The 57,671-nt window shown below is 73.2% G+C and carries 46 protein-coding genes and 1 tRNA gene (1 of these 47 running past the window's edge); 25 read left to right on the forward strand and 22 right to left on the reverse strand.

All coding sequences use genetic code 11. The annotated features are described in order from the left end of the window. Nucleotides 1-86 precede the first annotated feature (86 nt). Nucleotides 87-3,098 carry an excinuclease ABC subunit UvrA gene (uvrA, locus tag ABZY31_RS22500; RefSeq protein ID WP_356413011.1) on the reverse strand — a complete coding sequence of 1,004 codons (3,012 nt, stop codon included), beginning with the start codon at nucleotides 3,096-3,098 and terminating at the stop codon, nucleotides 87-89. A 178-nt stretch (nucleotides 3,099-3,276) separates the two neighbouring features. On the opposite strand from uvrA, the gene ABZY31_RS22505 reads away from it, so the two are divergent. From ABZY31_RS22505 to ABZY31_RS22515, 3 genes are all read left to right on the forward strand, one after another. Beyond that, nucleotides 3,277-3,966, forward strand: a complete 690-nt coding sequence (locus tag ABZY31_RS22505; RefSeq protein ID WP_356413013.1) for a maleylpyruvate isomerase family mycothiol-dependent enzyme — start codon at nucleotides 3,277-3,279, stop codon at nucleotides 3,964-3,966. 9 nt (nucleotides 3,967-3,975) lie between these two features. Then, a complete protein-coding gene (locus ABZY31_RS22510; protein ID WP_356413015.1) occupies nucleotides 3,976-4,632 on the forward strand; it encodes an MBL fold metallo-hydrolase in 657 nt (218 codons plus the stop codon). A 226-nt stretch (nucleotides 4,633-4,858) separates the two neighbouring features. Next, on the forward strand, nucleotides 4,859-6,148 hold the full coding sequence (locus ABZY31_RS22515; protein ID WP_356413099.1) for an MFS transporter: 1,290 nt from the start codon (nucleotides 4,859-4,861) through the stop codon (nucleotides 6,146-6,148). Between the two features lie 17 nt (nucleotides 6,149-6,165). Here the strand turns inward: ABZY31_RS22515 and ABZY31_RS22520 are convergent, their stop codons facing one another. The 4 genes from ABZY31_RS22520 to uvrB all read right to left on the reverse strand — a co-directional run bounded on the left by ABZY31_RS22520 (nucleotide 6,166) and on the right by uvrB (nucleotide 12,319). After that, nucleotides 6,166-7,155 carry a TerC family protein gene (locus tag ABZY31_RS22520; RefSeq protein WP_356413017.1) on the reverse strand — a complete coding sequence of 330 codons (990 nt, stop codon included), beginning with the start codon at nucleotides 7,153-7,155 and terminating at the stop codon, nucleotides 6,166-6,168. Between the two features lie 274 nt (nucleotides 7,156-7,429). After that, nucleotides 7,430-9,427, reverse strand: a complete 1,998-nt coding sequence (locus tag ABZY31_RS22525) for a TerD family protein (RefSeq protein WP_356413019.1) — start codon at nucleotides 9,425-9,427, stop codon at nucleotides 7,430-7,432. Nucleotides 9,428-9,512: 85 nt separating this feature from the next. Then, on the reverse strand, nucleotides 9,513-10,091 hold the full coding sequence (locus ABZY31_RS22530) for a TerD family protein (protein ID WP_356413021.1): 579 nt from the start codon (nucleotides 10,089-10,091) through the stop codon (nucleotides 9,513-9,515). 83 nt (nucleotides 10,092-10,174) lie between these two features. Continuing rightward, nucleotides 10,175-12,319, reverse strand: a complete 2,145-nt coding sequence (gene uvrB / locus ABZY31_RS22535; protein ID WP_356413023.1) for an excinuclease ABC subunit UvrB — start codon at nucleotides 12,317-12,319, stop codon at nucleotides 10,175-10,177. A gap of 444 nt (nucleotides 12,320-12,763) precedes the next feature. On the opposite strand from uvrB, the gene ABZY31_RS22540 reads away from it, so the two are divergent. From ABZY31_RS22540 to ABZY31_RS22550, 3 genes are all read left to right on the forward strand, one after another. Further along, nucleotides 12,764-13,801 (forward strand): glycerophosphodiester phosphodiesterase family protein, encoded by a 1,038-nt coding sequence (locus tag ABZY31_RS22540; RefSeq protein ID WP_356413025.1) that lies wholly within the window; start codon nucleotides 12,764-12,766, stop codon nucleotides 13,799-13,801. A 67-nt stretch (nucleotides 13,802-13,868) separates the two neighbouring features. Continuing rightward, entirely contained in the window at nucleotides 13,869-14,420 is a 552-nt protein-coding gene (locus tag ABZY31_RS22545) for a methylated-DNA--[protein]-cysteine S-methyltransferase (protein ID WP_356413027.1), read from the forward strand. A 373-nt stretch (nucleotides 14,421-14,793) separates the two neighbouring features. Further along, a complete protein-coding gene (locus ABZY31_RS22550; protein ID WP_356413101.1) occupies nucleotides 14,794-16,071 on the forward strand; it encodes an MFS transporter in 1,278 nt (425 codons plus the stop codon). On the opposite strand, the gene ABZY31_RS22555 is transcribed toward ABZY31_RS22550, so the two are convergent. Then, nucleotides 16,061-16,459: a cupin domain-containing protein gene (locus tag ABZY31_RS22555; RefSeq protein ID WP_356413029.1), complete on the reverse strand. Its 399-nt coding sequence runs from the start codon at nucleotides 16,457-16,459 to the stop codon at nucleotides 16,061-16,063. The two genes, ABZY31_RS22550 and ABZY31_RS22555, sit on opposite strands and share 11 nt — an antisense overlap. A gap of 185 nt (nucleotides 16,460-16,644) precedes the next feature. Here ABZY31_RS22555 and ABZY31_RS22560 point away from each other — a divergent pair, with 185 nt between their 5' ends. Together ABZY31_RS22560 and ABZY31_RS22565 are read left to right on the forward strand one after the other, a co-directional pair. Then, entirely contained in the window at nucleotides 16,645-17,568 is a 924-nt protein-coding gene (locus tag ABZY31_RS22560; protein ID WP_356413031.1) for a pseudouridine-5'-phosphate glycosidase, read from the forward strand. 74 nt (nucleotides 17,569-17,642) lie between these two features. After that, nucleotides 17,643-18,524, forward strand: a complete 882-nt coding sequence (locus ABZY31_RS22565) for a PfkB family carbohydrate kinase (protein ID WP_356413103.1) — start codon at nucleotides 17,643-17,645, stop codon at nucleotides 18,522-18,524. Nucleotides 18,525-18,572: 48 nt separating this feature from the next. Here ABZY31_RS22565 and ABZY31_RS22570 read toward each other — a convergent pair whose 3' ends face one another. After that, a complete protein-coding gene (locus ABZY31_RS22570) occupies nucleotides 18,573-19,250 on the reverse strand; it encodes a uridine kinase (protein WP_356413032.1) in 678 nt (225 codons plus the stop codon). Nucleotides 19,251-19,342: 92 nt separating this feature from the next. Between ABZY31_RS22570 and ABZY31_RS22575 the strand changes: the two genes are divergently transcribed. Beyond that, a complete protein-coding gene (locus ABZY31_RS22575) occupies nucleotides 19,343-20,782 on the forward strand; it encodes a WGR domain-containing protein (protein WP_356413034.1) in 1,440 nt (479 codons plus the stop codon). On the opposite strand, the gene ABZY31_RS22580 is transcribed toward ABZY31_RS22575, so the two are convergent. After that, nucleotides 20,746-21,246 carry a cupin domain-containing protein gene (locus ABZY31_RS22580; protein ID WP_356413036.1) on the reverse strand — a complete coding sequence of 167 codons (501 nt, stop codon included), beginning with the start codon at nucleotides 21,244-21,246 and terminating at the stop codon, nucleotides 20,746-20,748. The genes ABZY31_RS22575 and ABZY31_RS22580 overlap by 37 nt on opposite strands. A 153-nt stretch (nucleotides 21,247-21,399) precedes the next feature. Between ABZY31_RS22580 and ABZY31_RS22585 the strand changes: the two genes are divergently transcribed. Beyond that, entirely contained in the window at nucleotides 21,400-22,092 is a 693-nt protein-coding gene (locus ABZY31_RS22585) for a DUF2293 domain-containing protein (RefSeq protein WP_356413038.1), read from the forward strand. On the opposite strand, the gene ABZY31_RS22590 is transcribed toward ABZY31_RS22585, so the two are convergent. Further along, the gene (locus ABZY31_RS22590; RefSeq protein WP_356413040.1) at nucleotides 22,068-22,709 is read right to left on the reverse strand and encodes a chaplin; all 642 of its coding nucleotides are present in this window, start codon (nucleotides 22,707-22,709) and stop codon (nucleotides 22,068-22,070) included. The two genes, ABZY31_RS22585 and ABZY31_RS22590, sit on opposite strands and share 25 nt — an antisense overlap. A gap of 189 nt (nucleotides 22,710-22,898) precedes the next feature. Between ABZY31_RS22590 and ABZY31_RS22595 the strand changes: the two genes are divergently transcribed. Continuing rightward, nucleotides 22,899-23,441: a hypothetical protein gene (locus ABZY31_RS22595; RefSeq protein WP_356413042.1), complete on the forward strand. Its 543-nt coding sequence runs from the start codon at nucleotides 22,899-22,901 to the stop codon at nucleotides 23,439-23,441. A gap of 39 nt (nucleotides 23,442-23,480) precedes the next feature. Here the strand turns inward: ABZY31_RS22595 and ABZY31_RS22600 are convergent, their stop codons facing one another. Both ABZY31_RS22600 and ABZY31_RS22605 read right to left on the reverse strand, forming a co-directional pair. Then, a complete protein-coding gene (locus tag ABZY31_RS22600; RefSeq protein ID WP_356413044.1) occupies nucleotides 23,481-24,692 on the reverse strand; it encodes an SWIM zinc finger family protein in 1,212 nt (403 codons plus the stop codon). Next, nucleotides 24,689-27,556, reverse strand: coding sequence for a DEAD/DEAH box helicase (locus tag ABZY31_RS22605; RefSeq protein ID WP_356413046.1), 2,868 nt, complete (start codon nucleotides 27,554-27,556; stop codon nucleotides 24,689-24,691). Before ABZY31_RS22605 ends, ABZY31_RS22600 begins: the two co-directional genes overlap by 4 nt. Before the next feature lie 646 nt (nucleotides 27,557-28,202). Here ABZY31_RS22605 and ABZY31_RS22610 point away from each other — a divergent pair. After that, on the forward strand, nucleotides 28,203-28,373 hold the full coding sequence (locus tag ABZY31_RS22610) for a hypothetical protein (RefSeq protein WP_356413048.1): 171 nt from the start codon (nucleotides 28,203-28,205) through the stop codon (nucleotides 28,371-28,373). A gap of 51 nt (nucleotides 28,374-28,424) precedes the next feature. Here the strand turns inward: ABZY31_RS22610 and ABZY31_RS22615 are convergent, their stop codons facing one another. The 4 genes from ABZY31_RS22615 to rpsA all read right to left on the reverse strand — a co-directional run bounded on the left by ABZY31_RS22615 (nucleotide 28,425) and on the right by rpsA (nucleotide 32,262). Next, nucleotides 28,425-28,760, reverse strand: a complete 336-nt coding sequence (locus tag ABZY31_RS22615; protein WP_356413104.1) for a tetratricopeptide repeat protein — start codon at nucleotides 28,758-28,760, stop codon at nucleotides 28,425-28,427. 178 nt (nucleotides 28,761-28,938) lie between these two features. Continuing rightward, complete coding sequence (coaE, locus tag ABZY31_RS22620) at nucleotides 28,939-29,547, reverse strand: dephospho-CoA kinase (RefSeq protein WP_356413049.1); 609 nt, start codon at nucleotides 29,545-29,547, stop codon at nucleotides 28,939-28,941. 44 nt (nucleotides 29,548-29,591) lie between these two features. Then, nucleotides 29,592-30,530: a PAC2 family protein gene (locus ABZY31_RS22625; RefSeq protein WP_356413051.1), complete on the reverse strand. Its 939-nt coding sequence runs from the start codon at nucleotides 30,528-30,530 to the stop codon at nucleotides 29,592-29,594. A 208-nt stretch (nucleotides 30,531-30,738) separates the two neighbouring features. After that, nucleotides 30,739-32,262, reverse strand: a complete 1,524-nt coding sequence (gene rpsA, locus ABZY31_RS22630; RefSeq protein ID WP_283452132.1) for a 30S ribosomal protein S1 — start codon at nucleotides 32,260-32,262, stop codon at nucleotides 30,739-30,741. A 352-nt stretch (nucleotides 32,263-32,614) separates the two neighbouring features. Between rpsA and ABZY31_RS22635 the strand changes: the two genes are divergently transcribed. Next, complete coding sequence (locus ABZY31_RS22635) at nucleotides 32,615-33,466, forward strand: class I SAM-dependent methyltransferase (protein ID WP_356413053.1); 852 nt, start codon at nucleotides 32,615-32,617, stop codon at nucleotides 33,464-33,466. A gap of 3 nt (nucleotides 33,467-33,469) precedes the next feature. Beyond that, nucleotides 33,470-36,265 (forward strand): ATP-dependent helicase C-terminal domain-containing protein, encoded by a 2,796-nt coding sequence (locus ABZY31_RS22640; protein ID WP_356413054.1) that lies wholly within the window; start codon nucleotides 33,470-33,472, stop codon nucleotides 36,263-36,265. 5 nt (nucleotides 36,266-36,270) lie between these two features. Here the strand turns inward: ABZY31_RS22640 and ABZY31_RS22645 are convergent, their stop codons facing one another. The 3 genes from ABZY31_RS22645 to ABZY31_RS22655 form a co-directional block, all read right to left on the reverse strand. Beyond that, nucleotides 36,271-37,296 (reverse strand): DUF3068 domain-containing protein, encoded by a 1,026-nt coding sequence (locus tag ABZY31_RS22645; RefSeq protein WP_356413056.1) that lies wholly within the window; start codon nucleotides 37,294-37,296, stop codon nucleotides 36,271-36,273. Between the two features lie 14 nt (nucleotides 37,297-37,310). Further along, nucleotides 37,311-37,451, reverse strand: coding sequence for an SPW_0924 family protein (locus tag ABZY31_RS22650; RefSeq protein WP_356413058.1), 141 nt, complete (start codon nucleotides 37,449-37,451; stop codon nucleotides 37,311-37,313). An 87-nt stretch (nucleotides 37,452-37,538) separates the two neighbouring features. Then, complete coding sequence (locus ABZY31_RS22655; protein WP_356413060.1) at nucleotides 37,539-38,702, reverse strand: lytic transglycosylase domain-containing protein; 1,164 nt, start codon at nucleotides 38,700-38,702, stop codon at nucleotides 37,539-37,541. Between the two features lie 327 nt (nucleotides 38,703-39,029). Here ABZY31_RS22655 and ABZY31_RS22660 point away from each other — a divergent pair, with 327 nt between their 5' ends. Beyond that, entirely contained in the window at nucleotides 39,030-39,944 is a 915-nt protein-coding gene (locus tag ABZY31_RS22660) for a DUF4184 family protein (protein WP_356413062.1), read from the forward strand. Between the two features lie 63 nt (nucleotides 39,945-40,007). On the opposite strand, the gene polA is transcribed toward ABZY31_RS22660, so the two are convergent. Then, entirely contained in the window at nucleotides 40,008-42,728 is a 2,721-nt protein-coding gene (gene polA, locus ABZY31_RS22665) for a DNA polymerase I (RefSeq protein WP_356413063.1), read from the reverse strand. A gap of 232 nt (nucleotides 42,729-42,960) precedes the next feature. Here polA and ABZY31_RS22670 point away from each other — a divergent pair, with 232 nt between their 5' ends. The 8 genes from ABZY31_RS22670 (at nucleotide 42,961) to ABZY31_RS22705 (ending at nucleotide 53,036) form a co-directional block, all read left to right on the forward strand. Then, nucleotides 42,961-45,255: an FdhF/YdeP family oxidoreductase gene (locus tag ABZY31_RS22670; RefSeq protein WP_356413065.1), complete on the forward strand. Its 2,295-nt coding sequence runs from the start codon at nucleotides 42,961-42,963 to the stop codon at nucleotides 45,253-45,255. A gap of 129 nt (nucleotides 45,256-45,384) precedes the next feature. After that, on the forward strand, nucleotides 45,385-45,861 hold the full coding sequence (locus ABZY31_RS22675; RefSeq protein ID WP_356413067.1) for a hotdog fold thioesterase: 477 nt from the start codon (nucleotides 45,385-45,387) through the stop codon (nucleotides 45,859-45,861). 39 nt (nucleotides 45,862-45,900) lie between these two features. Continuing rightward, entirely contained in the window at nucleotides 45,901-46,380 is a 480-nt protein-coding gene (locus ABZY31_RS22680; protein ID WP_356413069.1) for a hypothetical protein, read from the forward strand. 980 nt (nucleotides 46,381-47,360) lie between these two features. Then, nucleotides 47,361-48,593 (forward strand): branched-chain amino acid ABC transporter substrate-binding protein, encoded by a 1,233-nt coding sequence (locus ABZY31_RS22685; protein ID WP_356413071.1) that lies wholly within the window; start codon nucleotides 47,361-47,363, stop codon nucleotides 48,591-48,593. 91 nt (nucleotides 48,594-48,684) lie between these two features. Next, a complete protein-coding gene (locus ABZY31_RS22690; protein WP_356413073.1) occupies nucleotides 48,685-49,614 on the forward strand; it encodes a branched-chain amino acid ABC transporter permease in 930 nt (309 codons plus the stop codon). After that, nucleotides 49,611-51,434, forward strand: coding sequence for a branched-chain amino acid ABC transporter permease (locus tag ABZY31_RS22695; protein WP_356413074.1), 1,824 nt, complete (start codon nucleotides 49,611-49,613; stop codon nucleotides 51,432-51,434). Before ABZY31_RS22690 ends, ABZY31_RS22695 begins: the two co-directional genes overlap by 4 nt. Before the next feature lie 4 nt (nucleotides 51,435-51,438). Then, on the forward strand, nucleotides 51,439-52,323 hold the full coding sequence (locus ABZY31_RS22700) for an ABC transporter ATP-binding protein (RefSeq protein ID WP_356413076.1): 885 nt from the start codon (nucleotides 51,439-51,441) through the stop codon (nucleotides 52,321-52,323). After that, complete coding sequence (locus ABZY31_RS22705) at nucleotides 52,320-53,036, forward strand: ABC transporter ATP-binding protein (RefSeq protein ID WP_356413077.1); 717 nt, start codon at nucleotides 52,320-52,322, stop codon at nucleotides 53,034-53,036. The genes ABZY31_RS22700 and ABZY31_RS22705 overlap by 4 nt, the downstream gene beginning before the upstream one ends. A 116-nt stretch (nucleotides 53,037-53,152) precedes the next feature. Here ABZY31_RS22705 and ABZY31_RS22710 read toward each other — a convergent pair whose 3' ends face one another. After that, nucleotides 53,153-53,842 (reverse strand): response regulator, encoded by a 690-nt coding sequence (locus ABZY31_RS22710; protein WP_356413079.1) that lies wholly within the window; start codon nucleotides 53,840-53,842, stop codon nucleotides 53,153-53,155. Between the two features lie 74 nt (nucleotides 53,843-53,916). On the opposite strand from ABZY31_RS22710, the gene ABZY31_RS22715 reads away from it, so the two are divergent. Then, nucleotides 53,917-53,991, forward strand: a tRNA-Leu gene (locus tag ABZY31_RS22715). Between the two features lie 115 nt (nucleotides 53,992-54,106). On the opposite strand, the gene ABZY31_RS22720 is transcribed toward ABZY31_RS22715, so the two are convergent. Further along, a complete protein-coding gene (locus tag ABZY31_RS22720; RefSeq protein ID WP_356413081.1) occupies nucleotides 54,107-54,748 on the reverse strand; it encodes a TetR/AcrR family transcriptional regulator in 642 nt (213 codons plus the stop codon). Between the two features lie 94 nt (nucleotides 54,749-54,842). Between ABZY31_RS22720 and ABZY31_RS22725 the strand changes: the two genes are divergently transcribed. Then, a complete protein-coding gene (locus ABZY31_RS22725; RefSeq protein WP_356413083.1) occupies nucleotides 54,843-55,247 on the forward strand; it encodes a hypothetical protein in 405 nt (134 codons plus the stop codon). Nucleotides 55,248-55,322: 75 nt separating this feature from the next. Here the strand turns inward: ABZY31_RS22725 and ABZY31_RS22730 are convergent, their stop codons facing one another. Continuing rightward, a protein-coding gene (locus tag ABZY31_RS22730) for an MDR family MFS transporter (protein ID WP_356413084.1) crosses the window boundary here: on the reverse strand, nucleotides 55,323-57,671 show its 3' portion. It continues 255 nt past the right edge of the window; the window shows 2,349 of its 2,604 coding nt (coding positions 256-2,604); its start codon lies beyond the right edge, outside the window; it ends in the stop codon at nucleotides 55,323-55,325.

Below are 57,671 nucleotides of genomic sequence, written 5' to 3' on the forward strand. Positions count from 1 at the left end.
TCTTCTGGCATGAGCGTTTCCTCAGTGCGGGCTTGAGGTGAGCTGGCGGCCGTCGTGGCTGCGTGGGGTGATGCCCCGGACCCCGCTCAGGCCTTGCGGGCCCGGGCCGCCTTCTTGGCCGGGGCGGCGGCCGAGGCGGTCTTCTTCGCCGCCGCCTTCTTCGCGGTGGCGGCGCCCGCCGCGGCCACGGCCTTCTTCGCCGGGGCCCGCTTCTTCGACGCGGCCCGCGCCGCGGGCACACCGGCGTCCGAGACCCGCTCCGCGCCCAGGATGTCCCGCAGGAACTTGCCGGTGTGGCTGGCCCCCACGGAGGCCACCTGCTCCGGCGTGCCCTCCGCGACCACCAGACCGCCGCCGTAACCGCCCTCGGGGCCCATGTCGATGACCCAGTCGGCGGTCTTGACGACATCGAGGTTGTGCTCGATGACGATCACCGAGTTGCCCTTGTCGACCAGCCCCGACAGCACCTTGATCAGCTTCGAGATGTCCTCGAAGTGCAGACCCGTCGTCGGCTCGTCCAGCACGTAGACCGTCCGGCCCGTCGACCGCTTCTGCAGCTCCGACGCCAGCTTCACCCGCTGCGCCTCACCGCCCGACAGCGTCGGCGCGGACTGCCCGAGCCGCACGTAGCCGAGCCCGACCTCGTTGAGCGTGCGCAGGTGCCGGCTGATCGTCGGAACGGCCTCGAAGAAGCCGAGGGCCTCCTCGATCGGCATGTTCAGCACCTCGGCGATGGACTTGCCCTTGTAGTGCACCTCCAGCGTCTCCCGGTTGTACCGGTCCCCGTGGCAGACCTCGCACGGGACGTAGACGTCGGGCAGGAAGTTCATCTCGATCTTGATCGTGCCGTCGCCGGAGCAGTTCTCGCACCGGCCGCCCTTGACGTTGAAGGAGAAGCGGCCCGGCAGGTAGCCGCGCACCTTCGCCTCCATCGTCTCCGCGAAGAGCTTGCGCACGTGGTCGAAGACGCCGGTGTACGTCGCCGGGTTGGACCGCGGGGTGCGGCCGATCGGCGACTGGTCGACATGGACGACCTTGTCGACGAGGTCGTCGCCCTCCACCCGGGTGTGCCGCCCGGGTACCGTCCGGGCGCCGTTCAGCTCGCGCGCCAGGTGCGTGTAGAGGATGTCGTTGACCAGCGTGGACTTTCCGGAGCCGGACACGCCGGTGACGGCGGTCAGCACCCCCAGCGGGAAGGACACGTCGATGTCGCGCAGGTTGTTCTCCCGCGCGCCGTGGACGGTGAGCATGCGGCTCTCGTCCACCGGCCGCCGCACCTCGGGCAGCTCGATGGACTTCTTCCCGGACAGGTACTGCCCGGTCATCGACTCGGTGTTCTTCAGCAGGTCCTTCAGCGAGCCGCTGTGCACGACCTTGCCGCCGTGCTCACCGGCGCCCGGGCCGATGTCCACGACCCAGTCCGCCACCTTGATGGTGTCCTCGTCGTGCTCGACGACGATCAGCGTGTTGCCCATGTCGCGCAGCCGCACCAGCGTTTCGATCAGCCGGTGGTTGTCGCGCTGGTGCAGGCCGATGGACGGCTCGTCCAGTACGTAGAGCACGCCGACCAGGCCGGAGCCGATCTGCGTGGCCAGCCGGATGCGCTGGGCCTCGCCGCCGGACAGGGTGCCCGCGGCGCGGTTGAGCGAGAGGTAGTCCAGGCCGACGTCCACGAGGAAGCGCAGCCGCTCGTTGACCTCCTTCAGCACCCGCTCGGCGATCTTCTTGTCGCGGGCGTCCAGGCGCAGTTCGCCCAGGAACTCGGCGCACTCGCTGATCGACATCGCGGACACCGCGGCGATGGACTTGCCCATCACGGTCACCGCGAGCACGATCGGCTTGAGCCGGGTGCCCTCGCAGGTCGGGCAGGGCACCTCGCGCATGTAGCCCTCGAAGCGCTCGCGGCTGGTGTCGCTCTCCGCCTCCGAGTGCCGCCGCTTGACGAAGGGCACGGCGCCTTCGAAGGCGGTCGTGTAGGCCCGCTCGCGCCCGTACCGGTTGCGGTAGCGGACCTCGATCTGCGTCTTGTGGCCGTACAGCAGGGCCTTCTTGGCCCGCTGCGGCAGTCCGGCCCAGGGGATGTCCGTCCGGAATCCCAGCTCGCCCGCGAGAGCGCCGATCAGCCGCTGGAAGTAGTCCTTGGTGTGGCCGAGCGACCACGGCGAGATCGCGCCCTCTTCGAGGGACTTGTCCTCGTCGGGGATGATCAGCTCGGGGTCCACCTCCATGCGCGTACCGATACCGGTGCACTCGGGGCAGGCGCCGAAGGGCGAGTTGAAGGAGAAGGAGCGCGGCTCCAGCTCCTCGAAGGACAGGTCGTCGTACGGGCAGTAGAGGTGCTCGGAGAACATCCGCTCACGCTCGGGGTCGTCCTCGGCGAGGTCGACGAAGTCCAGGATGACCATGCCGCCGGAGAGGCCGAGCGCGGTCTCCACCGAGTCGGTGAGCCGCCGCTTGGCGCCGTCCTTGACGGTGAGGCGGTCGACGACCACCTCGATCGTGTGCTTCTCCTGCTTCTTCAGCGTGGGCGGCTCGGAGAGCTGGATCGTCGTTCCGTCCACCCGGGCCCGGCTGTAGCCCTTGGTCTGGAGGTCGGCGAAGAGGTCGACGAACTCGCCCTTGCGCTCGCGCACGAGCGGCGAGAGCACCTGGAAGCGGCTGCCCTCGGGCAGCGCGAGCACCCGGTCGACGATCGCCTGCGGCGACTGCCGCGCGATCGGACGGCTGCACTCGGGGCAGTGCGGCTTGCCGATGCGGGCGAAGAGCAGGCGGAGGTAGTCGTAGACCTCGGTGATGGTGCCGACGGTGGAGCGCGGGTTGCGCGAGGTCGACTTCTGGTCGATCGAGACGGCCGGGGAGAGGCCCTCGATGAAGTCGACGTCGGGCTTGTCCATCTGCCCCAGGAACTGACGGGCGTAGGACGACAGCGACTCGACGTAGCGGCGCTGGCCCTCGGCGAAGATCGTGTCGAAGGCCAGGGAGGACTTGCCCGAACCGGAGAGTCCGGTGAAGACGATGAGTGAGTCGCGGGGCAGGTCGAGCGAAACGTTCTTGAGGTTGTGCTCGCGAGCGCCACGAACGATGAGACGGTCGGTCACGCCGGTCCGCACCTTTCTTGAGAGAGCGGGGGACGGGCCCCGGCCATCCAGAGTATGGGAGGGGGGAGGCGCCGCTGGGGTGTGTGTCTTGTTCTCCGAGCGTATAGCACGTGCATTCGATTTACGGCACTCCGCAGAGTGCTTCACCCGATCGTGTGGCAGCGCTAGGGTCGGCCCCATGATTGATCATGTGCACGACCTGCGATCCCTACGCGATGCCACGGACCGACTGCTGACCGCGGCCGCGAAACTGGACAACGCCGCCGTGGCCGAGGCGTCACGCCTGCCGGGCTGGTCCCGGGGTCACGTCCTCGCCCACCTCTCCCGCAACGCCGACGCCCTCGTGAACGTGTTCGAGGGGCGTCCGATGTACGAGAGCGCCGCCGCCCGCGACGCCGACATCGCGCGCGACGCAGGGCGGCCTCTGGTGGAACAGCTGGAGGACGTGCGGAATTCCGCCGCCTCCTTCGAGACCGTGGCCGGAGCCCCCCAGGACTGGTCCCGCACGGTCGAGCTGCGCAACGGGGTCACCGACAGCGCCTCCCGGATCCCCTTCCGCCGCCTCGTCGAGGTCGAGCTGCACCACGTGGACCTCGGGATCGGCTACGAGCTGGCGGACCTCCCGGACGAGTTCACCGAGCGCGAGATCGTCTTCCTGGCCGACCGCTGGTCCGGGCACCCCGAGGTGCCGCCGGTGACGCTGTCCGCGGGGGACGGCCGCACCTGGCGCACCGGCTCCGCCGACGGCTCCCCGGTCACCCTGACCGGTACCCCGGCGCAGCTCCTGGCCTGGCTGGCCGGGCGCGGCGACAAGGGCGACGCCCTGACCACCGCGGGCGGTCCCCTCCCTCTGCTGCCTCCGCTCTAGGATCAGGTCATGACGTACAGCGGAGCGGTGAAGGTCGGCGGTCCGGCCGACGTGCACGAACTCGCGGACCTGATGATTTCCAAGGTCGCCGTGGGCGACATGAACAACAACGCCTACCTGCTGCGCTGCCGGGCGACCGGCGAGCAGCTGCTGATCGACGCGGCCGCCGAGGCCGCCACCCTGCTCGGCCTGATCGGTGACGACGGCATCACGGCGGTCGTCACCACCCACCGGCACGGCGACCACTGGGGCGCCCTGCGCGAGGTGGTCGACGCGACCGGAGCCCGGACCTACGCCGGGCGCCACGACACCGAGGGCATCCCGGTGCCGACGGACGTCCCGGTCGAGGACGGCGACACCCTGACCTTCGGGCGGGTCACCCTGACCGCCCGCCACCTGGTCGGCCACACCCCAGGCTCGATCGCCCTGGTCTACGACGACCCGCACGGGCACCCGCACGTCTTCACCGGGGACTGCCTCTTCCCGGGCGGCGTCGGCAACACCGGCGGCGACCCGGAGGCGTTCGCCCGGCTCCTCGGCGACGTCGAGGAGAAGCTCTTCGGGCAGCTCCCGGACGAGGCCTGGGTCTACCCCGGCCACGGCAACGACACCACGATCGGCGCCGAGCGCCCGCAGCTCGCGCAGTGGCGCGAGCGCGGCTGGTAACCCCTCCTCCCTCCCGGCTCCGGGCCGCCCCTCCCCAGCGGAAGGGCGGCCCGCGTCAACACCGCGGCGGCGCTCCACCCGTTCCGGCGAAGGAGGCGCGAAGGCGCCCCCCGGCCCCGCGCGGCGGGGTACTTGCTGCACCATGCACCAAGATCGCTCCACCCGCCCGGACCCGTCCGTTCCGGGTCCCCGTGACCACGCCCCGCACCGGGACCGCTCCCCCTCGATGCTCCGCCTCGCCTCGGCCTCGCTCGTCGGCACGGCCATCGAGTTCTACGACTTCTTCGTCTACGGGACCGCCGCCGCCCTGGTCCTCGGCCCCCTGTTCTTCCCCACCTTCTCGCCGCTGGCCGGGACCCTCGCGGCCTTCGGCACCTTCGGCGTGGGCTTCCTCGCCCGCCCGCTGGGCTCGGTGCTCTTCGGCCACGTCGGCGACCGGTACGGCCGGCGGCCGGTGCTGCTCGCGTCCCTGCTGTTGACCGGGCTCGCCACGGTCGCGGTGGGCTGCGTACCGGCGTACTCCTCGATCGGGGCCGGCGCTCCGGTGCTCCTGCTCCTGCTGCGCTTCCTCCAGGGCCTCGGGCTCGGCGGGGAGTGGGGCGGGGCGGTGCTGCTGACCGCGGAGCACGCCCCCGAGAACCGGCGCGGGCTGTGGTCGAGCTTCCCGCAGACGGGTCCGGCCGTCGGGTTCCTGCTGGCGAACGGGCTGATGCTGGCGCTGTCCGCCGCGCTCACGGACGGCCAGTTCACGTCCTGGGGCTGGCGGGTGCCGTTCTGGGCGGCCGGTGTGCTCGCGCTGTCGGGCCTGTGGTCGCGCCGATCGGTCGAGGAGACCCCGGAGTTCCGCGGGCTCGCCGCCGGCGGCCGGCGGGCGAACGCGCCGGTGGCCGAGGTCGTCCGCGACCACGGGCGGCTGCTCCTGCTCACCGGCGGCGCGCTCGCCGTCGGCTACGCCGTCTTCTACGCGGTGACGACCTGGTCCCTGGCCTACGCGACCGACCACCTGGGGGTCGACCGCAGCGTGATGCTGGCCTGCGTCATGGCGGCCGTCGCCGTGAAGGGCTGCGTCACCCCGCTGGTGGCGGTGCTGGGCGACCGGTACGGGCGGCGGCCGCTCTGCCTGGCCGGGAGCGCGGCCTGCTCGGTGTGGATGTTCCCGCTGGTGGCCCTGTTGCGGACCGCCGACCCGCTGCTGATGACGCTGGGCTGCCTGGGCGCGCTGCTGGGCATGGTGACGATGTTCGCGGTGGTGGGCGCGTACCTGCCGGAGCTGTATCCGCCGCGCGTGCGGTGCACGGGGGCGGCCGTCGGCTACAACCTGGGCGGGGTGCTGGGCGGCGCGCTGACGCCCGTCGTGGCCACCGCGCTGGCCGAGGGCCCGGGGCCGCCCTGGGGTGTGGCCGCGTACCTGACCGGGATCGCCCTGGTCAGCCTCGCGTGCTTCGCCCTGCTGCCGGAGACGCGCCCGGTGGCCGTACGCACGGCGGGGGCGGCCGAAGCGGCCGCCCCCGCCTGAGCGCAATCCCGCGCGCCTCAGCCGACGCTGTCGCGCGACGCGGCCCCGGCGGCGGCCTCGGCCGCCGCCTGCTTCTTCGAGGCGAGCAGGCTGGTGATCGTGGTGATCACCAGGACGCCGCAGATGACGCCGAGCGAGACCGGGATGGAGATCTGCGGGACGTGCACCCCGGACTCGTGCAGGGCGTGCAGCACGAGCTTGATCCCGATGAAGCCCAGGATGATCGACAGGCCGTAGCTGAGGTGGACCAGCTTCTTGAGCAGGCCGCCGATGAGGAAGTACAGCTGGCGCAGGCCCATGAGGGCGAAGGCGTTGGCGGTGAAGACGATGTACGGGTCCTGGGTCAGGCCGAAGATCGCGGGGATGGAGTCCAGGGCGAACAGGATGTCCGTCGTGCCGATGGCGAGCATGACGACCATCAGCGGCGTCAGGACGCGCTTGCCGTTCTCCCGGATGAAGAGCTTGGTGCCGTGGTACCTGTCGGCGACGCCGAACTTCTCTTCGACGGACTTCAGGAGGCGGTTCTCCTCGAACTCCTCGTCCGCCTCGTCCTTGCGGGCCTCCTGGATGAGCTTCCACGCGGTGTAGATCAGGAACGCGCCGAAGATGTAGAAGACCCAGGAGAAGCTGGCGATGATCGCGGCGCCCGCGGCGATGAAGATGGCGCGCAGCACCAGGGCGATCAGCACGCCCACGAGCAGCACTCGCTGCTGGAGGTGGGAGGGCACCGCGAACTTCGCCATGATCAGGACGAAGACGAAGAGGTTGTCGACGCTCAGCGACTTCTCGGTGATGAAGCCCGCGAAGAACTCCTGGGAGGCCTGGCCGTTGCCGAAGACCAGCAGGCCGAGGCCGAAGAGCGCGGCGAGGGCGATCCAGACGACCGTCCAGATGCCCGCTTCCTTGATCGATACGTCGTGCGGTTTGCGGCCGATGAAGAAATCGGCTCCGATGAGGATGCCCAGACCGAGAATGGTCAGCACCCAGAGGGTCCACGAAACGTCCACGTTGAACTCGCCTCCGGCGGATGGCTCAGCACTGCGTCAGCGTCATCGCTGCCGGAGGTCTCTTCCACCCGGGCGGCCAGGAGGCCGTGGGCCGACGCCCCGGGACCGGTCACGGTCCGTATTGACGGGCACGCCGTAGCTGGGAAGCAGGAATACTCCCCTCCGCACTCACGAGGGTACCCCGCTCTGCCCCTTTTGGTAAAGGGAAGACCAAGAGAAGGTCAGGCACTGGTCAGGAACCGCTCGACGGACGGCCCCGCGCGGAGCCGCCCGCTCAGGCGCCGCGCCCGCCTCGCGCCTCCACGATCCGGTCCAGCACCTGGTCCAGGACCCGGCTGCCGGGCGGCGGGAACGACGCCTCGAAGGTCCAGGCATGACCCACCCACGGATCGGCCAGGTGGTTGTCGGGGACGGGCGACAGCCGCATCAGCGACCGCCACAGCGGGTCCAGCAGCGGCCCGTACGCCGAGGACTCGTCACGGTCCGCGACCATCAGCAGGTGCACGCCGACCGCGGGACCCTCGTCGGCCAGGTAGCGCAACCGGGTGACCGCCCGGTCGTCGAAGCCGTGCGGGAAGTCGTGGACGATCAGCAGCTGCTCGGCGGTGTCCAGGTCCGGCGGCAGGTCCTCCGGCGCCCCGGCCCGCACCGCCATCTGTACGAGGTCCACCCGGCGGGTGAGCCGCGCGAGGGTCTCGGTGACCCCGGCGGCCCCCGCGGCGGGCGGCGCCGCCAGGACGCCCGCCCGCACGAGCGGGGCCAGCGCGTCGGCCCCGGCTCCGGCGGCGTCGATGACGTGCACGGAGAACCGGCCCGCAGGGTGCACGGCGAGCAGCCGTACGGCGTGCGCGACGGCCATGTCCATGGCGGCCCGGCGCAGCGGGGCGGTGTCCGCCGCCATCGCCGCCTCGGAGCCGGTCCGGCCGTTGTCGATCCACAGCCCGCGCTCCAGCGGGAACCGCACCAGCATGGGGATGCGCAGCCCGGGGCACTCCGGCAGGTGCAGGTCGCCCAGGCGCAGCGCCAGGGGGGCCTCGGCGGGGATCCGGTGGGCGTGCCAGACGGGGTTGTCCCAGCGGGCGAAGGCGGCGGGGAGCGCGGGTTCGACCACCTCGGATTCGGCCGTCAGCTGGGCGAGGTCCCGGTCCAGGACGGCCCGGGCGCGGCCGACCAGGTCGTCGCGGCGGGCCCGGGCCTTCTCCCGGGCGCCGTCGCCGGAGCCGCCCAGCCGGCCCAGGGGGTCGGCGAGGGCCTCGTCCAGTTCGCGGTCCATCCGGGTCTCGGCGTGGTCGGCGGCGCCGCGGTAGGCGGAGACCGAGCGGGCCAGGTCCTCGAACATGCCCCAGACCTGGTTGTAGAGCCGCTCGTCCATGGTCCAGCCGGTGGCGTCACCGGCGACCGGGCGGGGCGGCTCGCCGGGCAGCGCGGGCGGGGCCTGCGGAGCGGGCGCCGGGGGTGCGTCGGTGCGCGAGCGGCGCGGGTGGGCGTAGCTGATGGTGGGCGGCCCGTCCGGGCCGGAGCCGGGGTCCGCGGGTGGCGGCGGGGGCACCGGGCCGGGGACCGGTTCCTGCGGGGCCGCTGCGAGCGGGGCCGTCGGCGGGGTCGGGGTAGCGGAGGCCGCGGGCGCCGGTACGGGGGGCGGTGCGGGCACGGAGCCCGTCCCCGCCGGCGCGGCGGAGTAGGGGGAGCCCGGAGAGCCCGGGACGGGCGCAGGGTCGACGGGCCCGGAGCCCGCGGCCGTGTGGGCCTCGGCGGCGAGGTCCGCGGCGGCCGGGGCGCTCAGCCCGTGGTCGGTGAGGAGGGCGGCGAGACCGTCGGCGTACCCCTGGCCGACGGCGCGGACCTTCCAGGCGCCCTGGCGGCGGTACAGCTCGACCGCGACGACGGCGGTCTCCGCGTCCAGCCCGGTCAGGGTGTACCCGGCCAGCTCGGCGCCGTCGGGGGCGGCCACGGCGACGTGCGGCGCGGCGACCGCGCCGAAGCGGGCCGGGCCGCCGGGCGGCAGCGCCAGCACGACCCCGACCCTGTGCACGGCGGCGGGGACCTCGTCCAGGTCGACCGCGAAGGCGTGCCGAGCGGCCGCGGCGCCGGGCACCTCCAGGCCGGGCACCCGGGGCGCACCGGGGTGGGCCAGGGATCCGGGGCCGTCCAGCAGCCCCCGGTCGTCGCCCAGCGCGGCCCCGGCGAGCACGGGTGTGCCCGCCGAGACCCTGATCTCCACCCGGTGCCGGGACAGGGGGTGGTTCTGCCCCCGGACCAGTTCGGCCGTCATCGTGCAGCCCCTCCCCCGTCGTACGCGTTCTTGTCGGCGGCCGCCGCCGCCCGCCGGGTGACGGCGGGCGCGGCGGGACCGGTGACTACAGGTGCGGCAGGATCGCCGGAAGCAGGTCCTGGAAGGTCCGGCCGTTGGCCGCGTTGCCCAGGGCCGTCATCTTCCAGCCGGCGCCCGCGCGGTGCACCTTCGCCATGATCTGCGCGGTGTACTGGCCGCCGCCGTCGAGCGTGTAGCGGGCCAGCTCCTGGCCGTTGGTCTCGTCGACGATGCGGCAGAAGGCGTTCTGCACCTCCTGGAACGTCTGGCCGGTGAACGAGTTCACCGTGAAGACGATCTGGTCGATGTGCACCGGTACGCGCTGGAGGTCGACGAGGATCGACTCGTCGTCGCCCCCCTGGCCGGCGCCGCCGACCAGGTTGTCGCCGGTGTGCCGGACCGAACCGTCGTCGCTCTGCAGGTGCCGGAAGAAGACGACGTCCATGGGCTCCTTGCCGGCGAACAGCACCGCCGAGGCGTCCAGGTCGATCTCCCGGGTACGGCCGCCGAACAGGCCGCGGCGCTTGGCCGCCTGCCATCCGAGGCCCATGCGGACCGCGGTCAGCGTCCCCCCGTCCGCCTTCTCCAGACTGATGGCCTGACCCTTGGTCATGTTGACCGTCACGCGCTGTCCCCTCTCCATAGCCACCCCCAGGCAGCGAGTACCTGCGGCTGTTCCACGCCCGAACACTACTGACCGGCTCCGGCTCAGGCGAGGCCCGCTTCCTTCATCTGCCGCAGCTCCTTCTTCAGTTCCCCGACCTCGTCCCGGATCCGGGCCGCGACCTCGAACTGCAGCTCGGCCGCGGACGCCCGCATCCGCTCGGTCATCTGCTCGATCAGCGCGGCCAGTTCCGCGGCGGGCCGGTCGGTGAGCACCTCGCCCCGGGCGCCGCCCTTCGCGGCCTTGCCGCCCTTGACCGCCGCCGCCCGGGCGCCCAGCACGGGCACCGGCGCCTTCGCGTCCTTGCCGCCCTTCTGCTGGCGGTAGCCGGTGCCGAGCAGCTGCTCGGTGTCGACCTCCTCGCGGGCGATGGTGGCCACGATGTCGTTGATCTTCTTGCGCAGCGGCTGCGGGTCGATGCCGTGCGCCGTGTTGTAGGCGACCTGCTTCTCCCGGCGCCGGTTGGTCTCCTCGATGGCCTTCTCCATCGCCGGGGTCATCTTGTCCGCGTACATGTGGACCTGGCCGGAGACGTTGCGCGCGGCGCGGCCGATGGTCTGGATCAGCGAGGTCCCCGAGCGCAGGAACCCCTCCTTGTCGGCGTCGAGGATCGCCACCAGCGACACCTCGGGCAGGTCGAGGCCCTCGCGCAGCAGGTTGATGCCGACGAGGACGTCGTACTCCCCGGCCCGCAGCTCGCGCAGCAGCTCGATCCGGCGCAGCGTGTCCACGTCGCTGTGCAGGTAGCGCACCGCGATGCCCAGCTCCAGGAAGTAGTCCGTGAGGTCCTCGGCCATCTTCTTGGTGAGGGTGGTGACCAGGACCCGCTCGTCCTTCTCGACGCGCTGGCGGATCTCGTGCACCAGGTCGTCGATCTGGCCCTCGGTCGGCTTGACGACGACCTCGGGGTCGATCAGGCCGGTGGGCCGGATGATCTGCTCGACGAAGCCGTCGCCGCGCGAGAGCTCGTACTTTCCGGGCGTGGCCGACAGGTAGACGGTCTGGCCGATCCGCTCCTGGAACTCCTCCCACTTCAGGGGACGGTTGTCCAGCGCGGAGGGCAGCCGGAAGCCGTGGTCGACCAGGGTCCGCTTGCGCGAGGCGTCGCCCTCGTACATGGCGCCGATCTGGGGCACGGTGACGTGCGACTCGTCGATGACGAGGAGGAAGTCCTCGGGGAAGTAGTCGATGAGGGTGTTGGGCGCCGAGCCGCGCTCGCGGTCGTCCATGTGCAGCGAGTAGTTCTCGATGCCGGAGCAGGACCCGATCTGGCGCATCATCTCCAGGTCGTAGGTGGTGCGCATGCGCAGCCGCTGGGCCTCCAGCATCTTGCCCTGCTTCTCCAGCTCGTCCAGGCGCGCGGTCAGCTCCGCCTCGATGCCCCGGACCGCCTTCTCCATGCGCTCGGGCCCGGCGACGTAGTGGCTGGCGGGGAACACGTACAGCTCGCGGTCCTCGCTGATCACCTCGCCGGTCAGCGGGTGCAGGGTGGAGAGGGCCTCGATCTCGTCGCCGAACATCTCGATCCGGACGGCCAGCTCCTCGTACACCGGGAAGATCTCGATGGTGTCGCCGCGCACCCGGAAGGTGCCGCGGGTGAAGGCGACGTCGTTGCGGGTGTACTGGATGTCGACGAACCGGCGCAGCAGCTGGTCCCGGTCGAACTCCTCGCCGACCTTGAGCGAGACCATCCGGTCGACGTACTCCTGCGGGGTGCCGAGGCCGTAGATGCAGGAGACGGAGGCGACCACGATGACGTCGCGGCGGGTCAGCAGCGAGTTGGTCGCGGAGTGGCGCAGCCGCTCGACCTCCTCGTTGATGGAGGAGTCCTTCTCGATGTAGGTGTCCGACTGCGGGACGTAGGCCTCGGGCTGGTAGTAGTCGTAGTACGAGACGAAGTACTCGACGGCGTTGTTGGGCAGCAGCTCGCGGAACTCGTTCGCCAGCTGGGCGGCCAGCGTCTTGTTCGGGGCCATGACCAGCGTCGGCCGCTGGAGCTTCTCGATCATCCAGGCCGTGGTGGCCGACTTTCCGGTGCCGGTCGCGCCCAGCAGGACGACGTCCTTCTCCCCCGCGCGGATGCGCTTCTCCAGCTCGGCGATGGCCGCCGGCTGGTCGCCGCTGGGCTGGTAGGGACTGACGACCTCGAAAGGCGCCACCGTGCGTTCGATCTTCGATACGGGCCGCATGAGTCAACCGTACGGCCCCCCACTGACACTCACGCATCCGCGCGGCCGCCGGGCTCCGCGACGGGCGGCCTACCCCCGTGCGACCAGCGCGGTCCCGGCTCCGTGACGTCCCGGGACGCCCGGCGGCCCTGGTCCGTTTGTCGTAGTTCGGTGGCGACGCGCCGAGGGGGAACGGCATCATCGCGAGCAGGCCGTCACACACCGCGACGGGCCGTCAGATGCGCCAGGAGGGGCGGGACCAGTCATCACCGCCGAGCCGCCGAGCGCGCCGCACCGCCGGGCCGCGCCGTCCGCCCCGCCGCCCCGCGCCCCCGCCCCGCTCCCGCTCCCGCCCGCGCGCGCCCCGCGCCCCCGCCCGCCCGCGCGTCCGGCCGGGCCGCCGGCCGGCCCCTTCACGACCCGCGAGTCGACCCCTTGCTGACCCGTGACCCGAGGAGACCGCAGATGTACGTCCGAACCGTTGCCGCGGCTGCCGCCGTGCTGGGCATCACCCTCTGCGCGCTGGGCGGGCCGGCCGGCGCCACCCGGGCCGCCCACCCGGCGCCGGCGCGGTCGGCCGGACCGCCGGCCGAGCCGGGCGCGCGTACCGCCCGGGGCCCGGCCACGGGCGCGGCCGTGCGTCCCGCCGCGCTGCGCGGGAGCGCGGGCCGGGCCGCCGCGCCCCGCTCCGCGCCGCTGGCGGGGCCGCGGCCGGGGCTGTTCGGGCTGCCGGTGGTGTACGCCCACCGGGGGGCCTCGGCGTACGCCCCGGAGAACACGCTGGCCTCCATCGACCTCGCCGCCCGGCTGGGCTTCGACTGGGTGGAGAACGACGTCCAGCGCACCAAGGACGGCGTGCTCGTGGTGATCCACGACGACACCCTCAAGCGGACCACCGACGCCCGGACGGTGTTCCCGAACCGCAGCCCCTGGCGGGTGAAGGACTTCACCGCGGCCGAGATCGCCCGGCTCGACGCGGGCAGCTGGTTCCGTCCCGAGTTCGCCGGCGCCCGGGTCCCGACGCTGGCGGAGTACCTGGACCGGGTCCAGCGCAATCAGGGCCGGCTGCTGCTGGAGGTCAAGAAGCCGGAGCTGTACCCGGGGATCGAGCGCCAGATCCTGGAGCAGCTCGACCGGGCGGGTTGGCTCGACGACCGGCACGTCGCCTCCCGCCTCGTCGTACAGAGCTTCAGCGCCGACTCGGTGGCCCTGGTGCACAGCCTGCGTCCGGATCTGGTGACCGCCTTCCTCGGCGCGCCGCCGGAGGACGAGCTGGAGCGGTACGCCGCCTTCTCCGACCGGATCAACCCCTGGTTCCGGGAGATCTCCGCCGAGTGGGTGGCCGACGTGCACGCCCTCCGGGGGCCGCACGGCCGGCCCATGGAGGTGGACACCTGGATCGTGGACGATCCGGAGACGACCGAGCGCGTCGTGGAGATGGGCGTGGACGGCATCATCACCAACGCCCCGGACGTGGTGCGCCAGACGGTCTACGGGTACTGACCCGCCCGTCCCGGGCGGCCGCAAGCGGCCCCGGGGCGTTGTCGGCGGGGCGCCGTACGGTGGTGGGGTGGACAGCACCGAGCGGCCCCGGGGGCCGCACCTCGAATGGACCGTGGTCGACAGCCCCATCGGTCCGCTCCTCCTCGCCGCGACCCACGAAGGTCTGGTCAAGGTCGCCTTCCACGCGTCCGCGCGGACGGCCGGGCCGCTGATCGACCGGCTGGGCGCGTCGGCCGTCCGTCCGGCGCCGGGCGAGGAGGTCCTGCTGGCCGAGCCCGTACGCCAGCTCGCCGCCTACTTCGCGGGCGGTCTGCGGCGCTTCGACCTCCCGCTGGACTGGCGCCTCAGCTCCGGCTTCCACCGCCAGGTGCTCCAGGAGCTGGACCGCTCCGTGCCGTACGGGGCGGTCGTCGGGTACGGCGAGCTGGCCGCCCGGGTCGGCCAGCCCGGCGCGGCCCAGGCCGTGGGCGCGGCGATGGGCTCCAATCCGCTGCCGCTGGTCGTGGCCTGCCACCGGGTCGTGGAGAACGGCGGCGGGATCGGCGGGTTCGGCGGCGGGGTGGAGACCAAGCGCACCCTGCTGGCTTTGGAGGGCGTCCTCCCGGAGCCGCTGTTCTGAGCGGCGGGGCCGCGGCTCCCCGGCAGCTGACCTGGAACTATCCGGTTCCCCCGGGCGGCTGGCGGTGCGACACTGCGCCGGTGACTGCTGCCGCGGCCCCGCCCGCCGTCCCCCGCCCCGCACGGCCCGTCCGCTCCTGCCCGCCGGACCGGAGGTGTACGTCGTGACCGCCCCGCACGGTACGGACCGCTCCGGCGGCCCCGCCGAGCCCGGTGCGCCGGCCGGAGCCGGTGCTGCCGTAGGGCCCGGCGCGCCCGTCGACCCGGTCGCGCCCGTCGACCCCGCCGACCCCGTCGCGGCCGCGCCGCCGGACCGCGCGGCGCGCCCGGGCCCGCGGCGGCGCTGGGGCCGCACGGCCCTTGAGGTCCGGGAGGTGACCGAGGCCGACCTGCCCCGGCTGCGCAGGCGCACCTCCGGCGTCCTCATAGCCGGCCAGATCCTGGGCGGCCTGGGCATACCGATCAGCATCGCGCTGGCTCCGGTCCTCGCCACCGAGGTCAGCGGCACCGAAGCCATGTCCGGGCTGGCCTCGACCGCCTCCGTCGTGGGCACCGCTCTGGTCTCGCTCCCGCTCGCGGCGCTGATGACCGCGCGCGGGCGCAGGCCGGGGCTGGTGCTCGCCTACCTGATCGGCGCGGGCGGCGCGGGCCTGGTGGTCCTGGCCGCCGTGCTGGGCAACTTCCCGCTGCTGCTCGTCGGCATGGCCGCCTTCGGCGCCGCGTCCTCGGCCAATCTGCAGTGCCGGTTCGCCGCCGCCGACCTGGCGGCCCCCGACCACCGGGCCCGGGCGATCTCGACGGTGGTGTGGGCCACGACCATCGGTGCGGTGCTGGGACCCAATCTGTCGGCTCCGGCCAGCCGGAGCTTCGCGGGGACGTCCGTACCCGAGAAGGCCGGCCCGTTCCTGTGGGCCGGCGCGATCTTCCTGCTCACCGCGCTGCTGATCGGCGTCCTCCTGCGGCCGGATCCGCTGCTGACCGCGCGGGCGCTGGCCGGACCGGCCGAGCAGGCGGCCGGTGCCCGCTCGCTGCGGGCCGGGTTCGCCGCCGTACGGAGCTCGCCCCGGGCGCGCCTGGCGCTGGTGACGGTCGCCGTGACGCACACCGCCATGGTCTCGATCATGGTGATGACCCCGGTCGACCTGGGCCACCACGGCGCCGGCCTCCAGCTGATCGGGCTGGTGATCAGCGGGCACATCGCCGGGATGTTCGCCTTTTCGCCGGTGATGGGATGGCTCGCCGACCGGCTCGGCCGGCTGTCCGTGATCGGGCTGGCCGCCGGACTGCTCGCGATCGCCGCGCTGCTGGCGGGCACCGCCGGAGCGCACCACGCGCAGACCGCGGCGGGACTGTTCCTGCTGGGCCTGGGCTGGTCGGCGGGGCTGGTCTCCGGTTCGGCGCTGCTGACGGACTCGGTGCCGCAGGCCGCGCGGGCGGCCGTACAGGGCCTGTCCGACCTGACCATGAACACCTGCGCGGGCGTCGGCGGGGCGGTGTCCGGGCTGATCGTCGCCCAGGCGGGCTACGGCTGGCTGAACGCGGTCGGCGCCGCGCTGCTGCTGCCGATGGCCGGGCTGGCGCTGTTCACCGCGCGCCGCCATCCCGTGGCCGTCGGCCCCGCGGCGACCGGCGGCGGGGCCGTCAAAGGCTGATGTGGTAGGCCTTGCGCAGCGTCTCGTGCACGGTCCAGGTGGTCCTGTCACCCTCCCGGAGCACGCAGGCGGTGCCGGGGCCGACCTCCAGCCGCGCGCCGCCCTCGACCTCGATGGTGGCCCGGCCGCTGACGACGACGAACAGCTCGTTCGCCTCGGTGTCGGTGACCGTGCCGGGCGTGATCTGCCAGATGCCGCGCAGCTGCTTGCCGTCCGCGGACTCCCACAGCACCTTGCCGGTCACCACCGGGTCGCCGGACAGGATCTGCGCGGGGTCGAGCTCCTCGGCCTCCAGTTCCGTATCCGCCAGATCGGGTACGGACACGGCGAAGGATGCGGGGGCGGAGGTGGGCGCGGGGGCGGGCGCGGCGGGGTCTTCGGTGCTCATGGCGCGAAACCCTAGCCCGGCCGGCCGGCCCGGCGCGGTGACCAGGACGTCCAGGATCGGGAGCGCGGACGAGTCACCCTGTCCAGGGGCGCGAGCACTGCGAGCGCCGCGCGCACCCCGCGCATCTCGGACAGTTGGGCCGGGGGCGCGTTTGGCGGCCTGGATCCCGTGCCATGGATGGGGACATGTCACAGCACACAGCGGTTCCGGTCCTGTCGGAAGAGGTCCGCGACGCGCTCGCGGAGCAGCGGCCCGTCGTCGCCCTCGAATCGACGATCCTCGCGCACGGCCTGCCCCGGCCCCGCAACCTCCAGGTGGGCGGGGAACTGGAGGCGCTCGTCCGGTCGGAGGGCGCGGTTCCGGCGACCGTCGCTGTGCTCGACGGAGTCCCGTACGCCGGGCTCGACAAGGCACAGCTGGAGCGCATCGCCACCGGTGACGGCGTGCGCAAGCTCGGGCACCGGGACCTGGCCCCCGCGATGGCGGCGGGCGCCACCGGGGCGACGACGGTGTCGGCGACGGCCTTCCTGGCCGCCCGGGCCGGGCTGCGGGTCTTCGCCACGGGCGGGCTGGGCGGCGTACACCGCGACTGGGCGCGGGCGCAGGACGAGTCGGCGGACCTTCCGCTGCTCGCCCGGACCCGGATCACGGTGGTGTGCGCGGGCGTGAAGTCGGTCCTGGACGTCCCCGCCACGCTCCAGCGGCTGGAAACGCTGGGCGTGGGGGTGCTGGGCTTCGGGACGGAACGTTTTCCCGGGTTCTACCTGAGCAGTTCCGGCGAGCCGGTCGACTGGACCGTGCACCGGCCGGAGGAAGTGGCCGCGGTGATGGCCGCCCAGGACGCCCTGGGCGGGCCGGGCTCCGCGCTGCTGGTCGCCAACCCGGTCCCCGAGTCGGAGCAGCTGGACCCCGACCTGCACGACCGGGTCCTGGCCGAGGCCCTCGCCGAGTGCCGGGAGCGCGGCATCACCGGCCAGGCGGTGACCCCGTTCCTGCTCGGCTTCCTGGTCCGGGCGACCGGCGGGGCCTCGCTGGAGGCCAACCTCGCGGCGGTGCGCGGCAACGTGCGCCTGGGCGCGCGGATCGCGTCGGCCTGGGCGGCCTGGTGAGCGGGCCGGGGGGAACGCCCGGGCACGCGCCCACCGGCCGGCCCGGCGCACCGGCCGCGGAGTTCGCGGGGAGCCTGCTGGTGGTCGGGGACGTGGTCACGGACGTGGTCGCCGTGCACCTGGAACCGCTGGCTCCGGCCACCGACACGGCCGCCCGGATCCGTACGATGCCCGGTGGCGCCGGGGCCAACGCGGCCTGCTGGGCGGCCCACGAGGGCGCCGCCGACGTCGCCCTGCTCGCGCGGGTGGGCGCGGAGTCGGCGCGGTGGCACGAACACGCCCTGGTGGCCGCCGGGGTGCGGCCGCTGCTGGTGACCGATCCGGTGGAGCCGACCGGGACGGTGGTGGCGCTGGTCGGCAAGGACGCGGAGCGGACCTTCCTGACCGACAGCGGGGCGGTGCTGCGGCTCTCGCGGGCCGACTGGACCCCGGAGCTGCTGGACGGGGTGGCCCACCTGCACCTGTCCGGCTACCTCTTCTTCGGGGACACCAGCCGGGAGCTGGCCCGCCTCGCGCTGCGGTCGGCCCGGGAGCGCGGCATACCGGTGAGCGTGGACCCCGCCTCGGCCGGGTTCCTGGCCGCGCTGGGGGTGGACCGCTTCCTGGACGCGGTGGCGGGGGCCGATGTGCTCCTGCCCAACGAGGACGAGGCGCGGCTGCTGGCCGGGCTGCCCGGCCCGGCCCCTTCGGCGCGGGCGGCGGCGGAGCTGAGCCTGCGGGTGCCGCTGGTGGTGGTGACCCGCGGTCCGGCCGGGGCGCTGGTCGCCGAGGGGGGCCGGGTGAGCGCCGAGGTCGCGGCGGAGCCCGCGCTGGCGGTGGATTCCACGGGCGCGGGCGACGCGTTCACCGGCGGGTTCCTGGCCGCCCGGCTGGCGGGCGCGGGCCCGGTGGAAGCGGCGCGGGCGGGGTGCCGCGCGGGGGCGGTGGCGGTGACCCGGCTGGGCGGCCGGCCGTAGGCGGCGGATCGGTGGCGGCGGGAGCGGTGGCGGCGGGAGCGCCGCGGCTCAGCGCGGGGGTCCGGCCCAGGCGGGGTGGCGGGGGTCGTCGGCGCGGACGATGACGTCGGCGGCCGACTCCGGGCCGGTCTCGGCGTCGTAGCGCGCGAAGGCCGGTACGGTCCAGCGCTCGGCCTCGGGCGTGCGCCGGGCCAGGGCCGCGGCGGAGAGCCGGATGTGGACGCTGAGGTCGAAGGGGAACCAATGGCCCATCAGGAACGGTCCGTGCAGGACGAGTACCCCGCCCGGCGGCAGGGTCACGTACGGGCTGCGGGTCGCCCGGTCGGTGACCGGGTCCCAGAGGTCGGGCAGCACCCGGCCGCTGCCGCCCGGGTCCAGCGGACCGACGACTTCGCGCCACAGGGCCGCCGTGTCGTACCAGCCGTCGAGGTAGGAGTCGACGTCGCGCCGGCCGTGCTCGAAGCGCAGCGAGGCGGGCCGCAGGAATCCGCCGGTGGGCACCACGAGGACCGAACGGCCGCGCAGGCGCAGCGCGTCCGCGAGGTGCCCGGCGAGCGTGCCGGTACCGGCGGCGGGCGCGCCGTCCACGGCGACCCGCAGCCAGGACGCGGCCCCGCCCGGATCGCCGCCGGCGTCCGCGGCGCCGCCCGGAGCCGGCCGCGCCTCGTCGAGATGGCCCGCGAGCCGCTCGGCCATCCCCTGCCATGTGATCGCTTCCAGCTGCACGGTCCCATTGTCAGTGGTCGGCCGTAGCGTTTCTCGACAAGGGATCACCGACGCGGAAGAGCCGTCGGCCCGGCCTTGGGGAGGGGTCTGTCATGGCTCGCGAGACGACGTACCTGGAGCTGTCGCAGGAAGGTGGCGGCGCCCACAAGTTTTACGAGGTGACCGTCGACGGGACGGCCGTCTCCGTGCGCTACGGCCGGATCGGGGCTGAGGGCCAGGTGCAGAACTCCTCCTTCCCGACCCTGGAGAAGGCGCGGGCGGCCGCCGCGAAGAAGGTCGGCGAGAAGGTCCGCAAGGGGTACGCCCCCGCCGTCCGGGGCCGGCGGACGGCGCGCGCGGTCTCCCGCCGCCAGGTGGCCTCGGCGCCCTCGACGGCGCGCGCGGTGGCGCCGGTGCTGTGGCGGTTCCGCACGGGCGCCTCGGCGTTCGGGATCCATGTGGACGAGGACCGCTGCTGGGTCGGCAACCAGGCCGGGGACGTCTACACGCTGAGCCACGGCGGTGAGGTGCTGGCCCGCTATGCGCTGCCGGACGGCGTCAAGTGCCTGGTGGCGGACGAGTTCTGGATCTACGCGGGCTGCGACGACGGCACGGTGTACGACCTGTCGTCGAAGGTCCCTTTCGGGGCGTACGACATCGCGGCGGACGTGGACATCTTCTGGCTGGACATCCACGAGGGCGTGCTCACCGTGTCCGACCGCGACGGCGGTCTGACGGTCATCGACCACGAGGACGAGTTCCAGTGGTCGCGCCGCTCCTCCGGTTCCAACGGGTGGATGGTGCGGACCGACGGGGACGCGGTCTACCACGGGCACAGCGCGGGCGTCACGGCCTACGCCCCGGACGGCAGCGGCGAGTTGTGGCACACCGCGACCAAGGGACAGGTGCTCTTCGGCTGGCAGGAGGACCACGCGGTGTACGCGGGGACCTCGCGGTACACCGTGGAGCGGATATCGAAGGCGCGGGGGACGGTCGAGGCCACCTACCGGTGCGACGCGGCGGTGTACGCGTGCGCGACCTCGCCCGACGGCCGGCACGTCTTCGCGGGGGACTCGTCCTCGTCGGTGTACTGCTTCGACGCCGACGGGCGGCGGCTGTGGAAGCTGGGCACGGGCAGCGGTTCCGCGCTGTCGATGCAGTACCTGGACGAGCGGCTGTACTTGGTGACCACCGACGGATCGCTGGTGTGCGTGGACGCGAGCGAGGCGGCCATCGCGGCGGCCCAGCAGGGCTCGGTGCCGACCGCGCTGGACGTGAAGTCGGCGGCGGCCCTGCCGGTGTTCACCCCGGCCGCGTCGCCGGCCGCGGTGGCGACGGTGACGGTCGCTCCCGCGGGCGGCGTGGTGGTCGAGTGCGTCCAGCAGGGCGGGCGGATGCGGGTGCAGGTGGTCTCGGGCGGCTTCGAGCCCTCGTGGAACGTGCAGTTCCCGCGGGGCATCCGGGAAGCGGGCGCCCGGTACGTGGTGGAAGGGCTGCACCCGGCGCCCGGGGGCTTCTACCGGGTGCGCGGGGAGATACGCCGCCTGGTGTGAGCGGGGGCCGCGGCGGACGGCGGCTCCGCGGCCGGGCCGGGCCGGCCGTCCCGGGCGCGGCGGGGGGCGGGCGCGTCGACCGAGAGGGGCAGCCCTTCGGGGAGGGCGTAGGTGACGTGCAGGATGACCGGCTCGGCGCCGAGGTTGCGGCCGAGGTGGACGTGTTCGGCGCCGCCGCGTTCGACGAAGCGCGTCCCGGCCTCGTGCACCTCGACCGTGCCGTCGTACAGGAACCGGGTGAGCGTGCCGGACCGGACGACGGCGTGGAGCGGGACGTGGTGGAAGTGCCAGCCGGTGGAACCGCCGGGCTCCAGGACGATCTCCCGCTCCAGGAGGTCGGCCAGGGCCGACGGCCCGGCCGCCGGGCGTATGCGCCCGGGCTCATCCCGCGCGGCGGGGGCCGGGAGTCGTCGCCTGCGGGGCGCCGCGCCCGCGATCCCGGCCATCGGCTTCGGCCCGCCCATGTACGCCTCCTCCGCGCTCCCTCCGGGGGCGGCCGGCGCCCCTGGAGTGGCTCACCGTAGGCAGGCTCCAGGTTGACCGGAAAGAATTCCCGGAACACCAACTACCGCGCTGCGCAGGGTGATATGGGGTGGCGACGGCGGTATCACTCCTGTATGGACCTCGTCGTCTTCGAGCCGCTCAAGCGGATCAGCTGCGCCGAGTGCGGCCACGGACCGCTCACGCACCTCGTGCGCGAGTCGGGCGTTCCCCGCTGCCTGGACTGCGCGGACCTCGGGCACCTCGTCTACCTGCCGCGCGGGGACGCCGCCCTCACCCGCCGCGCCCGGACGGCCAGTTCGCTGTGCGCGGTCGTGGTGCGGTTCAACAAGCGCCGCCGCCGGCACGAGCGCCAGGGCCTGCTGGTCGAGGAGCACGCGCTGGTCCGCGCCGAAGCCGCCTGCCTCGTGGACGCCGAGGCGCGGGCCCGGCGCCGGGCCCGTGACCGGGTGCGCCGGGCCGCGGAGGACACCCGATTCACGGCGCTCTTCGCGGCCGAGATAGCGCGGCTGTTCCCGGGCTGCCCACCCGACCGCGCCCGGGCGATCGCGGCGCACGCCTCGGTCCGGGGCAGCGGGCGGGTGGGCCGCAGCGCGGCGGGGCGGGCCCTGTCCGAGCAGGCCGTCTCGGTCGCGGTCCGCGCCGCGGTCCGGCACGAGGACACCGAGTACGACGCCCTGCTGATGGCGGGCGTGCCCCGGTTCGAGGCCCGCGCCCGGCTCGCTGCGCGGATCGACGCGGTCCTCGACTCCTGGCGCCCCGGCCACGGCCCCGCGGACACGGCTCAGCTGGCGCGGGACCGCCGGTAGAGCAGGGCTCCGCCGAGGAGCAGGGCGGCGCTGCCCGGGACGAGGTAGCCCAGCGCCTCGGCGCCCGTGTGCGCCAGCGCGGCTCCCGTCGCGCGCGGCGGTGCGGGCGGGGTGACCGGGGCGGGCGGAGCGGGCGGCCGCACCGCGGTCGGCGGCTGCGCGGGCTTGCCGCCGCTGGGCGGGGTGCCGTTCACCGAGGTGTTGCCCGTGGCGGAGTTGCCCGCGCCGACCACGCTCACCGCGTTGCCGCTGATGTTCACCGGGAGGTCGATCGGCAGCTGGAGCCCGTTTCCGGACAGCAGCCCGGGCGAACCGTTCGCCTGGCCCGAGGCGACCGCGCCCCCGCCGTTCCCGGCACCTTGCCGGGAGGGGCCCGTCGAGGACGACGGGCCCGACGGATGCGAGGGCCTCGGGTCCGGATGCTCGCCAGGACCGGTGTTGGAACACCGGTTGCCGGAGGCGGAGTTGAGCACGCCCACCACGCTCACGGTGTTCCCGCACACGTTCACCGGGGTGTGCACCGGCAGCTGCACCAGGTTCCCCGAGAGCAGCCCCGGCGAACCCAGCGCCTGTCCACCCGCGCCCGCGTCGGCTTGGGCGAAGCCGCCCGCGCTCACGGCAGCCAGTCCACCTCCCGCAACCACCGCCGCGATCAGGCCATTTCGACGACTGCGTCGCATCAGCTTCCCTGCCTTCCGGAGGAGTTCACGGACGTCGCGCCCGCACCGGAACAACGCCCCGGACCCATTCGGGTTATAGAGCCGGTAGGCATTTCACTCCATCGTGTACTGGGTAGTGCGTACTTCATGATGGACAGACCGCTGCTGCTCCTCGACGTGGACGGCCCGCTCAATCCGTTCCGGTCGCCCCTCGCCGGGCTGCGGGGATACACCACCCACCGCATGCGCCCGGCCCTGTGGATGTCCCGCCGCGACCCGGATTCCGCGAGCGCCCGCCGGGGACTGCGGGTCCGCCTGCACCCCACGCACGGCCCCCGGCTCCAGGCCCTGCCCTTCGAACTCGCCTGGGCCACCACCTGGATGCACCAGGCCAACACGATGATCGCCCCGCACATCGGACTACCCGGTGATCTTCCCGTCATCGAATGGCCGGAACTGTTCGCCCATGATCCCGACGGCCTCTACTGGAAGACCCGGCCGCTGCTCGACTGGGCCGACGGGCGGCCCTTCGCCTGGGTCGACGACATGATCACCGACCGGGACCGCGCCTGGACCCGCGCCCACCACCCGGCGCCCGCCCTGCTCCTGCGCATCCACCCCCGCCACGGCCTGCGCGTACGCGACTTCACCACCCTCGCCCGCTGGGCGGCCGCGCTGCACGGCAACTGAGCGGAGCCGCGCCGCGCCGCGCTGCGGCCGGCCGGTGGATCAGTGCCGGGAGCCGAGGGCCGTGACCGGATCGGGAGAGGGGCGGCCGCGGGGCCACCAGTCCTCCTCGCCCGGTTCGGACTCGTAGGCGTACCAGAGCCCGTCCCGGCCGAGGCGGAGCTGTGCCGTATCCCCGCAGAGCCGGTTGCGGCGGGGCCGCAAGGGCCCGAGCCCGGCGGCCAGCAGCGCGGGGCGCGCGCGGTCGAAGGGACCGGCGGGCGGATCCCACTCCTCCTCCAGCACCAGCAGCCCGGCCCGGCCGCCCTGGCGCCAGGCCGCGACCGCGCGGGCCAGGTCGCCCGGCGAACGGCCGGTGGCCGCGGCCAGATCCCGGTACAGGGCGCGGGTGGAAGCCGCCAGCCCCGAGGTCGGCGGCTGCGCGGTGGCCAGCCGGACCGCGTCCTGCCACAGCGTCAGGCCCGCGATCGGGTCCCGGCCGGTGGTGAGCAGGGCGTGGGCGCGCGCCGAGGCGTCGGAGGCGAGTTGGTCCAGCGCCAGCGGATCGGGGGCGCCCGGCTCGCCCGGGTAAGCGGGGGCAGCGCCCACAGGGGGCGCGTCCAGCGGTGCGGGCAGCGGCGGCAGGACGGAGCGGAGCACGGCCTCACGCGCCGGGACGCCGGGGAAGCGGCCGTCCGCCTCGGGCTGTTCGCGGGCGGCGTGGGCGGCGTTGCGGCGGGTCAGCTCGTCGAGCAGGTCCCGCTCGCCCCGGCCGCGCAGCAGCATCAGGACGAACGGGTCCTCGTCCAGGAGCCGGGCCGCCCGGTAGCAGAGCGCCGCGGCGTGCTTGCACGGCGGACGCCCGACGTCCGGACAGGAGCAGCGCGGTACGAGGTCACCGGCGCCCGGCAGCAGCCGCCCGGCCAGGTCCTGCGGGATCTCCCGCTCCAGCAGCGCGGCCAGGGCGGCCGGCCGGGCGGCGATGTCCTCCAGCAGCTCGTCCCACTCCTGCGGGGCGAAGGCGGTCAGGGCCAGTTCCGTGCGGTAGGGCCGGGCCCGGCTGCCCCGCACGTACGCCACGATGCGGCCCGGGGTGACCGTCACCGCGTCGACGTGCCCGTCGTCGGCGTACGCCCGCCCGCGCCCGAGGCGCGCGGAGTCGCGGGAGAGCCCCTCCAGGGCGGCCACCCAGGCCCGCCCCCACCAGCTCGCGGCCTCGGCGCCGGCGGGCAGCGAGTCGAAGGTGCGGCGCAGGTCGTCGCGTGCGGTGATCATGAGCGCCTGCGCAGGGAGACGAGGTCGGCCAGTTCCCGGTCGGTCAGCTCGGTGAGCGCGGTCTCGCCCGATCCGAGGACGGCGTCGGCCAGGGCCCGCTTGGCTTCCAGCATCTCCGCGATGCGGTCCTCGACGGTGCCTTCGGCGATGATCCGGTGGACCTGGACGGGCTGGGTCTGGCCGATGCGGTAGGCGCGGTCGGTGGCCTGCTCCTCGACGGCCGGGTTCCACCAGCGGTCGTAGTGGATGACGTGCCCGGCGCGGGTGAGGTTGAGGCCGGTGCCCGCGGCCTTCAGCGACAGCAGGAACACGGGGACCTCGCCCGCCTGGAAGCGGTCGACCAGTTCCTCCCGGCGGGCCACCGGGGTCCCGCCGTGCAGCAGGTGGGCCGGGATCCCGCGCGCCGCGAGGTGCTGCTCCAGGATCCGGGCCATCGTCACATACTGGGTGAAGACCAGCACGGAGCCGCCCTCGGAGACGATGGTGTCCAGCAGCTCGTCCAGCAGGGCGAGTTTGCCGGAGCGGTGCGGGATCCGGGGCCGCTCCTCCTTGAGGTACTGGGCCGGGTGGTTGCAGATCTGCTTGAGCGAGGCGAGCAGCTTCATGATCATCCCGCGGCGTGCGATGCCTTCGCTCGCCCCGATCACGGCCATCGCCTCGTCCACCGCGGCCTGGTACAGGGAGGCCTGCTCCCGGGTCAGCGAGACGGGGTGGTCGGTCTCCGTCTTGGGCGGCAGCTCGGGGGCGATCCCCGGGTCGGATTTCTTGCGGCGCAGCAGGAACGGCCGGACCAGCGCGGCGAGGCGGGCCACCGCCTCCTCGTTCCCGCCGTCCTCCTCCGCCTGGTGCTCCACGGGCCGGGCGTGCCGGGCGCGGAAGGCGGTCAGCGGGCCGAGCAGCCCGGGGGTGGTCCAGTCCAGGAGGGCCCACAGCTCGGAGAGGTTGTTCTCGACGGGGGTGCCGGTGAGCGCCACCCGGGCCGGGGCGCCGATGGTGCGCAGCGCCCGCGCGGTCGCCGAGTGCGGGTTCTTGATGTGCTGCGCCTCGTCGGCGACGACCATGCCCCACTCCTGCCCCGCCAGCCGGGACGCGCTCGCCCGCATCGTCCCGTACGTGGTGAGGACGAAGCCGTCGGCGAGGCCCTCCAGGGTCCGGCCGGCGCCGTGGAAGCGGCGCACCGAAACCCCGGGGGCGAACCGCTCGATCTCCCGCTGCCAGTTGCCGAGCAGGGACGCGGGGCAGATCACCAGGGTCGGTTCGGGGCGCGCCCGGTGCAGGTGGAGGGCGATCAGCGTGACGGTCTTGCCCAGGCCCATGTCGTCGGCGAGGCAGCCGCCGAGGCCCAGCGAGGTCATCAGGTCGAGCCAGGCCAGGCCGCGCGCCTGGTAGTCGCGCAGGGTGGCGCGCAGCCCGGGCGGCTGCGGCAGCGGTGCGAGGTCGGCGGTCAGCCGGTCCCGCAGGGCGGCCAGGGAGCCCACCGCGACGGCGGGCACGGCCTCCCCCTCGACCTCGGCCTCCCCGGTCAGTACGGCCGCCAGCGCGTCCACCGGATCCAGCAGCCCCAGCTCGCGCTTGCGGGCCTTGCGCACCAGCTCGGGATCGACGCGCACCCACTGGTCGCGCAGCCGCACCACCGGCCGGTGGGCCTGCGCGAGGGCGTCCATCTCGCCGGGCGTCAGCCGGTCCCCGCCCAGTGCCAGCTCCCAGGAGAAGGCGAACAGGCCTTCCGCGTCGAAGAACGCGGTCCCGTCGGTCGCCGAACCGGGCGCCGTCGACCGTACGACGGCGCTCGCGTCCAGGGTCCGCGCCAGGTCCCGCGGCCAGTGGACGCCGACCCCGGCCGCGGCGAGCCGGGTCGCCGCGGCGCCCAGGAGGTCCTCCAGCTCGGGGTCCGACAGGGCCAGCGCATCGGGCACGGGCTGGTCCAGCAGGCGCAGCAGCGGCGGCCACACCCGGGCGGCGCGGCGCAGCGCGAGCACCGCGTCGACCCGGGCCCGGGGGCCGAACCGGTCGGTGGCCTCTCCCGACCACAGCGCACCCGCGTCGGTGACCAGCGTCGGATCGGCCAGGCTGTGCACCTGGACCACGGCCGCACCGGCCCGGCGCACCTCGTCGGTGTCCTGCGCGGCGCCCTCTTCGGGGTCGAAGAGGCGGTACGACGACAGGTCGAGGCGCAGCGAGATCCCCACCCCCGCGTCGGCCCCGGCAGCGACCTGAGCCGCCCAGTCCCGCAGCCCCGGCACCCGCTGCGGTTCGGCCGCGGCGAAGGGGCGCCCGGCGGCGACCGGGGCGGCCGGGCTCCGCGGCAGTGTGTCGGCGACGGCGTCGAGGAAGGCGCGGACCAGGGCCTCCGGTTCGGGCAGGAGCAGCGGTCTGCTGCCGGGCAGGGGCGCGGCGTACCCCTCGTGGGGCAGGGCGGCGGCGACCGCGCGGAGGTAGGCGACGTCCTCGGCGTCCAGCGGGCCGATCCGCCAGGCGTCGAAGCCCTCCGGGGTCAGGCCGGGGAGCAGCCTGCCCCGCGCGGCGAGCGCGAGCGCCTGGCGGGCGGCGGTCCCCCAGGCGCGGGTGGCGGGATGCGCGGCGGGGTGGCGCGGGGCCGCGGCGAGCACCGGGAGCGCCGCGGCGAGCGGGAGGACGAGCGAGGGCACGGTCCGGGTCCGCACGGTGCTGCCGGCGGGGTGGACCGCGCCGAGGGGTTCGCGGACCGCTTCCACACCGTCGGGGAGGTCCGCGGGATCCGGCAGGTCCTCGCCGGCCGGGGACCAGAACGCGATCCGGCCCTGCCGGGGCACCTCGGCGGGGAGGAAGAGCGCGGCGTGGCGCAGCAGCGCGGCGGGCGCGGGGTCGGGCGGTGGGTGTGCCATGGCCTTCCTCCCTCCCCTGGCGCGCATCCGACTCGTCCGTGGATGTCCTTGCCGGAGAGTCTAGGCGGGGCCACTGACAATGCCGTTGACCTGGGACGTTGACCACCGCAGCACCGGGCCGCGACCGGAGTACGGCTGTCGGCACGGACCGCATCGCGCGGCCCGTGGCACAGCACCCGCCGCACGGCCCCGACACGCCGCCGCACGCACCGCCCCGGCGCACCGCCGCCCACCGCACCAGGCTGGCTCCGCACCGGCCGCCGCACCGAGCCGCACGTACCGCGTCACCGCACCGACCACACCGCCCCGCGCCGCGCCGCGCCACAGCACACTGCCCGCACCGCAGTACCGCAGCACCGCAGCACACCGCACCGACCACCACGGGGTCCCGCCGTGTTCCGACGCGTCACCGCCTCAGCCGCCGTCCTCGCCGCGGCAGCCGCGCTCACCCTCACCACGTCCGCCGCCGCCGCGGCTTCCGCGTCCGCCCCGGCCTCCGACGCGGCGGCCAGGAAGCCGGCCACCGCGCTGGAGCGCACGGCGGCGGCCTGCGCGGCCGACTGGCTGCGCGCGAACCCGGGCGGGACAACGTCCTGGCAGGACTACGGCGCGCATCCGCGTCGAGGAGGGGGCGCACGTCTACGGCGTGCACACCTCGGTCCCGGACTCCGAGCCCGGCGTCCACCTCTACGGCATCGGACGCGCCGGCTCGACCGTGGCCGTCGTCACGTGGGGACAGACGGGCGTCCTGGCCGACGCGCCCGTCCCGGCCTTCAAGAAGACGACCACCACGGCCGTGCGCAAGCTCAACCCCTGACGGGCGGCCCGGTACGACCGCCCCCGGACACCCCGTGGGCGGCGCGTCGCCCTACTGGTCCTCGAATCCCGCCGCCTGGAGGTACTCCGGCTGCGGGTCCAGGGCCGCGGCGAGCCGGAAGTGCCTGCGGGCGCGCTCCGGCTGCCCGGCGCGCTGGTGCGTGCGGGCCAGGGCGAAGTGCGCGAAGGCGTTGTCCGGCTCCCGTTCCAGGACCAGCTCGAACTCCAGTGCCGCGGGCCTCAGTTGGGCGGCGGCGAAGAAGGCACGGGCGCGCAGCAGCCGGGCGGCGGTGTTCTCCGGATGGGCCGCTATCACCGAGTCGAGCAGCTTCACCGCGCCCCGCGGGTCCCGGGCGGCGAGCAGTTGCTCGGCGGCCCGGAAGTCGATGACGTGGGTCTCCGGGCTGACGGCGCCCGGCCCGGGACCCGGCTCCCGACGGGGGTCGGGCTCGGGCGCGGACGCGGGCGGCGGCGTGGTGTCGGACACGATGTATTTCCTTCCCTTTCCCGGCGCCGTCAACGCACGGCGCCGAACCCGTACGGGGAAGCGGCCCGGTGGCCGCTCCTCAGGCCCGGCGCGCGGCCGCGCGCGCGGTCAGTTCCTTCCACACCTCGCGTACCTGCGGCTCCAGTGCCGCGAGCGGCCCGTCGTTGTCGATGACCAGGGTGGCCACCGCGAGTCGCTGCTCCCGGGTCGCCTGGGCCGCCATCCTGGCCCGCGCCTCGTCCTCCGCCATACCGCGCAGCGAGGTCAGCCGTGCCAGCCGGGTCTCCGGCGCCGCGTCCACGACGACGACCAGGTCGTACAGCGGCGCCAGCCCGTTCTCGGTGAGGAGCGGTACGTCGTGCACGACGATCGCGTCGGGACCCGCGGCCGCTTCCAGCTCGGCCGAGCGGGCGCCGACCAGCGGGTGCACGATCGAGTTCAGGGTGGCCAGGCGTTCCCGGTCGGCGAAGACGATCGAACCCAGTTTCGGCCGGTCGAGCGTGCCGTCGGGAGAAAGGACGGACTCCCCGAAGACGTCCACGACGGCCGCCAGTCCGGGGGTGCCGGGCTCGACGACCTCCCGCGCGATCCGGTCGGCGTCGACGATCACCGCCCCGTACCCCGCCAGCAGTCGTGAGACCGCGCTCTTACCGGCACCGATTCCGCCCGTCAGGCCCACTTTCAGCATGGCCCGCAGCCTAGACCCCGCGCCTGGAGCGACGTTCGGGCCCCCTACGCCTCGCCCTCGCGCTCCGCGAGGAAGCGCTCGAACTCGCGGCCGATCTCGTCCGCCGAGGGGATCTCGGCGGGCTCGGCGATCATGTTGCCGCGGGTCTCGGCGCCGGCCGCGGCGTCGAACTGGTGCTCAAGCCCCTGCACGAGGCTGACGAGCTCCTCGTCTCCCTCGCGGATCTGCCGGTCGATCTCCGTCTGCGTGCGGTGCGCCTCGGTGCGCAGCGCGTGCGCCACGCTCGGCAGCACCAGCCCGGTCGCACCCGTGATCGCCTCCAGGGCGGTCAGCGCGGCGTCCGGGTAGGAGGAGCGGGCGACGTAGTGCGGGACGTGCGCCGCGACACCCAGGACGTCGTGCCCGGCCTGGGCGAGCCGGTACTCCACCAGCGACTCCGCGCTGCCGGGCACCTGCGCCTCGTCGAACGGGCTGCGGTGACCCGGCATCAGGTCGGTGCGGTTGCCGTGCGGGGTGATGCCGACGGGGCGGGTGTGCGGGACGCCCATCGGGATGCCGTGGAAGTTCACCGAGAGGCGGACGCCGAGCCGCTCGACGATCTGCTGGACGGCGGCGGCGAAGCGCTCCCACTCCACGTCGGGCTCGGGCCCCGACAGCAGCAGGAACGGCGCGCCCGTGGCGTCCTGGACGAGCCGGACCTCCAGGGCGGGCGCGTCGAAGTCGCTCCAGCGGTCGCGCTGGAAGGTGAGCAGCGGGCGCCGGGCCCGGTAGTCCACGAGCCGGTCCGCGTCGAAGCGGGCCACCACCTGGTGGGGCAGGGCGTCCAGGAGCCGCTCGACGATCTGCTCGCCGGTCTCACCGGCGTCGATGTAGCCCTCGAAGTGGTAGAGCATGACAAGCCCGGCGGACTCCTGGGCGAGCGCCAGGTCCACCACGGCCAGACCCTTGGCATCCCACTCGTACAGCCCTTGCGGATCGAGCACCGTCACCACTCCCCTTCGTCACGTTCACTGCCAAGAACGTTCAAGGACCCGTGCCCATTCCCCAGTTGGCCATTCCCGCGCGGACAGCCGGAAACACGGCGGACGCGACGCGGGGGAAACGCGACGAGGCCCGCCCCCCGAAGGGGACGGGCCTCGCCGTTTCAGCTCAGCTCAGCCGCGCGCCGGAGCGCACCGCCATGCGCTGCGATCAGCTCTGGCCGCCGGCCAGCTTCTCGCGCAGCGCCGCCAGGGCCTCATCCGACGCCAGGGCGCCGGAGGTCTCGTCCGCACCCTCGGAGGAGTACGAACCACCGGAGAGGCTCGCGCCGCCACCGGTGCTGCTGCTGCCGGCGGCCGGAGCGGCAGCGCCCTCGGCAGCGGCGGCCTCGTCGGCCTCGCGGCTCTTGATGACCTGCGCCTGGTGCTGCTCGAAGCGAACCTGCGCCTCGGCGTACTGGCGCTCCCACGTCTCGCGCTGGGAGTCGAAGCCCTCGAGCCAGTCGTTGGTCTCGGGGTCGAAGCCCTCGGGGTAGATGTAGTTGCCCTGGTCGTCGTACGAGGCAGCCATGCCGTACAGCGTCGGGTCGAACTCGACCGAGGCCGGGTCGGCACCGAAGGACTCGTTGGCCTGCTTCAGCGACAGCGAGATCCGGCGACGCTCGAGGTCGATGTCGATGACCTTGACGAAGATCTCGTCGTTGACCTGGACGACCTGCTCCGGGATCTCCACGTGGCGCTCGGCCAGCTCGGAGATGTGGACCAGACCCTCGATGCCCTCGTCGACGCGCACGAACGCACCGAAGGGAACGAGCTTGGTGACCTTACCGGGAACGACCTGCCCGATCTGGTGCGTGCGGGCGAACTGCTGCCACGGGTCTTCCTGCGTCGCCTTCAGCGACAGGGAGACGCGCTCGCGGTCCATGTCGACGTCGAGGACCTCGACGGTGACTTCCTGGCCGACCTCGACAACCTCGGACGGGTGGTCGATGTGCTTCCAGGACAGCTCGGAGACGTGGACGAGACCGTCGACGCCACCCAGGTCCACGAAGGCACCGAAGTTGACGATCGAGGAAACGACGCCGGAGCGGACCTGACCCTTCTGCAGGGTGGTGAGGAACGTCTGGCGAACCTCGGACTGGGTCTGCTCGAGCCAGGCGCGGCGGGACAGGACCACGTTGTTGCGGTTCTTGTCCAGCTCGATGATCTTGGCCTCGAGCTCCTTGCCCACGTAGGGCTGGAGGTCGCGGACGCGACGCATCTCGACGAGAGAGGCCGGCAGGAAGCCACGGAGGCCGATGTCGAGGATGAGACCACCCTTGACGACCTCGATGACGGTACCGGTGACGATGCCGTCTTCTTCCTTGATCTTCTCGATCGTGCCCCAGGCGCGCTCGTACTGCGCACGCTTCTTGGACAGGATGAGACGGCCTTCCTTGTCCTCCTTCTGGAGAACCAGGGCCTCGATCTCGTCGCCGACCTTGACGACATCGTTCGGGTCGACGTCGTGCTTGATCGAGAGCTCGCGGCTCGGGATCACGCCTTCCGTCTTGTAACCGATGTCGAGGAGAACCTCGTCCCGGTCCACCTTGACGATGACGCCGTCGACGATGTCGCCGTCGTTGAAGTACTTGATCGTCTCGTCGATCGCCGCGAGGAACGCGTCCGCGTCGCCGATGTCGTTGACCGCTACCTGCGGAGGAGTGGTGGCGGTGGTCTCGGTGCTGCTCGTCATGTGGGAAAGGGCTCCGGTTACGGACAGAAAGTCGTAGGTACTGCTACGCCGGGAGCCCTTATCGCCATCTGCCTCTGACCGGACAGCCAAAGAGGTCCCCGGAACGCTCGAAGAAGAGCGGTGGGGAGCCTCGAAAACCGAGGGGACTGCAACAGATGCGAGCGCAGCCTGCTAGGTCTGAGGAGCGCAGGCTCGCAGCGCAACTTGTAGCATACGGGGGCAGCCGGACAGGGTCAATGCGCGAAGGCGGACACCCGGGGCAGAACGCCATTTACCCGGCACAATTCGTAGGCGGGGAGCCCGTGATGACCGGCTCCCTGCCTCTTTTTCGAAGACTACGACGACGGGCCCCATGAACCAAGAGGACTACGACCCCCAAGAAGCGTACGGAGCGGAAGCGTCCGCCGGAGACGACGACGCCGAGGCCACGCGCCGCGTCGCCGGGGAGGCGGAGAGCAGCCGCGCCAGCCGGAGCTGGTGGGACCGCAACGCCGACGAGTACCAGAGCGACCACGGCGCCTTCCTCGGCGACGACCGCTTCGTCTGGGGTCCCGAGGGCCTGGACGAGGCCGAGGCCGCGCTGCTCGGCCCGGCCGCGTCCCTGAAGGGGCTCTCGGTCCTGGAGATCGGCGCGGGCGCGGCCCAGTGCTCGCGCTGGCTGGCCGCCCAGGGGGCCCGTCCCGTCGCCCTCGACCTCTCCCACCGCCAGCTCCAGCACGCCCTGCGGATCGGCGGCGGCGTCCCCCTGGTGGAGGCCGACGCCGGGAACCTGCCGTTCCGCGAGGGCTCCTTCGACCTGGCCTGCTCGGCCTACGGCGCCGTGCCCTTCGTCGCCGACCCGGTGAACGTGATGCGCGAGGTCCACCGCGTGCTGCGCCCCGGCGGCCGCTGGGTCTTCTCCGTGACCCACCCCGTCCGGTGGGCCTTCCCCGACGAGCCCGGGCCCGAGGGCCTCTCCGTCGCCGCCTCCTACTTCGACCGCACGCCGTACGTCGAGCAGGACGAGGCGGGCCGCGCCGTCTACGTGGAGCACCACCGCACCCTCGGCGACCGGGTCCGGGACGTGGTCGCGGGCGGTTTCCGCCTGCTCGACCTCGTCGAGCCCGAGTGGCCCGCCTGGAACAGCCAGGAGTGGGGCGGCTGGTCCCCGCTGCGCGGCAATTTGATCCCCGGCACCGCGATCTTCGTCTGCGAGCGCGACTGATCCATGGCGCCCGCGAACCGCACACCCTCCGGCCCCGGCGCACCAACCGACGGCCCCGCCGCCGTCCGGACCGCCGCCCTGGAGTCCCTGCCCGTCGGCGCGTCCGTGCCCGCGCTGGTCGCGGCGCTCGACGCGCACGGCGCGGCGGTGCTCTGCGCGCCGCCCGGCACCGGCAAGACCACGCTGGTGCCGCTGGTCCTGGCCGGCCTGGTGGGCGGCGGCCCCGCGCGCAAGGTGATCGTCGCCGAGCCCCGGCGGATCGCGGCCAGGGCGGCGGCGCGCCGGATGGCCTGGCTGCTGGGCGAGCCGGTGGGGGCCTCGGTCGGCTTCACGGTGCGCGGCGAGCGGGTCGTGGGCCCCGCCACCCGGGTGGAGGTGGTGACCACCGGCGTCCTGCTCCAGCGCCTCCAGCGGGACCAGGAGCTGGCCGGTACGGACGTGGTGGTCCTGGACGAGTGCCACGAGCGGCACCTGGACGCCGATACGGTCGCCGCCTTCCTGCTGGACGTACGGGCCGCCCTGCGCCCGGAGCTGCGGCTGCTGGCGGCGTCGGCGACCACCGACGCCGCCGGGTGGGCGCGGCTGCTCGGGGACGCTCCCGTGGTGGAGGCCGCCGGGGTGGCGCACCCGGTGGAGGTGGTGTGGGCCCCGCCGGTCCGTCCGGTGCGGCCGCCGCACGGCATGCGCGTCGACCCCGCCCTGCTGACCCACGTCGCGGCGGTGGTGCGGCGGGCGCTGGCCGAGCGGGAGGGGGACGTCCTGTGCTTCCTGCCGGGGGTCGGTGAGATCTCCCGGGTCGCGGGGCAGCTGGCCGGGGTGGACGCCGAGGTGCTCCAGGTGCACGGGCGGGCCCCGGCGGCGGTGCAGGACGCGGTCCTCGCGGGCGGCACGGGGCGGCGCCGGGTGATCCTGGCGACGGCGGTGGCGGAGTCCAGCCTGACCGTGCCGGGGGTGCGGATCGTGGTGGACGCGGGGCTGGCCCGCGAGCCGCGGGTGGACCACGCGCGGGGCCTGGGCGCGCTGGCGACCGTACGGGCCTCCCGGGCGTCGGCGCGGCAGCGGGCCGGGCGGGCCGGGCGGGAGGCGCCGGGGGCGGTGTACCGGTGCTGGCCCGAGGCGGAGCACGGGCGGCTCCCGGCCTTCCCCTCGCCGGAGATCCGGATCGCGGACCTGGCCCAGTTCGCGCTCCAGGCCGCCTGCTGGGGCGATCCGGACGCGTCCGGGCTGGCGCTGCTGGACCCGCCGCCGGCGGGGGCGATGGCGGCGGCGCGGGAGGTGCTGGCGGCCGTGGACGCGGTGTCCCCGGCCGGCCGGGTGAGCGCGCGGGGCCACGCGATGGCCCGCCTCGGCCTGCACCCGCGCCTGGCCCGCGCCCTGCTGGACGGCGCGGCCGAGGTCGGCCCGCGCCGGGCGGCGGAGGTCGTGGCACTGCTGAGCGAGGAGCCGCCGCGGGAGTACGGCGACGACCTGGCCGCCGCCTGGCGCCAGGCCCGCCGCGCCACCGACGCCTACGCCCCCCGCTGGCGCAAAGAATCCACCCGCCTGACCCGCGCCCTCCCCAGCACCCCTCCGGGGGCGCCTCAAACGCCGGCGAGGCTGGATGTCACCCCGCCCAGCGGCGCCGCCCCGGCACGGCACACGTCAGCCTCGCCGTCCCCCCAGGGGCGGCAAAACCCGTCTCCGCAGGGGCGCCGAAACCCAGCCCCGCCGGCGTTTGAGGCGCCGCCGGAGGCGACATCGGGCACCGAACGCCCGGGGAGGCGTTCGGCGGGGGCTGGGCCGGAGGGCCAGGGACTCGGGGACGACTCCGTCGTTGGGCTGATCGTCGCGCTCGCCTTCCCCGAGCGCGTCGCGCAGCGCAAGGGCGCGGGGGCCTACCTCATGGCCTCCGGTACGGGGGCCGAGCTGCCCGAAGGCTCACCCCTTCGCAACGCCCCCTGGCTGGCCGTCGCCGTCGCCGACCGCGCCCCCCACTCCCCCTCCGCCAGGATCCGGCTCGCCGCCCTCCTCGACGAGGACACGGCCCGCGCGGCCGCCGCCCACCTGCTGTCCTCCGGCGAGGAGGTGCACTGGGAGTCGGCCGGCGGCGACGGCGAGGTCGTCGCCCGCCGCGTGCACCGCCTCGGCGCGATCGAGCTGACCGTGCGCCCGCTGAAGGCCCCCGCCCCGGAGCGGGTCCGGGCCGCCCTGCTGGAGGGCCTGCGCAGCGAGGGCCTCGGCCTGCTGCGCTGGTCCGCCGACGCGCGCACGCTGCGGGCCCGCCTCGCGTTCCTGCACCGCACCCTCGGCGCGCCCTGGCCCGACGTCGCGCGTGACGACGTACTCCTGGCGCGGGCGGACGACTGGCTGGAGCCCGAGCTGTCCCGCGCCCGGCGCCGCGCCGACCTCGGCCGGATCGAGGCGGGCCAGGCCCTGAACCGCCTGCTGCCGTGGGCCACCGGCGACGCCGCCCGCCTGGACGAGCTGGCCCCCGAGCGGATCGAGGTCCCGAGCGGTTCACGGATCCGGGTGGACTACGGCGACGGCGACGCCCAGCCCGTCCTGGCGGTCAAGCTCCAGGAGCTGTTCGGGCTCGCCCGAACGCCCGAGGTCGCCGGGGTCCCCGTACTGGTCCACCTGCTGTCGCCCGCCGGGCGCCCCGCGGCGGTCACCGCCGACCTGGCGTCGTTCTGGCGGGAGGGCTACCGCGCGGTGCGCGCCGAGCTGCGCGGCCGCTACCCGCGCCACCCCTGGCCGCTCGACCCGGCGACCGCCGAGCCGACCCGCCACACCACCCACCGGCAGCGCCGCTCCCCGTAGGGGCGTCAGGCGGTGGCGGGCACCGGCGGCACGGACTCCGCCGGGCCGCCGCCGCCCGGCCCGCCGTCGCCGGATCCGCGCCGACGGCGGCCGCGCGCCTCCAGCCACAGCGCGAGCCCGAACAGGCCGAGGCCCGTGACCAGCAGTCCCACCGGCCCGTAGGTGTGCAGGGCGAGCACCTTGGTCCGGTTCGCCTTGACCAGGTCGACGGTGTGGTCGAGGTAGTCCGGCCGGATCTTCACGTCTCCGGCGAAGGCGGTGAGCTTCCCGTCGGGCCGCGCGGCCGCGATGCCGCCGCGCATCTCCTGCCGGATGCTCTGCTCGGCGTTGACCGGCGCCCCGGTCACCGGGTCGACCCAGAACTTCATGGTGGCCGAGTACCAGAGCGAGGTGCCGGTCTGCTCCTCGATCTTCGCCGGGTCGACACCGGGGATCGGCATCTTCTTCGGCATCGGGACCTTGGTCCAGGGGACGGTCATCTCGAAGTAGTGGACGTCCAGGCCGCGGAAGGCGCGCGGGCCGACGTAGTGGATCGGGGAGGAGGTGCGCGTCTGCGCGTCGAAGTACAGGTAGTCGCGCGGCTCGGTGAAGAACGGCCACTTGAACTCGATGCCCTCGCGCCGGACCGCGTCCCCGTCGACCATCTCGCCCGTGGCGTGCACCGGGTCCTGGGTGTGCGCGTCGAAGATGTAGCGCTCGGGGATCTGGGAGACCATCTTGCCGTCCGGTCCGGCGATGTAGGTCAGCGTGTCCCAGACGACGACGTCCTTGCCCGCGCTCGCCTCGATCTCCCGGGACGCCTCGACGTTGCCCTTGAGGGTCTGGATGATCGTGACCTTGTCGACCTTCCTGGGCTCCATGCCGTTGTTGTAGTCGAGCAGGGTCGCGTCCTTCGCCTCCAGCACCATCTCCTGGTACTGGCTCGGCGGGATCTTGGCGAGCCTCGGGTACGCGTACCAGCGCAGCAGCGGCGCGAGGGCGGTGCAGAACACGGCTAGGGCAAGCAGGACGAGGCTCGCTCTGCGTCGCATGGCCGGGCCTCCTCTTACTTTCCGGGGGCGGAGGGGATCGTGGTGAGCAGCGGCTCCGGCGAAGTCCTGCCTTCCGGCACCCCGATCGCCGTGACGGTGAGGACGAGGGCCAGCGCGGCGGCCAGCCCGATGGCGGCGGCGACGAGTGCGCGCATGCCGGGGCCTCCGGGATCTCCGAGATCTGATGTGTCGTCAGGTCTGGCGCACCGTAGCAACGCGGGGCCGAGATGAGAACCGTCCGGCTACGGGCTTTCCGCGCCCGCCGCCGAGGCGCTCGGGGAGGCCTTCGCCGGCCCGGTGGGCGAGGGGCTCGCGGCGGGCGCGGAGGGAGCGGACGACCGGCTCGGGCTCGGCTTCGGGGAGGGGGAAGCGGTGGCCGACGGCGCGGGGGTGGGGGTCGGAGACGGAGAGGGAGCCGTCGACGGCTGCGGGGTGGGGGTCGGGGTGGGCGTCGGCGTGGGACTGGGCTTCGGGGTGGGGGTCGGCGTGGGAGTGGGCGTCGGAGTGGGGGTCGGCTTCGGCTTCGCGGGCGGCGGCGTCACCGCCGTGCCCGTGCCCGGCCGCGGGCTCGTACCCGTACCGCTGCCCGTGCCCGTACCGGCACCCGTCCCCGGCCCCCCGTCCGGCACCTCGTGCGCGCCCTTGAGGTAGTACGCGTACCAGGACCGCACCGTCGCGAGGTACGCCGCCGACTGGTTGTAGGAGAGGACCGCCCGGTCGAGGTCGCCGCCCACCCGCAGGTCGCGCGTGCCCGCGCACAGGTAGCGCCCGGCCGCGAGGGCCGCGTCGTGCACGTTGTTGGGGTCGCGCCGGCCGTCGCCGTTCGCGTCCTGGCCCCAGGCCGCCCAGGTGGACGGGATGAACTGCATCGGCCCCACCGCCCGGTCGTGCGCCGCGTCCCCGTCGTAGGCTCCGCCGTCCGTGTCCGGGATGTTCGCGAACCCGTTGCCGTCGAGCACGGGCCCGAGGATCGGCCGTAGCGTCGTGCCCGCGGCGTCCACCCGGCCCCCGCCGGCCTGGCCGGACTCGACCTTGCCTATCGCCGCGAGCAGTTGCCAGCGCAGCCCGCAGCCGGGGTCGCTCGCCGCCACCTTCCGCTCCGCGTCCCGGTAGGCCCCCAGCACGCTCGCCGGTATCCCCTGGGCGCCCTCGCCGGGAACCGCGGCCCCGGTCGCGGCCGTCCCCCCGGAAGGGGCCGCGGCGGCCGGGACGGGCCCGGGGCTCTCCTCGCCCTGCGGCTCGGCGAGCGGCTCGGGGCTGGAGAGGGGCGGGAGTTCGGTGAAGTACGCGGAGTCCCCGCCCCCGGAGGCGGTCGCGCTGCCGGGTGCAACGGCGGGCCGCTCGTCGCGCGCGCCGTTCCCGGCGTCGGCGAGCACCAGCGCGCCCGGTGCCTGTGAACCGGTCACGGCTGCCGCCACCAGGGCCGAGACGACGACCGCCACGCCGCCGCGGAGCCACCCGTGGCCGGAACGGGCCGCGCGGCGGCCCGCTGAACGGACGGTTGACCGGACTGTTGACCGAGCCGTCATGGCGGGCCCCTCCCCTTCGACGTCCGCGCGACGGTACGTCAACTCGCTTCACACTGCATCAAGGCGGCCCCGGTATTCACCACTTCCGCACGTCTTGGGCAGGTCACGCATACTGACGCGACCGTTTGGGGCGCATGGGACCGAAGTAAAGACCGCAGGGCCCGACGTGCGGACCGGAGCCCCGAGAGACCGACGAGAGGTGCCATGCCGTTCACACTCAGCCACGCGGCCGCCGTCCTTCCGGCCATCCGCCGGACCGGCCGCGCGCGGGGGCCGCTGATCGCCTCCGCCCTGGTACTGGGCTCGTTCGCGCCCGACACCTTCTACTTCGCGGACGCCGTCGTCCAAGGGGTAATGGGTTACGGGGACTTCGCGCACTCCGTGGCGGGCGTGCTCACCCTCGACGCCGCCCTGACCGCCGCCCTCGCCGGATGCTGGCTGCTGCTGCGGGAGCCGCTGGTCGCGCTGCTGCCCCGGCGGGCCCGGGGCCGGACGTACGCCCTGGTCCGCGGTGAGGACTGGCGGGGCCGCCGGCTGTCCGTGCTCGCGCTCCGGTTCTACCTCTCGGCGGTGCTCGGCTCGCTGACGCACGTGGTCTGGGACAGCTTCACGCACATGGACCGGTGGGGGATGCGGGCGCTGCCCGCGCTGGGCCGCCCGCTGGCGTGGGGGCTGCCCCTCTACACCTGGCTCCAGTACGGCAGTTCGGCGGTGGCCGCCGTGGCGCTCGGCTGGTTCACGGTGAGCGCGCTGCGCCGGCTGCCGCACTCCCCCGCGCCGGATTCCGTGCCGGTGCCGGGGCGGGTGGACCGCTGGGGCGCCGTCCTGCTGGCGGTGGTCTGCGGGGGCGCCGGGGTGGGGATGCGGGTGGCCCGCTTCTTCACGTACCACGACCGGATCCGCAGCCCGCTCGACATCATCCCGACCGTCTGCTTCGGCGCCGGCGGCGGGCTCGCCGTGGCCCTGCTGCTGTACGGGGTCCTGGTGCGCCTGCGCCACCGCGGCGACCGGGACCGTACGGGCGAGGGAGACCGGGACGGCGGCGGTGACGGCGGCGGCGGCGACCGGGGTGTCGGCCCGGACTGCTCCGACACACGGACGCCCGTCCCCACCTCCTAGCGGGAACGGGCGTACGGGCCTACCGGGCCGCGGCGAGCCGACGCCGCGGCCCCGGTGCGCCCGTCAGTGCGCGGCCGACTCCCAGTCCGTGCCCACGCCCACGGACACGTCCAGCGGGGCCCGCAGGTCGACGGCGGCGGCCATCTCGCGGCGCACCAGCTCCTCGACGGCCGCGCACTCGCCGGGGGCGATCTCCAGCACGATTTCGTCGTGGACCTGGAGCAGCATCCGCGAGGTGAGCCCCGCCGCGGTGAGCGCGCGGTCCACCCGGAGCATCGCGACCTTCACGATGTCGGCGGCCGTGCCCTGGATCGGGGCGTTCAGCGCCATCCGCTCGGCGGCCTCGCGGCGCTGGCGGTTGTCGCTGTTGAGGTCGGGCAGGTAGCGCCGGCGGCCCAGGACCGTCTCGGTGTAGCCGGTGGCACGGGCCTCCTCCACCACGCGCTGGAGGTAGTCCCGCACCCCGCCGAACCGCTCGAAGAAGGTCTCCATCAGACCGCGCGCCTCGGCGGGCTCGATGTTCAGCTGCTGGGCGAGGCCGAAGGCGGACAGTCCGTAGGCCAGGCCGTAGGACATGGCCTTGATCTTGCGGCGCATCTCGGCGTCGACGGCGGAGCGCTCGACGCCGAACACCTGGGAGGCGACGGTGGTGTGCAGGTCCTCACCCGTCGCGAAGGCCTCGATCAGGCCCGCGTCCTCGGAGAGGTGCGCCATGACGCGCAGCTCGATCTGGCTGTAGTCGGCCGTCATCAGCGACTCGAAGCCCTCGCCGACGACGAAGCCGCGGCGGATGGCCCGGCCCTCGTCGGTGCGCACCGGCACGTTCTGCAGGTTGGGGTCGGTGGAGGACAGGCGTCCGGTCGCGGCGACGGTCTGGCTGAAGCTGGTGTGCACACGGCCGTCGGCGGCGATGCACTTGACCAGGCCCTCGACGGTGACCCGCAGTTTCGCCTGCTCGCGGTGGCGCAGCATGATCACGGGAAGTTCGTGCTCGGTCTGGGTGGCGAGCCAGGCCAGCGCGTCCGCGTCGGTGGTGTAGCCGGTCTTGGTCTTCTTCGTCTTGGGCAGGTCCAGCTCCCCGAAGAACACCTCCTGGAGCTGCTTGGGCGAGCCGAGGTTGAACTCGTGGCCCACCGCGGCGTGCGCCTCCTTAACGGCCTGCTGGACCGCGCCCGCGAACTGCTGCTCCATCGCTTCGAGGTGCTCGCGGTCGGCGGCGATGCCGTACCGCTCCATCCGGGCGAGCAGCTCGGAGGTGGGCAGCTCCATGTCGTGGAGCAGCCCGGTCGCGCCGACCTCGGCGAGCCGGCCCGTGAAGGCGTCACCCAGGTCGAGGACGGCGCGGGCCTGCGCCATCAGCGCCTCGGCCTCGGCGGTCTCGTCGGCGCCGAAGGCCAGCTGACCGTCGGCGGCGGCGGGGGCCAGCTCGCGGTGCAGGTACTCGTTGGACAGCACGTCCAGCGCGAAGGACCGGCGGCCCGGCTTGACCAGGTAGGCGGCGAGGGCGGTGTCCATGGCGACGCCGTCCAGGTTCCAGCCGTGCTCGGGGAAGACCCGCATCAGGGCCTTCGCGTTGTGCACGACCTTGATCCGCTCCGGGTCGGCGGCCCAGGCGACGAAGGCGCGCTCGTCGCCCTCGTCCAGCGCGGACGGCTCGAACCAGGCCGCGGCCCCTCCGGCGGCGGCCAGCGCCACCTCGGTGATCCGGCCCGCGCCGAGCGCCCAGCTGTCGACGGTCGCGATGCCCAGCGGGGCGGTCGCGTGCTCCTCCAGCCAGGGCGCCAGCTCGCCCGCGCCCAGTACGGAGGCGTCCAGCTCGACGCCGGCGGCCGGGGCGGGGGCGGGTTCCTCGGCCGCGCCGGGGTCGACCGCGAGGAGGCGCTCGCGCAGCGAGGCGTTGCGGATCTCCAGGACGTCCAGCACGCCGGTCATGGCGCTGCGGTCGTAGGGCGCGCGGACCAGGTCGGCGGGGGTCTTGGGCAGCTCGACGTCGCGGACCATCTCGGTGAGGACCCGGTTGAGCTTGACCGCGTCCAGGTGGTCGCGGAGGTTCTGTCCGGCCTTGCCCTTGACCTCGTCGGCACGCTCGACCAGGGCGGCGAACGAACCGAACTGGTTGATCCACTTCGCGGCGGTCTTCTCGCCGACGCCGGGGATGCCGGGCAGGTTGTCGGACGGGTCGCCGCGCAGCGCCGCGAAGTCCGGGTACTGCTGGGGGGTGAGCCCGTACTTCTCCTCGACCTTCTCGGGGGTGAAGCGGGTCAGCTCCGAGACGCCCTTGGTCGGGTAGAGGACGGTCGTGCGCTCGGACACCAGCTGGAAGGAGTCCCGGTCACCGGTGACGATCAGCACGTCGAAGCCGAGCGCCTCGGCCTGGGTGGCGAGGGTGGCGATCACGTCGTCGGCCTCGAAGCCGTCGACCGCGAACCGCGGCACGCTCATCGTGTCGAGCAGCTCGCCGATCAGCTCGACCTGCCCCTTGAACTCGTCCGGGGTCTTGGAGCGGTTCGCCTTGTACTCGGGGAACTCCGTCGAGCGCCAGGTCTTGCGCGAGACGTCGAAGGCCACCGCGAAGTGCGTGGGCGCCTCGTCGCGCAGCGTGTTCGCCAGCATCGACGCGAAGCCGTAGACGGCGTTCGTCGGCTGGCCGCTCGCGGTGGTGAAGTTCTCCGCGGGCAGCGCGAAGAACGCCCGGTACGCCAGGGAGTGCCCGTCCATGAGCATCAGGCGGGGGCGGTCCGCTGCGGTCGGCTGGTCGGTCTTCTTCGATGCTGAATCTGCCACGCCTTTGATCCTAGGCGGCCCCACCGACAATTCCGGACGGCCGACCGCGGCGCGGGTCCCGCGGCCGGTCGCGGTGCCGGTCGCGGTTGCGGCGTCGCCGCCGGTCGCGCCGTCCGTGAGGCCGCGGCGTCGCCCCCGGTCGCGGCGTCGGCGATGTCGGCGGGCCGTGGCAGGATCGGAGGTGTACGCGCGATCCGCAGCAGTGCCGCTGCGATGCCTGAAGGGGAGCCACATGGCCACCAGACCGCCCGCAGGGGACCCGGTGCAGGACGCGCCGCAGGTCACTCCCCCCAAGCACGCGGCCGCGGGTCTGCCCGCGATCGGCCACACCCTCAAGATGGCCCAGCAGCAGATGGGCGTCGCCCGGACCGCGCGGACGCTCCTCAAGGTCAACCAGAAGGACGGTTTCGACTGCCCGGGCTGCGCCTGGCCCGAGGGCGACAAGCGGCACACCGCGGAGTTCTGCGAGAACGGCGCGAAGGCCGTGGCCGAGGAGGCCACCCTGCGCCGGGTCACGCCGGAGTTCTTCGCCGCCCATCCGCTGGCCGACCTGGAGCGGCGCAGCGGCTACTGGCTGGGCCAGCAGGGCCGGATCACCCAGCCGATGCTGCTGCCCGAGGGCGGCGACCGGTACGAGCCGGTGAGCTGGGACCGGGCGTTCGAGATCATCGCCCAGGAGCTGACCGCCCTCGGTTCGCCGGACGAGGCGCTCTTCTACACCTCGGGCCGCACCAGCAACGAAGCGGCGTTCCTCTTCCAGCTCTTCGCCCGCGAGTTCGGCACGAACAACCTGCCGGACTGCTCCAACATGTGCCACGAGTCCTCGGGCTCGGCGCTGACGGAGACGATCGGCATCGGCAAGGGCAGCGTGTCCCTGGAGGACCTGCACCAGGCGGACCTGATCATCGTCGCCGGGCAGAACCCGGGCACCAACCACCCGCGCATGCTGTCCGCGCTGGAGAAGGCCAAGTCGGCCGGCGCGAAGATCATTTCGGTGAACCCGCTGCCCGAGGCCGGGATGGAGCGGTTCAAGAACCCGCAGACCCCGCTCGGCATGCTCAAGGGCACCGCCCTCAACGACCTCTTCCTCCAGATCCGCATCGGCGGGGACCAGGCCCTCTTCCGCCTCCTCAACAAGCTCGTCCTGGAGGCGTCCGAGAACGCCTCCGGCGCGGGATCCGGCGCCCTGGACGAGGCGTTCATCCGGGAGCACACGCACGGCTTCGAGGAGTTCGCGGCCGCCGCCAAGGACACCGACTGGGCCGAGACCCTCACCGCGACGGGCCTGACCCGCCCCGAGATCGAGCGCGCCCTGGCCATGATCCTGGCCTCGGAGCGGACCATCGTCTGCTGGGCGATGGGCCTCACCCAGCACAAGCACTCCGTCGCCACCATCCGCGAGGTCGTCAACCTGCTGCTGCTGCGCGGCAACATCGGCCGCCCCGGCGCGGGCGTCTGCCCCGTGCGCGGCCACTCCAACGTCCAGGGCGACCGGACGATGGGCATCTTCGAGCGCCCGGCGGCCGCCTTCCTCGACGCCCTCGACCGGGAATTCGGCATCACCTCTCCGCGCGCGCACGGCTACGACGTGGTCCGTTCCATCCAGGCGCTGCGCGACGGCGAGGCCAAGGTCCTCTTCGCCATGGGCGGCAACTTCGTCGGCGCCACCCCGGACACCGAGGTCACCGAGGCCGCGATCCGCCGCGCCGCCCTCACCGTGCACGTGTCCACCAAGCTCAACCGCTCGCACGTGGTGACCGGCCGGCGCGCGCTGATCCTGCCCACCCTGGGCCGTACCGACAAGGACGTGCAGGCCGGGGGCAAGCAGTTCGTGACCGTCGAGGACTCGATGGGCATGGTCCACGCCTCGCGCGGCAACCTCGCCCCCGCCAGTGGCCACCTGCTCTCCGAGCCCGCCATCGTCGCACGACTGGCCCGCGCGGTCCTGGGCGCCGCCTCCCGCACCCCGTGGGAGGAGTTCGAGAAGGACTACGGGACCATCCGCGACCGTATCTCCCGGGTGGTCCCCGGCTTCGAGGACTTCAACGCGCGCGTCGCCCGCCCGGGCGGCTTCCAGCTGCCGCACGCCCCCCGCGACGAGCGCCGCTTCCCGACGAAGACCGGCAAGGCGAACTTCACGGCCGCCCCGGTCGAGTACCCGCGCGTCCCGGCGGGCCGGCTGCTGCTCCAGACCCTGCGCAGCCACGACCAGTACAACACCACGATCTACGGCCTGGACGACCGCTACCGGGGCATCACCGGCGGCCGCCGGGTGGTCATGGTCAACCCGCAGGACGCGGCCGAGCTGGGGCTGGCCGACGGCGCGTACACCGACATCGTGAGCGAGTGGCGCGACGGGGTGGAGCGCCGCGCGCCCGGTTTCCGCGTGGTGCACTACCCGACGGCGCGCGGCTGCGCCGCCGCCTACTACCCGGAGACCAATGTGCTGGTCCCGCTGGATTCGACGGCGGACATCAGCAACACCCCGGCGAGCAAGTCCGTCGTCGTGCGCTTCGAACCGGTCTGAGGGGCGGGCCGGGGGCCCCGCCCGGCCGACCTGACAGAACGGCCGACCTGATAGAACGGCCCTTCGGACACGATGGTTAACGAACGTTGACGCACACGAACGTTGACGCACACGAACGGAGCCGTCCCCATGGGCGAGCAGCAGGCTGTGAAGTTCCCACAGGAAGTCCTCGACGAATACGCGGCGCTGGGCATCGACCTGCCCTCGCTCTTCTCGGCCGGCCACCTGGGCGAGCGCATGGACATCCGCATCCTGGAGGCCTCGGCCGACAAGGTCGTGGGCACCATGCCCGTCGAGGGCAACACCCAGCCGTACGGTCTGCTGCACGGCGGGGCCTCCGCGGTGCTCGCGGAGACCCTCGGGTCGGTGGGCGCGATGATGCACGGCGGCATCAACAAGGTCGCCGTCGGCGTGGACCTCAACTGCACGCATCACCGCGGCGCCCGGTCCGGCCTGGTCACGGGCACCGCGACCCCCGTGCACAAGGGGCGTACGACCACCACCTTCGAGATCGTCATCACCGACGAGCAGGACCGGCGCATCTGCACCGCCCGCCTCACCTGCCTCCTGCGCGACGCCAACCCGCAACAGGCCCGTAACGACTGACCAGTTGCCCTCGCCCCGGCGCCGGTCTAGCGTTCCCGCATGGGATCCGGACCGGCGCCGCGGGGCGCCCTGGCGGCGTGCGCGGCGGCGCTCCTCGCCGCCGCCGTGACGGGCTGCTCGTTACCGGCCCCCGATCCGATCGCGGATTCCGCCGCGGGAGCCGCCGCCGGTACGCCGCCCCCCGCGTCCGGGGCCGCCGCCCCCGCCCCGCACCCGACCTCCCCCGAAGACCTCTGCGCCGCCCTGGTCACCCACTGGGCCGAGACCGCCCTCGACGGCGACGGCGGCACTCCGGGCGCCGGTACCGGCGGTCTCGACTACCAGTCGATGGGCCTGTCCGGCGACCAGTACGAGATCCTGCGCGCCGTGCTCGCCGATGCCCGCGCCGAGCGCGCGGCCAGGGCCCCCGACGGCCCTGCCGCCGGCACCGCCGCACGCCGGATCGCCGCGCGCGGGGCCCGCGAGCGCTGCGCCGAGCGCCACCGCACCGCCGTGGCGACCGGCGGCCCCTGGGGATGAGCGGCATCGGCCCGGTCGAGCCGGGCGAGGGCACCGCGGGCGACGGGCCCGACGACCTCGCGGACGGCCCCGCCGGCGCCCCGGGTACCCCGCACGGCGCCCTCCGCGCCCCCCGCGCCCTCCTGAGCCGTGTCCGCGCCCGCTGCGCCCGCCACCGCCGCGCGCTCACCGCGGTGGCCGTGGCGGCCGCCCTCGGCCTCGGCGGGGGCTACCTCTACGCGGTCCGGCCCCGGCCGCCCGCGCCCGTACCGCCGCCACCCCCGGCAGCGCCCTCGCAGCTGCTCGCCCTGACCTACGGGGAGCCCGGGGCGCCGGAATCGAATCCGCCGGGGACCGCCTTCACCTTCACTGTGCGTGCTCGTACGTCCTCCGGACCGGCGGTGACGATCGAGCGGATCGGGCAGCCGTCGCGTGCACTGACGGTGACCGTGCGGCCACCCTCACCCGTGGTCGTCGCGGCGGGAGAGGTGCGTGAGGTTGTTGTGGAGATTCACGTGGCGGACTGTGTGCATGTTGCACGGAATGCGGGACTCCCATTTTTGGAAGTAACCCTCAGTAATGGATTCCGGAAAGAGGATCACAGCTACATCCTCGGTGACCGATATGCCAGGGATCTTTCCACCGCTCTGACCAGGGCCTGTCCCGAAGGCCGAGATGCGCCCCCTCCTGCGGGGTCATGACCAAAACCCTTGAGAGGCCTGGCCTGTCAGGACTCAAACCGCCTGACAGTCCTGCCACATCTCAGCATGCGGACAAGACGAACCGACCGGAATTCCCCCGTTCCACCCCTGGAGATCCGCTATGCATTACGCCGTGGCATAACAAGAGAGTCACATCATTGGCCTGAGCCCTCCATATCGTCCGATGGGCGGCTTAGAGTCACGGCCAGTTACCGCGACCGCCGGATGTCCTTCAGTTCGGTTGCGCGCGTTCGACTCGGCGCGTCCCAGGGGGGACGCGGCGCCAGGAAAGGACTGATCGTGCGTCATCGTTCGCTCATCGCCGTGACGGCCGCCCTCGCCGCGGGCGCTCTCACTCTCACCGCCTGTGGCTCCCGCGACAACAAGGCGGACTCCTCCGGCGGCGGAGACATCACGGTCACCATCGGCGTCGACGCGCCGCTCTCCGGCGACCTGTCCGCCCTGGGCCTCGGCATCAAGAACTCCGTGGACCTCGCCGTCAAGACGGCCAACGAGAAGAAGTACGTCAAGGGCGTCACCTTCAAGATCCAGGCCCTCGACGACCAGGCCCAGCCGTCCTCCGGACAGCAGAACGCCACCAAGCTCGTCGCCGACAAGAACGTCCTCGGCGTCGTGGGTCCGCTGAACTCCTCGGTGTCCGAGTCGATGCAGAAGGTCTTCGACGACGCCAAGCTGGCCCAGATCTCCCCGGCCAACACCAGCCCGTCCCTGACCCAGGGGCCGAACTGGGCCACCGGCCAGAAGGTCCGCACTTACAAGAGCTACTTCCGCACCGCCACCACGGACGCCATCCAGGGCCCGTTCGCGGCGCAGTACCTCTTCAACAAGGGCGGCAAGAAGAAGGTCTTCGTCATCGACGACAAGAAGACCTACGGCGCCGGTCTGGCCGCCACCTTCAAGGGCGAGTTCACCAAGCTCGGCGGCACCGTCGCGGGCGAGGGCCACCTCGACCCGGAGTCCAAGGACTTCTCGGCGATCGTGACCCAGGTCAAGAACTCGGGCGCCGACGTCGTCTACTACGGCGGCGAGTACCCGGCGGCCGGTCCGCTCAGCAAGCAGATCAAGGCCGCGGGCGCCAACATCCCCCTCATCGGTGGTGACGGCATCTACGACAAGAAGTTCGTCGACCTGGCCGGCCCCGCCGCCGCGGGCGACATGGCCACCTCGGTCGGCGCGCCCGTCGAGACCCTCCCGTCGGCCACCGAGTTCATCGCGAACTACAAGAAGGCCGGCTTCAAGGACCCGTACGCGGCCTACGGCGGCTACTCGTACGACTCCGCCTGGGCGATCATCGAGGCCGTCAAGAAGACGGTCGACGGCAACGACGGCAAGCTCCCCGACGGCGCCCGCGCCAAGGTGCTCGAAGCCGTCCAGGGCGTCACCTTCGACGGTGTGACCGGCAAGGTCTCCTTCGACGAGTTCGGTGACGCCACCAACAAGCAGCTGACCGTCTACAAGGTCGACGGCCCGGACTTCAAGGCCGTCGAGTCGGGCACCTACCCCGCCAAGTAACCGGCCCGTACCACTTCTCTCCTGCCGCGCGGGGCGCGCACACAGCGCCCCGCGCGGTGTCACATCCGTCGAAAGACTCGGAGGACCTGCGGTGCACGAACTGCCGCAACAGCTGGTCAACGGCCTGCTACTGGGATCCATGTACGGGCTCGTCGCCATTGGCTACACGATGGTCTACGGCATTGTCCAGCTCATCAACTTCGCGCACGGCGAGATCTTCATGACCGGAGGCTTCGGCGCCTTCACCGCATGGACGATCCTCCCCTCGGGCACCACCATGTGGATCGCGCTGCCCCTCATGCTCATAGGCGCCGTCATCGTGGCGACCCTCTTCGCCGTCGGAGCGGAACGCTTCGCCTACCGGCCGCTGCGGAACGCTCCCCGGCTCGCCCCGCTCATCACCGCCATCGGCCTCTCGCTCGCCCTCCAGCAGGCGGTATGGGCCTGGTACCCCAACGCGAAGTCCTCCATCGTCTTCCCCGAGATCGCGGGCGGACCCTTCCACCTCGGCAGTGTCACCATCCAGACCGGTGACGTCTTCCTGCTGATCGCCGCCCCCATCTCCATGGCCTTCCTCGGTTACTTCGTCATGAAGACCCGTACGGGCCGCGGCATGCAGGCCACGGCGCAGGACCCGGACACCGCCAAGCTCATGGGCATCAACACCGACCGGATCATCACGGTCGCGTTCGCCCTGGGTGCCGTGTTCGCCGCCATCGGAGCCGTCGCCTACGGGCTCAAGTACGGCGAGATCAACTTCAAGATGGGCTTCCTGCTGGGCCTCAAGGCCTTCACGGCGGCCGTCCTCGGCGGCATCGGCAACATCTACGGCGCCATGATCGGCGGACTCGTCCTCGGCCTCGCCGAGACGATGGCCACCGCCTACATCGCCGACATCCCCGGCTTCCAGCAGCTGGGCGGTCAGACCTGGGGCAACACCTGGGCGTTCGTACTCCTCATCCTCGTGCTCCTCTTCCGGCCCCAGGGCCTGCTGGGCCAGCGCGTGGCCGACAGGGCGTGACAACCATGACCACCAACACCGCGGACACCCCGCAGACCGCCACCCCCGTCCGGGGCTTCGTTCCCCTCTCCGAGAAGACGGGCCGCGCCCTCGCCACGGTCGGCGGCGCGCTCACCGCCCTCTCTGCCTTCCTCTCCTGGACCTGGACCGCCGCCTTCCCCGGAGACCTGACCTTCTACGGCTCCCCCGCGGGCCTGCAGTGGCTGGTCCTCGTCGGCGGCCTGATGACCGCCCTCTTCGGCCTCGCGTCGTACGGCGTCAAGGGCCTCGGCTGGCTCGTCCCGGCCGGCGCCGACGCGGCGATCAAGCTCTCCGCGCTCGCCGCCTTCGCCACCGCCTGGTTCACGATCATCGCGATCATCACCGAACTGGGCCACCTCGTGGACCTGGAGCCCGGCGGCTTCTTCCTCGCGGTCGTCAGCCTGCTGGCCCTGCTCGGCGCCCTCGCGCTGCCCTTCGAGCGCCCGGTGGCGGAAGAGCCGGACCCCGAAGACAGCGGCATGGACAACTTCAAGCTGGCCTGCCGCAACCGGTGGGCCACCGTGAAGGCCGCCTTCACCAACGGTCCCGTCCGCCCCATGAAGGCGCTGCCCGCCTACCTGGAGATCCTGCTCATCGCGGTCCTCCTCGGCATCGGCCTGGGCATCTTCACCTTCGGCATCACCACCGCGTACCAGGAGCTCTTCCTCGGCTTCCTGATCACCGCGGGCTTCGGGGCCGCCGCCCTGAACAAGGCGGGGCTCATCGCCCGCTTCTCGGCGGTCACCGCCCGGCACCGCAACGTCGCGCTCGTCGGAGCCTTCGTCGCCGCCGCGGCCTTCCCCTTCACGCAGACCGACGACCAGTACGCGACCCTCGGCGTCAACATCCTCATCTTCGCCACCGTCGCGCTCGGCCTGAACATCGTCGTCGGCCTGACCGGTCTCCTCGACCTCGGTTACGTCGCCTTCCTCGGCGTCGGCGCCTACACCGCGGCCCTGGTCTCCGGCTCGCCCAACTCGCCGTTCGGCGTGCACCTGCCCTTCTGGGCCGCGATCCTGATCGGCGCCGCCGCCTCCATGGTCTTCGGCGTGCTGATCGGCGCCCCGACCCTGCGGCTGCGCGGCGACTACCTCGCCATCGTGACGCTCGGCTTCGGTGAGATCTTCCGGATCTCCATGAACAACCTCGACGGCGTCTCCGGCCCCGACGTCACCAACGGCCCCAACGGAATCTCCTCGATCCCGAACGTGGACCTGTTCGGCTTCGACTTCGGCGCTTCGCACACCGTCGCCGGATTCACCATCGGCCGCTTCGCGAACTACTTCCTGCTGATGCTGCTCATCACCCTCATCGTGGTGATGGTCTTCCGCCGCAGCTCGGAGTCCCGCATCGGGCGCGCGTGGGTCGCCATCCGCGAGGACGAGACCGCCGCCGAAGCCATGGGCATCAACGGCTTCCGCGTCAAGCTCATCGCCTTCGCCCTCGGCGCCACCCTGGCTGGTCTGGCCGGCGCCGTACAGGCCCACGTCTCGTACACCGTGACGCCCGAGCAGTACGTCTTCGCCAACGCGGTCCCGCCGAACTCGGCGTTCCTCCTCGCCGCCGTCGTACTCGGCGGCATGGGCACCATCTCCGGCCCCCTCATCGGCGGCTCGCTGCTCTTCCTCATCCCCAACAAGCTCCAGGGCATGGAGGAGTACCAGCTCCTCGCCTTCGGCGTCGCGCTCATCATCCTGATGCGCCTGCGCCCCGAAGGCATCATCCCCAACCGGCGCAACCAGCTCGAACTCCACCAGGACATGGAAGCGCCCACGGTCCTCGGCAAGGCAGGGGTCTGAACCCATGACGACCACCACCACCGACACCCCCGCCGCCCCCGCGGCGGAGACCGTCCTCGACGCGCGGGGCGTCACGATGCGCTTCGGCGGCCTCACGGCCGTCAAGAACGTCGGCCTCACCGTCAGGGCGGGCGAGATCGTGGGGCTCATCGGCCCCAACGGCGCGGGCAAGACCACCTTCTTCAACTGCCTCACCGGCCTCTACATCCCCACCGAGGGCGAGGTCCGGTACAAGGGCACGGTGCTGCCGCCCAAGTCGTACAAGGTCACCGCGGCCGGTATCGCGCGTACCTTCCAGAACATCCGTCTCTTCAACAACATGACGGTGCTGGAGAACGTCCTGGTCGGCCGGCACACCCGGACCAAGCAGGGCCTGTGGTCCTCGCTGCTGCGGCTGCCGGTCTTCCACCGCGAGGAAGCGGCCAGCCGGGCGCGCGCCCTGGAACTCCTGGAGTTCATCGGCCTGTCCCACAAGGCCGAGCACCTGGCGCGCAACCTGCCCTACGGCGAGCAGCGCAAGCTGGAGATCGCCCGCGCGCTCGCCAGCGACCCGGGGCTCATCCTGCTCGACGAGCCCACCGCGGGCATGAACCCGCAGGAGACCCGGGCGGCCGAAGAGCTGATCTTCGCCATCCGGGACCAGGGCATCGCCGTGCTCGTCATCGAGCACGACATGCGCTTCATCTTCAACCTCTGCGACCGCGTCGCCTGCCTCGTCCAGGGCGAGAAGCTCATCGAGGGCACCGCGGCCGAGGTCCAGGGTGACGAGCGCGTCGTCGCCGCCTACCTCGGCGAACCCTTCGAAGGCGCCCCCGGCGCCGAAGAAGCCGCGGAGGTCGAGGCCGCCGAGGCGCACAGCACCACCAGCACGGACGGAGAAGCCAAGTGACCGCACTCCTCGAGGTCGAGGACCTCCGGGTCGCCTACGGCAAGATCGAAGCCGTCAAGGGCATCTCGTTCAGTGTCGAGGCCGGCCAGATCGTCACCCTCATCGGCACCAACGGTGCGGGCAAGACGACCACCCTGCGGACGCTGTCCGGCCTGATCAAGCCGCGCGGCGGCCAGATCCGGTTCAACGGGAAGTCGCTGAAGAAGACCCCCGCGCACGACATCGTCGCGCTCGGGCTCGCCCACTCCCCCGAGGGGCGGCACATCTTCCCGCGCATGACGATCGAGGACAACCTCCTCCTCGGCGCCTTCCTGAGCAAGGACAAGGAAGGCATCCAGAAGGACGTCCAGCGCGCCTACGACCTCTTCCCGATCCTGGGAGAGCGCCGCAAGCAGGCCGCGGGCACCCTCTCGGGCGGCGAGCAGCAGATGCTGGCGATGGGCCGCGCGCTCATGTGCCGGCCGAAGCTGCTGATGCTGGACGAGCCGTCCATGGGCCTCTCGCCGATCATGATGCAGAAGATCATGGCGACCATCGCCGAACTCAAGGCGGCGGGCACCACGATCCTGCTCGTCGAGCAGAACGCGCAGGCCGCGCTCTCGCTCGCGGACCAGGGGCACGTCATGGAGATCGGCAAGATCGTCCTGTCGGGTCCGGGCCGCGAGCTGCTCGTCAACGAGGACGTCCGCAAGGCGTACCTCGGCGAGGACTGACCGGCCGACCCGTTCGGCCGACCTGACACACCATGCGAGTGGCCCGCCCCGGATTCCGGGGCGGGCCACTCGCGTCGTACGGGGGGCGCGGTCGCGCGCGAGGTCGCGGCCGGGGGTTACTCCTTGGCCGCCGCGGCGGCGTTCTTCTTCTCCTCGGCGTCCTCGATGACCGCCTCGGCGACCTGCTGCATCGACATGCGGCGGTCCATCGAGGTCTTCTGGATCCAGCGGAAGGCAGCCGGCTCGGTCAGGCCGTACTGGGTCTGCAGGATGCTCTTGGCGCGGTCCACGAGCTTGCGGGTCTCCAGGCGGAGCGAGAGGTCGGCGACCTCCTTCTCCAGGGCGCGCAGCTCGGCGAAGCGGGACACGGCCATCTCGATGGCCGGGACCACGTCGCTCTTGGAGAACGGCTTGACCAGGTACGCCATGGCCCCCGCGTCCCGGGCGCGCTCGACGAGGTCGCGCTGCGAGAACGCCGTGAGCATCAGCACCGGGGCGATGGACTCCGCGGCGATCATCTCGGCGGCGGAGATCCCGTCCAGGACGGGCATCTTCACGTCCAGGATGACGAGGTCCGGGCGGTGCTCGCGGGCCAGCTCCACGGCGCGCTGACCGTCACCCGCCTCGCCGACGACGGAGTAGCCCTCCTCCTCCAGCATTTCTTTCAGGTCGAGCCGGATGAGCGCCTCGTCCTCGGCGATGACGACGCGGGTCGTCAGCGGCGGGACATGCGACTGGTCGGCGTCGACGGGCGTGGGCGACGACTCGTGCTCGGCGGTCACGGAGGGCTCCTCGTTGCGGGGCATAACAGCTCCCCTGAGCCTACCTAGCTCCTGTAAGGTGGTCTCGCGCAGGGTTCGTTGAGTCCTTCGTTTCGTAGGCCCCAGTACTCCAACTGGTCAGAGAGGCCGCTCTCAAACAGCGGACAGTGTGGGTTCGAATCCCACCTGGGGCACTTTCCTTATATTCCATGGTCGCGCGAATCTCGCGGGCCTTAGCTCAAACGAGCGATTCCGACCGTGCTGTCGGCTGTTTTGCCGACGTGGTTCGCCGGTCCTTTGCGGGTCCCTTCACCCTTCCGCGCGTCCGTGCGCCCTCCCGCTCCCCCTCCCGTCCGCGCTTCCGCCTTCCGGAGCCGCCAGGCCGTGGAGGAAGGCCGCCGCGTCACGGGAGGCGTCGGCGGCGTCGAGGGGGGTGCCGGCGATCAGGAGCCGGTACCAGAACGGCGCGAGGACGAGGTCCGCGGCGCGGTCGAGGTCGGTGGCCGGGGGGATCTCCTCGCGGGCGACGGCGCGGGCGAGCAGGGACCGGACCAGCTCGCGGCGGGCCCGGCACCAGGCCCGGAAGGGGTCGGCGGAGGCGGGCGCGAGCCGGGCCTCGGCGGCGAGGCCGGTGAGGGCGCGGGCCCGGACGGGATCGCCTGCCTCGGCGTAGAGGCCGGCGAGGAACGCGGTGAGGTCGCCCGCGAGGCCGCCCGTGTCCGGGCCGGGCTCCGGGGCGTGCGTGAAGGCGTCCATGACGAGTTCGGGCTTGGTCTTCCACCAGCGGTAGACCGTGCTCTTCGCGACGTTCGCCCGCCGGGCGACGCCTTCGATGGTGAGGGCGCCGTAGCCGTTCTCCAGGAGGAGCGCGGCGGTGGCCTCCAGGACGGATCGATGGGCTTCCTCGTTGCGGAGGCGGCCGCCGGTTCGGGGGGTGGGAGTGGTTGACACGGCTTCACGATAGCCGCTACCGTTTATCGAAACGCTGCGTAGCGTTTCGATAGATCGGTTCGACTGGGGCGGGGGCTGAGTCATGAACGGATGCGTGAGCACGCAAGGACAACAGCAGGATCAGCAGGATCGACAGGAGGGTGGGCGCCCGGAGCTCTGGCAGGAGCACTGGTACGAGCCCACGGGCGAGGAGTTCGCCGCCGCGGGGCACGAGGTGCCGATTCCCAACTTCCCGGAGCCGAAAGCCTGGTGGGAGTCCGCACAGGCGGCCGCGCCCGGGCACCGGGAGGTGCGGGCGGCGCAGGGACTGCGGGCGGTGCGGAAACTGCGGGAGCACGACTCGGCGGCCGAGCGGGCGTTCGCCGCGAGGGTGGCGGGCGCGGGCGCGAGCCGGGCCGAGTGGAGGCGCGGGGCTCCGGTGCCGGTCCTCTCCCCCGAGGTGCGCAGGGACCGGAGCCTCAGGGCCGCGGCCGGGGCGATCCCCCGCATACGGGGCTGAGGTCGCGCAGGGTCGGCGCCGGGGGCCGGGAAGTGTCCCACGGGACCCGTCAGGGCGGTCCGGCGAACACACCTGTCAGGACAGGCCCACCCCGGACGGGTCGGGGTGCGCCATGGCGCCGGGGCGCGCGGACCGGGACCCGATCAGCACGGCGGCGAGCAGGGCCGCGAGGAGCGTACTCCCGCATGCCCACCAAAGGGTGTTGATGTGGCCCTTGAGCAGCTCTTCGGCGACCGCCACGGGCAGCGACCTCGCCCGCGCAGCTCGTACCTGGTTCGCGATGCTCGCGCTGAGCAGCGCCGCGCCGATCGAGAGGCCAAGGTGCTGGGCTCCGGAGATCACGGCCGAGGCGCCACCGGCGTGCGGTCCGGCGGCGTCGGTCGCGACGGCGAAGAGCGCCGGTACGGCCAGGCCGGAGCCGAGGCCGACGAGGACGATGCCGGGCAGGACCAGCGGTGCGTAGCCGCTGTGGAGTGAGAGCGAGGCCAGGAGCGCCAGGCCGACCGCGGTGACCAGCAGGCCCGCCACGATCAGGAGCCGCGGGGCGGTGCGCCGCAGCAGGTGGGGGGAGATCAGGGTCGACGCGATGACGTTCGCGGCGACCAGGGGCAACAGGTGCACTGCCGTGTCGAAGGGGGACAACCGGAGGGCGAACTGGAGGAAGAAGGTCAGGGCCGCGAAAAGGGTGAAGAGACCGATGCCGGACAGGGCCACGGCGAGGAAGGCGCCGATGCGGTTGCCGTCCGGTGCGAGCACCGGGTTCGAGGTCAGGCTCTGCCACCACATGAAGGCGACGAACAGGAGGGCGCCGCCGACGATGAGAAGGAGGACCAGCGGAGTGACGGCCCAGCCCTCGGACTGGCCACCGGTCAGACCGTAGGTGAGGGCGACCAGTGCGCCGGAGCCGAGGATGACCCCGAGCGGGTCGGGGCGGGCTCCCGTGCTCCCCGGGCGGTCGTGCACCAGGGTGAGCGCACCGATCAGGACGATCACGGCGAGGAGGACGCCGGAGAAGAAGGACCAGCGCCAGCTCAGGGTCTCGACGAACCAGCCGCCCGCCAACAGGGAAAGCACCGAACCGCTGCCGATGACCGTGGCGTACACGCCGAAGGCCCGGCCGCGTTCCCTCGGGTCGGTGAAGGCGTTGGCCACCAGCGACAGCGCGGAGGCGGTCAGCAGGGCGCCGAAGACGCCTTGCAGGGCGCGGGCCCAGAGCAGCATGTCGGCGTTGGCGGCCGCGCCGCCGAGCCCGCAGGCCACCGCCAGGCCGACCACTCCGACGGTCAGGATCCTCTTGCGGCCCGCCAGGTCCGCGAGGTGTCCGCCGATCAGCAGGAAGCCTCCGAAGGCGAGCCCGTAGGCGTTGCCCAGGCTGCTCAGGTCCTGGGTCCGCATCCCCAGGTCGGCCTGAATGGAGGGGAACGCGATGTTGAAGGCCGATGCCTGGAGCAGCACCATCAGTTGCGCCAGGACGAGGAACGCCAGGCCCCACCACCGCCGGGGGTGCGGGGGCGCCGGGTCCTGGGCCGAGAGCGGGGTGGCCGTGGTGACCCAGGAGCCGTCGACGGGGCCGAAGACCTGCCCGGGGATCAACGGCGTGGCCGTCGCCGGGGGGTAGGCGGGGGGTGCGGGCAGCGGGTGCGCGTACAGGTTGTCCGACGCGACACGGGGGTCCGGCCGCGCGGCGAGCGGTTCCACGGGGGTCTGCGCGGGGGCGTGGGCTGGAGTCTGCGCGGGGGTCGGCGCGGGGGTCGGCGCCGGAATCTCTGCGGGAGCCTGCGCCGGGGCGAAGTCCAGGAGTTCAGCGGCGTGGCGGCCGAGCTGGGCCAGGACGGCGCCGGGCAGCCATTCCCCGGGATGGTCCGTCGCCGTACGTGCGGCGACCTCCTCGGGGGTGGGGCGCCGGTCCGGGGCCTTGTCGAGGCACGCGCGGACGAGGTCGACGAGCGATTCCGGGACCCCGGTCAGGTCGGCCTCCTCCTCCGCGATCCGGAAGAGGTGGGCGTTCAGCCCGGTGTCGGGCGCCCCGAAGAGCAGGCGCCCGGTCGAGGCGTAGACGAGGACGGCGCCGAGGCAGAAGACGTCGCTGGCGGGGGTCAGGTCGAGGCCCCGGACCTGCTCCGGCGACATGAAGCCGGGGGAACCGATCAGCATGCCGGGGCGCGTGTACAGGCTGTCCCCGGTCAGGCTCTCCATCGCGCGGGCGATGCCGAAGTCGATGACGCGGGGGGCGTCGACAGTGACGAGGACGTTGGACGGCTTGAGGTCACGGTGGATCAGCCCGGCTTCGTGGATGGCGCGCAGGGCGAGGGCGAGGCGGTTGGCGAGGATGCGGACCGAGTGTTCCGGCAGCGGGCCGAAGTCCTTGGCCACCACGGTCTGGAGGTCCGGTCCCGGGATGTACTGGGTCGCCACCCACGGGAT

The sequence above is a fragment of the Streptomyces sp. NPDC006529 genome, from assembly GCF_040611795.1.
In the GTDB taxonomy this organism is placed as follows: Bacteria; Actinomycetota; Actinomycetes; order Streptomycetales; family Streptomycetaceae; genus Streptomyces.

Coding starts and splice junctions, on each gene's coding strand:
- ABZY31_RS22505 (WP_356413013.1), top strand. CDS start 3,277: ATGATTGATCATGTGCACGACCTGCGATCCCTACGCGATGCCACGGAC.
- ABZY31_RS22510 (WP_356413015.1), top strand. CDS start 3,976: ATGACGTACAGCGGAGCGGTGAAGGTCGGCGGTCCGGCCGACGTGCAC.
- ABZY31_RS22515 (WP_356413099.1), top strand. CDS start 4,859: ATGCTCCGCCTCGCCTCGGCCTCGCTCGTCGGCACGGCCATCGAGTTC.
- ABZY31_RS22525 (WP_356413019.1), bottom strand. CDS start 9,427: ATGACGGCCGAACTGGTCCGGGGGCAGAACCACCCCCTGTCCCGGCAC.
- uvrB (WP_356413023.1), bottom strand. CDS start 12,319: ATGCGGCCCGTATCGAAGATCGAACGCACGGTGGCGCCTTTCGAGGTC.
- ABZY31_RS22540 (WP_356413025.1), top strand. CDS start 12,764: ATGTACGTCCGAACCGTTGCCGCGGCTGCCGCCGTGCTGGGCATCACC.
- ABZY31_RS22555 (WP_356413029.1), bottom strand. CDS start 16,459: ATGAGCACCGAAGACCCCGCCGCGCCCGCCCCCGCGCCCACCTCCGCC.
- ABZY31_RS22560 (WP_356413031.1), top strand. CDS start 16,645: ATGTCACAGCACACAGCGGTTCCGGTCCTGTCGGAAGAGGTCCGCGAC.
- ABZY31_RS22575 (WP_356413034.1), top strand. CDS start 19,343: ATGGCTCGCGAGACGACGTACCTGGAGCTGTCGCAGGAAGGTGGCGGC.
- ABZY31_RS22580 (WP_356413036.1), bottom strand. CDS start 21,246: ATGGGCGGGCCGAAGCCGATGGCCGGGATCGCGGGCGCGGCGCCCCGC.
- ABZY31_RS22585 (WP_356413038.1), top strand. CDS start 21,400: ATGGACCTCGTCGTCTTCGAGCCGCTCAAGCGGATCAGCTGCGCCGAG.
- ABZY31_RS22595 (WP_356413042.1), top strand. CDS start 22,899: ATGATGGACAGACCGCTGCTGCTCCTCGACGTGGACGGCCCGCTCAAT.
- ABZY31_RS22600 (WP_356413044.1), bottom strand. CDS start 24,692: ATGATCACCGCACGCGACGACCTGCGCCGCACCTTCGACTCGCTGCCC.
- ABZY31_RS22605 (WP_356413046.1), bottom strand. CDS start 27,556: ATGGCACACCCACCGCCCGACCCCGCGCCCGCCGCGCTGCTGCGCCAC.
- coaE (WP_356413049.1), bottom strand. CDS start 29,547: ATGCTGAAAGTGGGCCTGACGGGCGGAATCGGTGCCGGTAAGAGCGCG.
- rpsA (WP_283452132.1), bottom strand. CDS start 32,262: ATGACGAGCAGCACCGAGACCACCGCCACCACTCCTCCGCAGGTAGCG.
- ABZY31_RS22635 (WP_356413053.1), top strand. CDS start 32,615: ATGAACCAAGAGGACTACGACCCCCAAGAAGCGTACGGAGCGGAAGCG.
- ABZY31_RS22640 (WP_356413054.1), top strand. CDS start 33,470: ATGGCGCCCGCGAACCGCACACCCTCCGGCCCCGGCGCACCAACCGAC.
- ABZY31_RS22645 (WP_356413056.1), bottom strand. CDS start 37,296: ATGCGACGCAGAGCGAGCCTCGTCCTGCTTGCCCTAGCCGTGTTCTGC.
- ABZY31_RS22650 (WP_356413058.1), bottom strand. CDS start 37,451: ATGCGCGCACTCGTCGCCGCCGCCATCGGGCTGGCCGCCGCGCTGGCC.
- ABZY31_RS22660 (WP_356413062.1), top strand. CDS start 39,030: ATGCCGTTCACACTCAGCCACGCGGCCGCCGTCCTTCCGGCCATCCGC.
- ABZY31_RS22670 (WP_356413065.1), top strand. CDS start 42,961: ATGGCCACCAGACCGCCCGCAGGGGACCCGGTGCAGGACGCGCCGCAG.
- ABZY31_RS22675 (WP_356413067.1), top strand. CDS start 45,385: ATGGGCGAGCAGCAGGCTGTGAAGTTCCCACAGGAAGTCCTCGACGAA.
- ABZY31_RS22680 (WP_356413069.1), top strand. CDS start 45,901: ATGGGATCCGGACCGGCGCCGCGGGGCGCCCTGGCGGCGTGCGCGGCG.
- ABZY31_RS22700 (WP_356413076.1), top strand. CDS start 51,439: ATGACGACCACCACCACCGACACCCCCGCCGCCCCCGCGGCGGAGACC.
- ABZY31_RS22710 (WP_356413079.1), bottom strand. CDS start 53,842: ATGCCCCGCAACGAGGAGCCCTCCGTGACCGCCGAGCACGAGTCGTCG.